The sequence below is a fragment of the Roseixanthobacter liquoris genome (assembly GCF_043195135.2).
Lineage (GTDB): Bacteria > Pseudomonadota > Alphaproteobacteria > Rhizobiales > Xanthobacteraceae > NCEH01.
Genome location: NZ_CM195537.1, coordinates 986,832 through 1,044,502 on the forward strand (window position 1 = coordinate 986,832; position 57,671 = coordinate 1,044,502).

The 57,671-nt window shown below is 66.1% G+C and carries 48 protein-coding genes (2 of these 48 cut by a window edge); 23 read left to right on the plus strand and 25 right to left on the minus strand.

Going from position 1 to position 57,671, the window contains the following annotated elements; all coding sequences use genetic code 11:
* Together V5F84_RS04495 and V5F84_RS04500 are read right to left on the minus strand one after the other, a co-directional pair.
* A protein-coding gene (locus V5F84_RS04495; RefSeq protein ID WP_394045221.1) for an ABC transporter ATP-binding protein crosses the window boundary here: on the minus strand, positions 1-479 show its 5' portion. It extends 376 nt beyond the left edge of the window; only the first 479 of its 855 coding nucleotides appear in the window; its start codon is at positions 477-479; its stop codon lies off the left edge, out of view.
* Between the two features lie 100 nt (positions 480-579).
* The gene (locus V5F84_RS04500; protein ID WP_394045223.1) at positions 580-1,623 is read right to left on the minus strand and encodes an ABC transporter substrate-binding protein; all 1,044 of its coding nucleotides are present in this window, start codon (positions 1,621-1,623) and stop codon (positions 580-582) included.
* 279 nt (positions 1,624-1,902) lie between these two features.
* On the opposite strand from V5F84_RS04500, the gene V5F84_RS04505 reads away from it, so the two are divergent.
* Positions 1,903-2,154, plus strand: coding sequence for a GlsB/YeaQ/YmgE family stress response membrane protein (locus V5F84_RS04505; RefSeq protein ID WP_394045225.1), 252 nt, complete (start codon positions 1,903-1,905; stop codon positions 2,152-2,154).
* A gap of 3 nt (positions 2,155-2,157) precedes the next feature.
* On the opposite strand, the gene V5F84_RS04510 is transcribed toward V5F84_RS04505, so the two are convergent.
* Positions 2,158-2,910 carry a hypothetical protein gene (locus V5F84_RS04510; protein ID WP_394045227.1) on the minus strand — a complete coding sequence of 251 codons (753 nt, stop codon included), beginning with the start codon at positions 2,908-2,910 and terminating at the stop codon, positions 2,158-2,160.
* A 131-nt stretch (positions 2,911-3,041) separates the two neighbouring features.
* On the opposite strand from V5F84_RS04510, the gene V5F84_RS04515 reads away from it, so the two are divergent.
* Entirely contained in the window at positions 3,042-3,728 is a 687-nt protein-coding gene (locus V5F84_RS04515) for a spermidine synthase (RefSeq protein WP_394045229.1), read from the plus strand.
* Between the two features lie 454 nt (positions 3,729-4,182).
* Here the strand turns inward: V5F84_RS04515 and V5F84_RS04520 are convergent, their stop codons facing one another.
* Positions 4,183-6,012 carry an SLC13 family permease gene (locus V5F84_RS04520; RefSeq protein ID WP_394045231.1) on the minus strand — a complete coding sequence of 610 codons (1,830 nt, stop codon included), beginning with the start codon at positions 6,010-6,012 and terminating at the stop codon, positions 4,183-4,185.
* Between the two features lie 395 nt (positions 6,013-6,407).
* Here V5F84_RS04520 and V5F84_RS04525 point away from each other — a divergent pair, with 395 nt between their 5' ends.
* From V5F84_RS04525 to V5F84_RS04545, 5 genes are all read left to right on the plus strand, one after another.
* The gene (locus tag V5F84_RS04525) at positions 6,408-7,298 is read left to right on the plus strand and encodes a transglutaminase family protein (protein WP_394045233.1); all 891 of its coding nucleotides are present in this window, start codon (positions 6,408-6,410) and stop codon (positions 7,296-7,298) included.
* A gap of 472 nt (positions 7,299-7,770) precedes the next feature.
* Complete coding sequence (locus V5F84_RS04530; protein WP_394045235.1) at positions 7,771-8,787, plus strand: ABC transporter substrate-binding protein; 1,017 nt, start codon at positions 7,771-7,773, stop codon at positions 8,785-8,787.
* 252 nt (positions 8,788-9,039) lie between these two features.
* Positions 9,040-10,512 (plus strand): aldehyde dehydrogenase family protein, encoded by a 1,473-nt coding sequence (locus V5F84_RS04535; RefSeq protein WP_394045237.1) that lies wholly within the window; start codon positions 9,040-9,042, stop codon positions 10,510-10,512.
* A 29-nt stretch (positions 10,513-10,541) separates the two neighbouring features.
* Entirely contained in the window at positions 10,542-12,218 is a 1,677-nt protein-coding gene (locus V5F84_RS04540) for a thiamine pyrophosphate-binding protein (RefSeq protein WP_394045239.1), read from the plus strand.
* Between the two features lie 162 nt (positions 12,219-12,380).
* Entirely contained in the window at positions 12,381-14,696 is a 2,316-nt protein-coding gene (locus tag V5F84_RS04545; RefSeq protein WP_394045241.1) for an HAD-IC family P-type ATPase, read from the plus strand.
* A gap of 30 nt (positions 14,697-14,726) precedes the next feature.
* On the opposite strand, the gene V5F84_RS04550 is transcribed toward V5F84_RS04545, so the two are convergent.
* From V5F84_RS04550 to V5F84_RS04570, 5 genes are all read right to left on the minus strand, one after another.
* Positions 14,727-16,079, minus strand: a complete 1,353-nt coding sequence (locus V5F84_RS04550; RefSeq protein ID WP_509277159.1) for a TRAP transporter large permease subunit — start codon at positions 16,077-16,079, stop codon at positions 14,727-14,729.
* Complete coding sequence (locus V5F84_RS04555) at positions 16,076-16,654, minus strand: TRAP transporter small permease (protein ID WP_394043548.1); 579 nt, start codon at positions 16,652-16,654, stop codon at positions 16,076-16,078. Before V5F84_RS04555 ends, V5F84_RS04550 begins: the two co-directional genes overlap by 4 nt.
* The gene (gene dctP / locus V5F84_RS04560; protein WP_394043549.1) at positions 16,651-17,670 is read right to left on the minus strand and encodes a TRAP transporter substrate-binding protein DctP; all 1,020 of its coding nucleotides are present in this window, start codon (positions 17,668-17,670) and stop codon (positions 16,651-16,653) included. Before dctP ends, V5F84_RS04555 begins: the two co-directional genes overlap by 4 nt.
* 112 nt (positions 17,671-17,782) lie before the next feature.
* Positions 17,783-18,979, minus strand: a complete 1,197-nt coding sequence (locus V5F84_RS04565; RefSeq protein WP_509277160.1) for a CoA transferase — start codon at positions 18,977-18,979, stop codon at positions 17,783-17,785.
* A gap of 88 nt (positions 18,980-19,067) precedes the next feature.
* On the minus strand, positions 19,068-19,802 hold the full coding sequence (locus V5F84_RS04570; RefSeq protein WP_394043551.1) for a GntR family transcriptional regulator: 735 nt from the start codon (positions 19,800-19,802) through the stop codon (positions 19,068-19,070).
* Positions 19,803-20,045: 243 nt separating this feature from the next.
* On the opposite strand from V5F84_RS04570, the gene V5F84_RS04575 reads away from it, so the two are divergent.
* A complete protein-coding gene (locus V5F84_RS04575) occupies positions 20,046-20,828 on the plus strand; it encodes an enoyl-CoA hydratase/isomerase family protein (protein ID WP_394043552.1) in 783 nt (260 codons plus the stop codon).
* Here the strand turns inward: V5F84_RS04575 and V5F84_RS04580 are convergent, their stop codons facing one another.
* On the minus strand, positions 20,829-21,746 hold the full coding sequence (locus V5F84_RS04580) for a LysR family transcriptional regulator (RefSeq protein ID WP_394043553.1): 918 nt from the start codon (positions 21,744-21,746) through the stop codon (positions 20,829-20,831).
* A 170-nt stretch (positions 21,747-21,916) separates the two neighbouring features.
* On the opposite strand from V5F84_RS04580, the gene V5F84_RS04585 reads away from it, so the two are divergent.
* Genes V5F84_RS04585 through V5F84_RS04600 form a run of 4 tightly spaced genes read left to right on the plus strand, consistent with a single transcriptional unit; the run spans position 21,917 to position 27,055 of the window.
* A complete protein-coding gene (locus tag V5F84_RS04585; protein WP_394043554.1) occupies positions 21,917-23,137 on the plus strand; it encodes an ABC transporter substrate-binding protein in 1,221 nt (406 codons plus the stop codon).
* Between the two features lie 39 nt (positions 23,138-23,176).
* Positions 23,177-24,085, plus strand: a complete 909-nt coding sequence (gene mmsB, locus V5F84_RS04590) for a 3-hydroxyisobutyrate dehydrogenase (protein WP_394043555.1) — start codon at positions 23,177-23,179, stop codon at positions 24,083-24,085.
* 27 nt (positions 24,086-24,112) lie between these two features.
* A complete protein-coding gene (locus V5F84_RS04595) occupies positions 24,113-25,627 on the plus strand; it encodes an aldehyde dehydrogenase family protein (protein WP_394043556.1) in 1,515 nt (504 codons plus the stop codon).
* A 54-nt stretch (positions 25,628-25,681) separates the two neighbouring features.
* Positions 25,682-27,055 (plus strand): NAD(P)H-dependent oxidoreductase, encoded by a 1,374-nt coding sequence (locus tag V5F84_RS04600; protein ID WP_394043557.1) that lies wholly within the window; start codon positions 25,682-25,684, stop codon positions 27,053-27,055.
* A 119-nt stretch (positions 27,056-27,174) separates the two neighbouring features.
* On the opposite strand, the gene efeO (V5F84_RS04605) is transcribed toward V5F84_RS04600, so the two are convergent.
* Genes efeO (V5F84_RS04605) through efeU form a run of 4 tightly spaced genes read right to left on the minus strand, consistent with a single transcriptional unit; the run spans position 27,175 to position 31,431 of the window.
* Positions 27,175-28,002 (minus strand): iron uptake system protein EfeO, encoded by an 828-nt coding sequence (gene efeO, locus V5F84_RS04605; RefSeq protein WP_394043558.1) that lies wholly within the window; start codon positions 28,000-28,002, stop codon positions 27,175-27,177.
* Positions 28,003-28,043: 41 nt separating this feature from the next.
* The gene (gene efeB, locus V5F84_RS04610) at positions 28,044-29,348 is read right to left on the minus strand and encodes an iron uptake transporter deferrochelatase/peroxidase subunit (RefSeq protein WP_394043559.1); all 1,305 of its coding nucleotides are present in this window, start codon (positions 29,346-29,348) and stop codon (positions 28,044-28,046) included.
* Positions 29,345-30,589: an iron uptake system protein EfeO gene (efeO, locus tag V5F84_RS04615; RefSeq protein WP_394043560.1), complete on the minus strand. Its 1,245-nt coding sequence runs from the start codon at positions 30,587-30,589 to the stop codon at positions 29,345-29,347. The genes efeB and efeO (V5F84_RS04615) overlap by 4 nt, the downstream gene beginning before the upstream one ends.
* Positions 30,586-31,431 carry an iron uptake transporter permease EfeU gene (efeU, locus tag V5F84_RS04620; protein ID WP_394043561.1) on the minus strand — a complete coding sequence of 282 codons (846 nt, stop codon included), beginning with the start codon at positions 31,429-31,431 and terminating at the stop codon, positions 30,586-30,588. The genes efeO (V5F84_RS04615) and efeU overlap by 4 nt, the downstream gene beginning before the upstream one ends.
* A gap of 592 nt (positions 31,432-32,023) precedes the next feature.
* On the opposite strand from efeU, the gene V5F84_RS04625 reads away from it, so the two are divergent.
* Positions 32,024-33,427: a carbohydrate porin gene (locus V5F84_RS04625; RefSeq protein ID WP_394043562.1), complete on the plus strand. Its 1,404-nt coding sequence runs from the start codon at positions 32,024-32,026 to the stop codon at positions 33,425-33,427.
* Here the strand turns inward: V5F84_RS04625 and V5F84_RS04630 are convergent.
* From V5F84_RS04630 to V5F84_RS04680, 11 genes are all read right to left on the minus strand, one after another.
* Entirely contained in the window at positions 33,417-36,374 is a 2,958-nt protein-coding gene (locus V5F84_RS04630; RefSeq protein ID WP_394043563.1) for an HD domain-containing phosphohydrolase, read from the minus strand. The genes V5F84_RS04625 and V5F84_RS04630 overlap by 11 nt on opposite strands.
* Positions 36,375-36,468: 94 nt before the next feature.
* Positions 36,469-37,200, minus strand: a complete 732-nt coding sequence (locus V5F84_RS04635; RefSeq protein ID WP_394043564.1) for a substrate-binding periplasmic protein — start codon at positions 37,198-37,200, stop codon at positions 36,469-36,471.
* 541 nt (positions 37,201-37,741) lie between these two features.
* A complete protein-coding gene (gene serA, locus V5F84_RS04640) occupies positions 37,742-39,010 on the minus strand; it encodes a phosphoglycerate dehydrogenase (protein ID WP_394043565.1) in 1,269 nt (422 codons plus the stop codon).
* A 196-nt stretch (positions 39,011-39,206) separates the two neighbouring features.
* Positions 39,207-40,829 carry an ABC-F family ATP-binding cassette domain-containing protein gene (locus tag V5F84_RS04645; protein WP_394043566.1) on the minus strand — a complete coding sequence of 541 codons (1,623 nt, stop codon included), beginning with the start codon at positions 40,827-40,829 and terminating at the stop codon, positions 39,207-39,209.
* 132 nt (positions 40,830-40,961) lie between these two features.
* Positions 40,962-41,093, minus strand: coding sequence for a cytochrome bd-I oxidase subunit CydX (gene cydX / locus V5F84_RS04650; protein WP_394043567.1), 132 nt, complete (start codon positions 41,091-41,093; stop codon positions 40,962-40,964).
* Between the two features lie 12 nt (positions 41,094-41,105).
* Positions 41,106-42,260, minus strand: coding sequence for a cytochrome d ubiquinol oxidase subunit II (gene cydB, locus V5F84_RS04655; protein WP_394043568.1), 1,155 nt, complete (start codon positions 42,258-42,260; stop codon positions 41,106-41,108).
* Between the two features lie 6 nt (positions 42,261-42,266).
* Positions 42,267-43,841 carry a cytochrome ubiquinol oxidase subunit I gene (locus V5F84_RS04660; protein ID WP_394043569.1) on the minus strand — a complete coding sequence of 525 codons (1,575 nt, stop codon included), beginning with the start codon at positions 43,839-43,841 and terminating at the stop codon, positions 42,267-42,269.
* A gap of 79 nt (positions 43,842-43,920) precedes the next feature.
* Positions 43,921-45,609, minus strand: coding sequence for a thiol reductant ABC exporter subunit CydC (cydC, locus tag V5F84_RS04665; RefSeq protein ID WP_394043719.1), 1,689 nt, complete (start codon positions 45,607-45,609; stop codon positions 43,921-43,923).
* Between the two features lie 41 nt (positions 45,610-45,650).
* Positions 45,651-47,432, minus strand: a complete 1,782-nt coding sequence (cydD, locus tag V5F84_RS04670; protein ID WP_394043720.1) for a thiol reductant ABC exporter subunit CydD — start codon at positions 47,430-47,432, stop codon at positions 45,651-45,653.
* Positions 47,433-47,503: 71 nt separating this feature from the next.
* A complete protein-coding gene (locus V5F84_RS04675; protein WP_394043570.1) occupies positions 47,504-48,085 on the minus strand; it encodes a GbsR/MarR family transcriptional regulator in 582 nt (193 codons plus the stop codon).
* 229 nt (positions 48,086-48,314) lie between these two features.
* Positions 48,315-48,650: an ArsR/SmtB family transcription factor gene (locus tag V5F84_RS04680; protein WP_394043571.1), complete on the minus strand. Its 336-nt coding sequence runs from the start codon at positions 48,648-48,650 to the stop codon at positions 48,315-48,317.
* Between the two features lie 50 nt (positions 48,651-48,700).
* On the opposite strand from V5F84_RS04680, the gene V5F84_RS04685 reads away from it, so the two are divergent.
* The 10 genes from V5F84_RS04685 to V5F84_RS04730 all read left to right on the plus strand — a co-directional run.
* The gene (locus V5F84_RS04685) at positions 48,701-48,919 is read left to right on the plus strand and encodes a YgaP family membrane protein (protein ID WP_394043572.1); all 219 of its coding nucleotides are present in this window, start codon (positions 48,701-48,703) and stop codon (positions 48,917-48,919) included.
* 9 nt (positions 48,920-48,928) lie between these two features.
* Positions 48,929-49,363, plus strand: coding sequence for a YeeE/YedE family protein (locus V5F84_RS04690; RefSeq protein WP_394043573.1), 435 nt, complete (start codon positions 48,929-48,931; stop codon positions 49,361-49,363).
* Between the two features lies 1 nt (position 49,364).
* Positions 49,365-49,793: a DUF6691 family protein gene (locus V5F84_RS04695; RefSeq protein WP_394043574.1), complete on the plus strand. Its 429-nt coding sequence runs from the start codon at positions 49,365-49,367 to the stop codon at positions 49,791-49,793.
* Between the two features lie 24 nt (positions 49,794-49,817).
* On the plus strand, positions 49,818-50,711 hold the full coding sequence (locus V5F84_RS04700) for an MBL fold metallo-hydrolase (RefSeq protein WP_394043575.1): 894 nt from the start codon (positions 49,818-49,820) through the stop codon (positions 50,709-50,711).
* A gap of 130 nt (positions 50,712-50,841) precedes the next feature.
* On the plus strand, positions 50,842-51,360 hold the full coding sequence (locus V5F84_RS04705; RefSeq protein ID WP_394043576.1) for a DUF3859 domain-containing protein: 519 nt from the start codon (positions 50,842-50,844) through the stop codon (positions 51,358-51,360).
* A 723-nt stretch (positions 51,361-52,083) separates the two neighbouring features.
* Entirely contained in the window at positions 52,084-52,899 is an 816-nt protein-coding gene (locus tag V5F84_RS04710; RefSeq protein WP_394043577.1) for an IclR family transcriptional regulator, read from the plus strand.
* An 88-nt stretch (positions 52,900-52,987) separates the two neighbouring features.
* A complete protein-coding gene (locus tag V5F84_RS04715; protein WP_394043578.1) occupies positions 52,988-54,646 on the plus strand; it encodes an ABC transporter substrate-binding protein in 1,659 nt (552 codons plus the stop codon).
* Between the two features lie 115 nt (positions 54,647-54,761).
* A complete protein-coding gene (locus V5F84_RS04720) occupies positions 54,762-55,721 on the plus strand; it encodes an ABC transporter permease (RefSeq protein ID WP_394043579.1) in 960 nt (319 codons plus the stop codon).
* Positions 55,722-55,764: 43 nt separating this feature from the next.
* Positions 55,765-56,664 (plus strand): ABC transporter permease, encoded by a 900-nt coding sequence (locus V5F84_RS04725; protein WP_394043580.1) that lies wholly within the window; start codon positions 55,765-55,767, stop codon positions 56,662-56,664.
* An 87-nt stretch (positions 56,665-56,751) separates the two neighbouring features.
* Positions 56,752-57,671, plus strand: partial view of a zinc-dependent alcohol dehydrogenase gene (locus tag V5F84_RS04730; RefSeq protein WP_394043581.1) — the 5' portion only. 97 nt of this gene lie beyond the right edge of the window; the window shows 920 of its 1,017 coding nt (coding positions 1-920); its start codon is at positions 56,752-56,754; the stop codon falls past the right edge of the window.

Genomic DNA, 57,671 nt, shown 5'->3' on the forward strand with positions numbered 1-57,671 from the left:
TTGCGCATGCCGCCGGAGAGCTGGTGGGGATAATGGCCCTCGAACTTCGAGAGGTGCACGCGGGCGATCCAGTCGCGCGCCTTCTCGTAGGCTTGCGCTTTGGGCATGCCGCGATAGAGCGGGCCGGCGGCCACATTGTCGAGCACGCTGCGCCAGGGAAACAGCGCGTCGGTCTGGAACACGAAGCCGATGTCGCGGCGGATGCCGGTGACCGGCTCGCCCATCACGCGCACCTCGCCCGCGCTCGGCGGGGCAAGGCCGGTGACGAGGTTGAGCGTGGTGGACTTGCCGCAGCCGGTGGGTCCGACCACGCAGGCGAATTCGCCCGCCTTCACCGACATGGTGAAATCGCGCAGCGCGGTCATCATCTTGCCGTCGGGCGTGACGAAGCGGCGGGTGACATTGACGAGGTCGATGGCGGGCGGCGGGTTCGGCGCGGTGGCCGGCGCCGGGCGGGACGCAAGGAGGGTTTCGGACATGAGTCTCTCCGTCCGCCGCCCTGCGGGCGCCGGCTGCTTGAGGACAAGGGAAAGCGCGGACGAAAGGGAAAGCGGCGCCGCAATCGGGCGCCGCGCCTTATCAGTTGCTGGAGCCGAGGCTCTTGGCGGCGGCGTCCACGAACTCGGTGGTATAGGTCTTCGACAGGTCGATCTGCTTGCCCTGGACGTTCTTGCTGAAGCTCGAAAGCACCTTCAGCACCGTCTCGGGGCCGCCATTGGGCATGCGGCCGTCGGGGGTGAACTGCGCCTTGCCCTCGGCGAGGCCCTTCACATAAAGGCCCTTGTCGCCGACGTAATAATCCTTGGGCATCTTGTCGGCGATCTCTTCGGCGCTGTGGGTGGCGATGAAGCGCATGGTCTTCACGAACGCATTCGCCAGCTTCTGCGCCTCCTCCTTATGGGTGTCGGCCCAGGACTTCTGCACATAGAAGGACGCGGCCGGATAAAGGCCGCCCAGGGCGGCGATGGTGGTGTCGGGGGTGCGCAGGTCCACCAGGATCTTCGCGTCGCCGGTCTTCAGCAGCTGGCTGATGGTCGGCTCGGTGGTCATGCCGGCGGCGATCTGGCCCTGGCGCATGGCGGCGATGAAGGTGTTGCCCGCGCCCACCGGCAGCAGGGAATATTCGCCCGGCTTCAACCCGGCATTCACCACCAGCGACTGGGTGAGGAAGTCGGTGGAGGAGCCGAGGCCGGTGACGCCGAGGGTCTGGCCCTTCAGGTCGGCCGGCGACTTCACCTTGTCGGCGAGCTTGGTGGAGAGCATCTCCGCCTCGCCCGGCGCCTGGCTGAACTGGACGATGGACTGGAGGAACTTGCCCTTGGCCTGGAGGTCGATGGTGTGGTCGTAGAAGCCCACCACGCCCTGCACGGCGCCGGCCAGAAGCTCGTTCTCGGCCTCGACGCCCGCGCGGGTGCTGATCAGCTCGACGTCGAGCCCCTGTTCCTTGAAATAGCCGAGCTGCTGGGCGAGCACGGCGGGCAGGTAGATCTGCTTTTCCATGCCGCCGACGATGATGGTGATCTTGTCGGCCGCGAAAGCCGGGCCACCGGCGGGGAGCGCCAGGGTCGCGACGGCCAGCGAAAGGATGAGCGGGCGCACGGCCGCTTTCATCGCACGGATCATAGGTCTCTCCTCGGGGCGCTGAGCGCCGGTTTCCTCAGTTTGGCGGTGCTTGGCGACACTCTTGTGCGGGACGTTGCCCTGCGGTTGCCGCAATTGATAAGCCCACCAAGCTTTCACTTCGCTTTCGCCGCGCCGCCGCCGCTGCCCCCGGCTCGGACTTGACTGTAAGCCGGCGCGCCTGCGCAGATGCCCCCGGGGCGGCACGCGCAAGGCGTGGCGGGGGGAACCCAAGCACGATCTTCGCCGTTGGTGGCGTGTTTTCCCAGCCTGGAGGGCAGCATGGGCGTCTTGTGGACCATCATCATCGGCTTCATCGCCGGAATCGTCGCGAAGCTGATCTATTCCGGCCCCAACGAGCCGCAAGGCTTCATCCTCACCACCGTGCTCGGCATCGTCGGCGCGCTGGTGGCGACCTATCTCGGCCAGGCCATCGGCTGGTATCAGGCGGGCGAGGGGGCGGGCTTCATCGGCGCCGTGGTCGGCGCGCTGATCGTTCTGCTGGCCTGGGGCCAGCTGGCGCGCCGCGCCTGATCCCTATTCCTCGGGCAAGCGCCGCAGCGGGCGGTTGGCGAACGAGGGCGGCGCCGGGGGCGCCGCCAAGGAGCGGATGTCGAGGTCGTCGACGCCGTCCGCCGGGCGAACCGGCGCCGCGGCCGGGGCCCGCACCGGCCCCGGGGGGGGCGGCGCGGCCGCACGCGGCGCGCTTTCGGGCGCTTCGTTTTCCGGTGCGTCGGCGGCCTGCGGGGCGACCGGCGGCAGTGGCCGGGCGGGCGCGCGCACGCATCGCGCCGCGAAGCGCGCGCGCACCTCGTTCAGGCCCCGATAGGCAAAGCTGGCCTCGACGGCGGTGCGGGCGCGGCCCTGCGCGCGGATGAGCAAGCTGCCCTGGTCCGGCAGCGCCCGCAGCAGCCGTTGCGGATCGGGGGCGAACAGATCCTGCCGGTTGGCGGCAGCGCGCCACTGGCGGGTGACCGGTGCCGCGCCGTCGATCCGATAGGTCACCCGCGCCGCCGCATCGGGGGTCGCGAGGGCGGTGGACGAGAACATCACCTCCATCCGGCCGTCGAAACAGCGCAGGGCGAGGATGGACTGGTCCTTCTCGACCCAGATCGAGGCCGAGATCTGCGGGCGATCGTCGGCCGGGGACCGGGATTCGATGATCGTCCAGGTCTGCGGAACGGCCGGCCGCGGCCGGGCGGGGTCGGGGCAGGCCTGTCCCACGGCCGGCGCGCAGGGGGCGGGCATCTGGGCCCAGGCCCCGGTGCTGGCGAATGCGGCCACGGCCATGGCGCTCCAGACGCGGGACAGGGACGTTCTCCGGCTTGCTCGCGGTGATTTGGCGAGGCACTCATAATGCGAACCGCGCGCGTTTCCAATCCAAGGGCGCGGCGTTGGCTGCCTCGCTCGAAGAGAAAATCGTGATTCCCTGGCTTCACCTCGATACCGCCGAAGTGCCCGATGGCGGCGGCACCTTGCGCCTGATGCGGCGCGGCGCCGAATTCTCCATCACGGCCGGCGCCACCGAGCTGATGAACAGCCGCCTCAGCGGCTCGGAGGAGGCGCTTGCCGCCCTCGCCGGGGCGCGGCTCGGCGCATCCCCGGCACCGCGCATCCTGATCGGCGGCCTCGGCATGGGGTTCACCCTGCGGGCGGCGCTCGCCGCGTTCGGGCCCGAGGCGCGGATCGTGGTTGCCGAACTGGTGCCGGCGGTGATCGCCTGGGCGCGCGGCCCCATGGCGGCGCTCCATGGCGATAGTCTCGCCGATCCCCGGCTCGACCTGTGGACCGGCGATGTCGGCGCGCGGATCCGCGCCGAGGCGGACGGGTTCGACGCCATCCTGCTCGACGTGGACAATGGGCCGGACGGCCTGACGCGGCCCGCCAACGATGCCCTGTACGACCCCGCCGGCCTGCGCGCGGCGCTGCGCGCCCTGCGCCCCGGCGGGCTGCTCGCGGTGTGGTCCTCCGCACCCGATGCCGCCTTCACCCAGCGGCTGAAGCGGGGCGGATTTGCCGTCGAGGAGGTGCGGGTCCGCGCCAACGGCAAACGCGGCGGCGCCCGCCATGTGATCTGGGTCGCCACCAAGGCCGCCCGCCGCGCGTGAGCGGATCAGATCTCCGGCAGGGGGCGCGTGAGAGGCCGCCGGTGCGGCCCGGATTCATGTTCGGCGAACGTTCGGCCGAAATCCCTGTTTCATCGGGCGGAAAGCCGCGGTCAAGCGCCAGTAAACCACTGTTCGTCTGCGCTAAGTCCATGTTTCACGTGAAACATTTCCCGGAGAATCCCGCCGTGCCGCGCCGCCCGGCGACAAGCGGAAGACGAAAAAACCGCGCGGCTTCAGGCGCATTCCGCCCCTGCCCATCGATCGGCCTAAGGCGCCTTCATGACCCGCAGCAGCACCCACAGCAACGCGCCGCAGCTGGACAGGGTGGTTCCGATCACCGCCATCAGGACGAGGACATCCACATTCGTCATGGCCGGAATGCTGACGCCGATGCGCCGGCGATTCAACCGAGGCGGGCGCATCGGTCAAAAAATCACACGGTTTTCGGCGCCCCTCAGAGCGGCAGGACGATGGGGATCAGGATCACGGTGACGATCATCGCGACGAGGGTGAACGGCACGCCCACCTTCACGAAATCGCCGAAGGCATATTGGCCGGGGCCGACCACCAGCGTGTTCACCGGCGAGGAGATGGGCGTCATGAAGGCGCAGGAGGCGGCGATCGCCACCACCATGGCGAACGGATAGGGCGAGGCGCCGAGATCCTTGGCGATCGCCAGCGCCACCGGCGCCATGAGCACCGCCGTCGCGGTGTTGGAAATGAACAGGCCGAGCAACGCCGTGATGACGAAGATGGTGCCGAGCACGAGATGCGGCGCCGCCTCTCCCACCAGCGCCAGCACCCCGTTGGCGGCGAGATCCACGCCGCCGGTGCGTTGCAGGGCGATGGAGAACGGCAGCATGCCGACGATCAGGATCAGGCTCTTCCAGCTGATCGAGCGATAGGCGCTGTTGAAATCCACGCAATGCAGCAGGCCCATGAGCAGGCAGCCGATGATCGCGGCCTGCACGTTGGGAATGACGCCGCTGACCATCAGCGCGACCACGAGGCCGAGCACCGCCAGGGCCTGCGGCGCCCGGCTCGCGGCGGGCAGCACCTCTTCCAGCTCCGCCGGCATGTTCAGCACCACGAGGTCTTCCATGTCGTCCTGCAGGGCGCGGATGTCGGACCAGAAGCCCACCATCAGCAGCGTGTCGCCGAGCTTGAGGCGCTCGTGCAGCAGGTCGGCCGAGGCGACCTGGGCGCCGTGGCGCAGGCCGATGACGGTGAGGCCGTATTCCGAGCGGACCCGCGCCTCCAGCACCGTGCTGCCGATGAGCCGGGATTCGGCCGGCAGCATCACTTCCACCATGCCCAGCTCCTGGGAGCGGTCGGAGAAATAATCGCCGTCGGCGAGGGGGATGCGCTCCACCTTCCAGGTGGTGCGCAGGGCTTCCAATTGCTCGGGCGAGGCCAGCACGTCCACCAGCAGCACGTCGCCGGGCTCGATCCGCGTGCGCGCGCTCGGCCGAATGACCTCAAGGGCCCGGCCGGCGCCGCGCTCGATGGCGAGCAGGTTCACGCCCGAGGCCCGCAGCGAGACTTCCTCCAGCCGCCGGCCGGCGAGCGGCGAGCCGAGCGCGACGCGCACCCGCTGCGCCCGGTCGGCCAGCCCGTAGCGCTCCACCCAGTCGCGCAGGCTCGGCCGCCGGTTCATGCCGCCCTCCGCTCCGGCCGTGCCGCCCAGCAGCCGCCGCGCGAACAGCATATAGAGAATGCCGAGGATCAGCAGCGGCAGGCCGAACGGCGTGAAGCTGAAGAAGCCGAACCCGCCGAACCCCTGCCTTATGAGTTCGGCGTTCACCACCAGGTTGGGCGCGGTCGCCACCAGGGTCAGCATGCCGCTGATGAGGGCCGCGAAGCTCAGGGGCATCATCAGCCGGCTGGGGGAGGTGCCGCGGTTCTGCGAGATCCTCAGCACCACGGGGATAAAGATCGCCACCACGGCGGTCGAACTCATGAGCGCGCCGAGCCCGCCCACGGCCGCCATCAGCAGCACCAGCAGGCGATTGTCGCTGCCGCCCGCCTTGGTGTCCAGCCAATCGCCCAGCCGCCGCGCGACGCCGGTGCGCACCAGCCCCTCGCCGATGACGAACAGGGCGGCGATGAGCACGATCGAGGGATCGCTGAAGCCCGCCAGGGCCTCGCTCATGGTGACGATGCCGGTCAGCGGCATGGCGACGATGACCAGCAGCGCCACCGCATCCATGCGCGGCCGGTTGAGGATGAACATCGCCACGGCGGCGGCGAGCATCGTCAGGACAATGGCGAGTTCAGCGTTCATCAAACGTCCCCGCAGGCGGTCCCGGCCGAAGGTGCCGCTGCGGCACCTTTGTGCGCCCCGAGGCTTTCGGCCGATCTTCGCCCTCTCTTCCCCGGATCGCAGCGGATTGCAACCTTGACGGCACGCCACCCGCACGACACAGATTCCGGCAAGGTGCGGTCTGCGACGGTGAAGCTTCCCCCGAAGCGCGACCGGACACGGCGAATGCCGGGGGCAGCGCACGCCGGCGCGGGAGGCAGGGCGATGAAGCGAAACGACACCGGGGCGGCGCGCCTGTCGCCGCCTGCGCCGACAGCCGGCCTGCGGGCCGCCGGCGCCTGACCCCTTCCAATCGCCCGCCATTTCTCAATCGGATTGTTCGGAAACAGCCGGCACACGCCGCCGCACGAGGGCTCATGGCACGGATCAGCATCGTCCACACGACCGAGTACACCTACCGCAATCCCGTCGGCCTGACCCGCCACCGCATGATGCTGCGGCCGGACGACAGCCACGACCTGCGCCTCCACCGCGCGACCCTGAAGGTGGAGCCGGAGCCCGCCAGCATCCGCTGGGCGCACGATGTGTTCAACAATTCCATCTGCTTTCTGGAATGGCCGCAGGATCTGCGCACCGAGCGGCTGAGCATCGTCTCCTCGCTCGACCTGACGCACCATCCCGAGGGGCCGCCCCTGCCGGTCTACAGCCTGGAACCGGCGGCGGAATTGTTTCCCTTCTCCTATGCGGCATCGGAAGTCGCCGATGTCGCCCGCCTCGCGGAACGCCAGCAGCCGGACCCGGACAACACCGTGGACCAATGGGCTCGCCGCTTCCTGGGCGACGGTGGAAAGGGCCGGACGCTGGAGGTGATGGAGGCGATCACCCATGCCATCAAGGCCGAGTTCCGCTATGGCGCGCGGCACGAGGCCGGCACGCAGACCGCCGCCGAGACCCTGGCGCTCGGCACCGGAACGTGCCGTGATTTCGCGGTGCTGATGATGGAGGCGCTGCGCAGCTTCGGCCTCGCCGCCCGTTTCGTGACGGGCTATCTCTATCCCGACAGTTTCGGCGAGACGGTGGGCGGCGGCAGCACCCATGCCTGGTGCAGCGTCTATCTCCCCGGCGCGGGCTGGGTCGAATACGATCCCACGAACGGGCTGGTGGCCGGCGCCAATCTGATCCGCGTGGGCGTGACGCGCGCCTCCGAGCAGGCGATCCCGATTTCAGGCGGCTTCATCGGCGACGCGAGCGATCCGCTTGCCATGCATGTGGATGTGGCGGTGCGCGCGGTGCCCGCATCTTTTTAAGGCGCCACGCGCCGGATCCGCCCCGCATTCGGCCGGGCCGGACGGCGCGCGCCGTCCGCCACATGCGCCCGTCAAGTCAAGCCGCCGCGCAGGTCGCGCGCGCCTCACCCCCGCGCGGCCTTTGGGGAAAGCCATGACACCCCTGCGGCAAACCTCGTCTTTGCGCAAATAATGGGCAGACGCAGCTGAAAAATTCACGTTGACGGTGAGATGAACTGTCAGCACGCTGATCATTGGCGAGGATGGGACGTCACAGGATCACCCATATGATCAGTGTGCTGATCATATGGCGGTGCGTCCTGAGCGTCCCATCCTCAATGGAAAAGCCGCGCATGCATGTGCGTAAAGAAGAGCAAAAATCCAGAGTTCCTCACGCGTCTTGGCCGATGGTGTTCGCTGCCAGGGACGTGTGTGACCAGAGATATGGACGTCAGTTTCGGCAAGACTCATATTGAGCAGAGGGGATAGGACGATGTTGAAGCGCATCGTGCAGACAGGCGTGACGCTTGCTGCTCTTTTAGTGGGAATGCAGGCTGCGAACGCGCAGACGAAGGTCCGGTTCGCGCTCGATTGGATTCCGGGGTCCGCCCATGCGCCGTTCCTGATTGCGCTCCAGAAGGGCTATTACAAGGCCGAGGGCCTTGATGTGACGGTCGATCCCGGCAAGGGGTCCACCGAGGTGGTGCGCCAGCTCGCGGCGGGCGTCTACGACATGGGCTTTCCGGACATCAATGTCCTCGCCGAGTTCAATGCCCGCAACCCCGATCAGGCCTTCCCGGTCGTCATGAGCGGTTATGAGCAGGCGCCGGCGGCGATCTTCTTCCTGAAGTCGAAGGGCATCAAGGAACCCAAGCAGCTCGACGGCAAGAAGCTCGGCTCCGCCGCGCACGATTCCACGTTCAAGCTGTTCCCCATCTTCGCGCAGATCAACGGCATCGACCTGCCGTCGGTGCAGATCCAGTACATCGAACCGAACCTGCGCGAAGCGATGCTGGCACGCGGCGAGGTGGATGCCACTCCGGGCCAGCTTTTCAACGCGGTGATGCAGTTGAAATCGAAGGGTGTGCCGGAAAGCGACATCGGTTACTTCATGTACAGCCAATATGGCCTGCCGCTGTACAGCAATTCCATCGCCGCCAACAAAGCCTTCCTGGAGAAGAATCCGGAAGCGGTGCGCGGTTTCCTGCGTGCCACGGTGAAGGCGGTGCGCGACATGGTGAAGGACCCGGAGGAGGGCGTGAAGGCGGCCCTCGCCTATCAGCCTCTGCTGAACGCGGACATCGAGCGCGAGCGCCTGAAGCTCGCCATGGATTGCTGCATCATCACCCCGAACGTGCTCAAGGACGGATTCGGCGTCATGGATACCGATCGGCTGAAGAAGGACATCGAGCTGATCGCCAAGTCCAACAACCTGCCGCGGGTCCCGACGATCGCCGAGGTCTACGATCCCTCCTTCCTGCCGCCCAAGGCGGACCTGATGGTCAAGTGAGGCGCGCTTGCCGCCCCGCGCGGCGGTCGGCAAGAAATCATGCCGGGGAGCGACGCGTCTCTCCGGCATGTTCCCCATGCAACCGCGCACGCCATGCGCGCGGATCGCGCCGCCCACGCACCGGCCCGGTCGCGGCGGCGTCCTGAAACGCCCCCTCCCTGCCCCCTGTCCCCTGCCGCCGCAAGAGCCGGTCCCGGCCCGCCAGGCGGCTTTCGCGCCGCCCGCGTGAACGAGAGTGCCCAAGAGGCTTCCATGAACGACGTCACCAGAATTCCCTGCTTCATCGCCGGGCGTGAATTGTTCGGCCCCCGCTTCTTCGAAAAGCATTATCCCGCGACCGGCCGCGTCGCCGCACAGGTGGTCGAGACCGAGGCGGACATGGTGGATCAGGCGGTCGGCGCCGCCCGCGCCGCGCTTTCCGGTCCCTGGAAGTCCACGACGCTGGAACACCGCCTCGCCCTCATGGAGCGCATCGCGGACCTGATGGATGCCCGCCTGCACGAGATCGTCGCGGAAGAGATCGCCGACACCGGCAAGCCCATCACCATCACCACGAACATCGAGATCCAGCGCGCCATCGCCAATTTCCGCGCCTTCGCCGACATCGCGCGCAAGGCGGACGCGGAAGGCTTCGAGACGCCGCTGGCCAATGGCGGCCGGGCGCGCAACCGCATCATCCGCAATCCCATCGGCGTGGTGGGCATCGTCGCCCCCTGGAATCTGCCGCTGCTGCTGCTCACCTGGAAGGTCGCCCCGGCCCTGGTGTGCGGCAACACCATCGTGGTCAAACCCTCCGAGCATTCCCCGCGCACGGCGGTGCTGCTGGCGAAGATCGCCAAGGAAGCCGGCCTGCCGGACGGCGTGCTGAACATCGTTCATGGGCATGGCGCAGGCGCGGCCGGGAGCTTCCTCGTGTCCCATCCCGGCGTGAACGCGCTCGCCTTCACGGGTGAGACGCGCACCGGCGAAGCCATCATGCAGGCGGCGGCGCAGGGGCCGCGCCCGGTTTCGCTGGAGCTGGGCGGCAAGAACCCGGCGCTGATCTTCGGCGATTGCGATCTTCAAGCCGCCATCGCCGGGACCGCCCGTTCCATGTTCGACAATTGCGGACAGGTCTGCCTCACCACGGAACGCATCTTCGTGCACCGCTCGGTGCTTGAGCCGTTCGTGGAAGGCATCGCCGCCGCCGCGCGGGCGCTCAAGCCGGGCGACCCCATGGCCGCCGACACCACCCTCGGCCCCGCCATCAGCGCCGCGCAGCGCGACAAGGTGCTCGGCTATTACGCCCGTGCGAAAGAGGCCGGCGCCACCGTGATCGCCGGTGGCGGCGCGCTCGACATGCCGGCGCCGTTCGAGAACGGCTATTGGGTCGCGCCCAGCATTTTCAGCGGCCTGTCGGACGATGCGGAGATCTGCCGCCGGGAGGTGTTCGGCCCCTGCGGCCATGTCTCCGTGTTCGACGACGAGGACGAGGTGATCGCGCGCGCCAATGCCACCGACTACGGCCTCGCGGCAACCGTGTGGACGCGCGACGAATCCCGCCAGGACCGGGTGGCGACCCAGCTCCAGAGCGGAACGGTGTGGGTGAATTGCTGGCGCGTGCGCGACGAGCGCGCGGCCTTCGGCGGCTTCAAGCGCTCCGGTGTCGGCCGGGAAGGCGGCGCCTGGTCGCTGGACTTTTATTCGGAGCTGAAGACCATCTGCGCCCTGGAGCCGGCACGCTGAGCCGCAGGCTCGATGAGGAAACACCGCCCATGAATACCCATAGCCCGGCGCCCACCCCCTCGGCCGCAACGGCAACCCGCAACGGCGGGCAGATCCTGGTAGATGCGTTGCGCATCCACGGCGCCGACCGAATCTTCGGCGTGCCCGGCGAAAGCGCGCTGCCGATCTTCGATGCGCTGCACGAAGCCGAGCACGGGGTCCGCTTCATCGTGTGTCGCCACGAGGCCAACGCCTCGCACATGGCGGAAGCCGACGGCAAGCTGACCGGGCTGCCGGGCCTGTGCCTGGTCAGCCGGGGGCCCGGCGCCATGCATGCGACGGTGGGCGTGCATACGGCCTGGCAGGATTCCACGCCGATGATCCTCATCGTCGGCCAGGTGCCCCGCATCATCCGCGGCCGCGAGGGCTTCCAGGAAATCAATTACACCCGTGTGTTCGCGGACATGACGAAATGGGTGGGCGAGATTGAGCGTCCCGAGCTGATCCCGGAATATGTCAGCCGCGCCTATCACATCGCGACCCAGGGGCGCCCCGGACCGGTGGTGCTCTCCATTCCCGAGGATGTGCTGAGCAGCGTGAGCGCGGTGGCCGATGCGCCGGCCTTCCGGCCAACCTTCGCCGCACCTGCGCCGGAAGACATGGTGCGCCTGCGCGACCTGCTCCAGCAGGCGCAGCGGCCGCTGGTGATCATCGGCGGCAGCACCTGGACGCCGGGGGCGGCGGCGAAGGTCAGCGCCTTCTGCGCCGCCAATGCCTTGCCGGTGGTGGCGGGGTTCCGCTCCCAGGATCTCGTGAATAACGAGCTGCCGCATTATGTCGGGCATCTCACGCTCGGCTCCAGCCCCGCGCTGACAGAGCGGGTGAAGACCGCCGACGTGCTGCTCGTCATCGGCGACCGGCTGGGCGAGATCACCAGCAAAGCCTATACCGCCCTCGACGCGCCGGCGCCGAAGCAGACCCTCGTGCACGTCCATCCCGGCGCCGAGGAACTCGGCCGGGTCTATACCGCCGATCTGCCCATCCTCGCGGGCATGGAGCGTTTCGCCGACGCGCTGACCGAACTGGAGCTGCTCGACGCCGCTCCCTGGCGCGCGTGGACCGCCGAGGCGCGGGCGGCGTTCGAGGCCTATCAGCAGCCGCCGACGCGCACCGCCGGCTTGGATCTCGGCAAAATGATCCTGCATCTGCGGGAGACGCTGCCGGACGATGCGATCATCGCCAATGGCGCCGGCAATTATACCGTCTGGCTGCACCGCTTCTTCCGCTATCGCACCTTCGGCACCCAGATGGCGCCGAAATCCGGCAGCATGGGCTACGGCCTGCCGGGTGCCATCGCGGCGCAGCTGCGCCATCCCGGGCGCAGCGTGGTGGCGCTCGCCGGCGACGGCTGTTTCCAGATGGCCTCGCCCGAATTCGCCACCGCCGTTCACCATAAGCTGCCGATCGTGGTGATCGTTGTGAACAATGCGATCTATGGGTCGATCCGCATGCACCAGGAGCGGCACTTCCCCGGCCGGCCGAGCGGCACTTTCCTCACCAATCCCGATTTTGCCGCCCTCGCACAGAGCTATGGCGCGCATGGCGAGGTGGTGAATGAGGACAGCGAATTTCCGGCCGCTTTCGCGCGCGCGCAGGCCTCCGGCGGCCCGGCCATCGTGGAAGTGCGTGTGCCCTCCAATCAACTGACCCCGGACATGATCATCTGAGGGCGCGCGGGCGATTCTGAACGGCGGCTTTGTCGCTGCGCGGAATAAGCTGCCCCAGGGGCGCCTCACGCGATTGTGGGCGGGCGGGCCACGCAAGATCAAGGTGCCGGTCCCCTATGCTTTCTAGAAGTCCATTCGAGTGGATGGACGAGAAGGCGAGCGATGGCGGATCTCTCCCCCGGCCTGGCGGCCGACGAGGCACGGCGACGTCTTGAGCGCGACGGTCCGAATGCCGTCGCCGATGTGGTGCAGCACCCGCTGCGGCGGGCGATGAACAAGCTCTGGGCGCCCGTGCCCTGGATGCTGGAAGCGGCGATCCTGCTCCAGATCGTCATCGGGGACTATGCCGAGGCCGGAATCGTCGCGCTTCTGCTGGTGTTCAACGCCGGGCTCGGCTTCTTTCAGGAGCGGCGCGCCCAGGCGACGCTTGATGCGCTGAAATCGCGCCTCGCGCTGGTCGCCTCGGTCCGGCGCGACGGCATGTGGCAGACGCTGCCGGTGGATCAGCTGGTGGCGGGCGATGTGGTGAAATTGTCGCTCGGCGGCATCGTGGCCGCGGACGTGCGGCTGGTCGAGGGGGCCATCCTGCTCGATCAATCCATGGTCACCGGCGAATCCCTGGCTATCGAGGCGGGGCCAGGGGTGGAGGCCTATGCGGGCACGCTGGTGCGGCGCGGGGAGGCGGTGGCGGAGGTCATCGCCACCGGGGCGCGCACGAAATTCGGCCGTACGGCCGAACTCGTCCGCTCGGCGTCGGTTCAGAGTTCGCAGCAGAAGACGGTTCTGGGCGTTGTGCGCAGCCTGGTGCTGTTCAACGGAGTGGTGACGGTTCTGCTCGGCATCTACGCGGTGTGGCTTCCGATGCCGGCAGCAGAGTTCGTGCCGCTGATGCTGGTTGCGATCCTGGCGTCCATCCCGGTCGCGCTCCCGTCCATGTTCACCCTGGCGGCGGCGGTGGGCGCCCGCGCCCTGGCCCGGCGCGGGGTGCTGCCCACGAGCCTTTCGGCCGTGGACGAGGCGGCCGGCATCGACATCCTGTGCTCCGACAAGACCGGGACGCTGACCCGCAACGAACTCGCGGTGATGTCGGTCGTCGCCATGCCGGGATATGACGCGGCGCAGGTGCTCGCCCTTGCCGCGCGCGCCAGTTCCGACGGCGGGCGGGATCCGGTGGACGCGGCGGTCCGCGCCGCCGCCGCCCGAGCGCCGGTTCGCGACGCCCCCGAGCTGGTCACCTTCACGCCTTTCGATCCCGCGCGCAAACGGGCGGAAGCGACGCTCCGCGCGGCGGATGGCACGCTCTTCTGTGTTGCCAAGGGGGCATTCGCCGCAATCGCCGGCCTTGCGTCCGCACCGCCTCAAGTGCCCGGGGCGTTGGCGGCGCTGGAGGAAAAGGGGTTTCGCGTGTTGGCGGTCGCGTCGGGGCCGCCCGGGGCGCTCGCCATCGTCGGCCTGGTGGCCCTCAGCGATCCGCCGCGCGCGGATTCCGCCGATCTGGTCGCCCAACTCTCCGCCCTCGGGGTGCGCACGGTGATGGTGACGGGCGACGCGCGTTCCACGGCCGAGGTCGTGGCCGGCCTCGTCGGCATCACCGGTCGCACCTGGGCCACCACGCCCGTGCCGCAGGATTTGCGGGCGGACGATTATGCGATCTTTGCCGGCGTGCTGCCGGAGGATAAATATCTGCTGGTCAAGGCGCTGCAAAAGACCGGGCATATCGTCGGCATGTGCGGCGACGGCGCCAATGACGCGCCCGCCCTGCGCCAGGCGCAGATGGGGATTGCCGTCTCCACCGCCAGCGACGTGGCGAAATCGGCGGCGGGCATCGTGCTCACGGAGCCGGGTCTGGGTGGGATCGTGGCGGCGATCGTGGAAGGGCGGACCACGTTCCAGCGGATTCTCACCTACACGCTCCGCGCGATCCTCCACAAGGTGGTCCAGGTGCTGTTCCTGGCCGCCGGCCTGATGATCACCGGGCATGCCATCCTCACGCCCACGCTGATGGTGCTGATGATGGTGTGCGGCGACTTTCTCGCCATGTCGTCTTCCACCGACAATGTGCGCCCCTCGCCGCGGCCGAACACCTGGCGCATCCGCAATCTCACCATCGCCGGCGTCGTCATGGGCCTCGTCGACCTCATGTTCTGCGTTGCGAGCCTTGCGGTCGGGAAGTTCATTCTCGACCTGGATACGGAGACGCTGCGCACCCTGGCGGTGGTCACGCTGGTGTTCAGCGGGCAGGCGGTGTTCTACGTGGCGCGAGAGCGCCTGCACCTGTGGAGCTCGCGCCCCGGGGCATGGCTGATCGCATCGTCGGTCGTGGATCTCACCCTGATCAGCACCCTCGCGCTGAAAGGGGTGCTCATGGCGCCCCTGCCGATCGCGCTCCTCTGTGCCATCGGCCTTGCCGCGATCATCCTCGCCTTCGTTCTCGATGCCGTGAAGCAGGTGCTGTTCCGCCGGCTCGCCATCGTCTGACGGCGGCCGACGAAACAGGGCTCTTTGAGGCTACCGTCCCTTGCCCATGACGAGGTCGGGGAAACCGGTGGCGATCTGGGGGAAGAGGCAGAGCAGGAGGACGGCGAGCATCATCAGCAGCACGAAGGGAACGGTGCCCCAGATCACGTCCTTCAGCGGAATGTCGGGGGCGATGTTCTTGATGACGAAGATGTTCAGCCCCACGGGGGGATGGATCAGCCCCATCTCCATGACGATGGTCATCACCACGCCGAACCAGATCAAATCGAAGCCGGCGGCCTTCAGCGGCGGCAGGATGATCGGCGCGGTCATCAATATGATCGACACCGGCGGCAGGAAGAAGCCCAGCACCACCACCAGCACCAGAATGGTCGCCAATAGCAGCCATTTGGAGAGATGCAGCGCCACGATCGCCTGCGCCGCCGCCTGGGAGATGTGCAGATAGCTCATCACATAGGAATAGAGCAGCGACATGCCGATGATCAGCATCAGCATGGTGGCCTCCCGCAAGGTGGAGGTGAGGATCGGCTCGAGATCCTTCGGGGTCCACACCTGGTAGATGAGGGCGATCAGCACCAGGGCCAGGATCCCGCCGAGGCCGGCGGTCTCGGAGGGGGTGGCATAGCCGCCGTAGAGCGCCACCATGACGCCGGTGAGCAGCACCACGAAGGGCAGCACCCGCGGCAGCGCGGCGAAGCGGTCGCGCATGGTGAGGTGCTCTTCGTGCAGGATCGGGGAGGCTTCCCCGGTCTGTTCGTAGAGCAGCTTGGCGCGGGCGAATTCCTGGCGGAAGCGCACCATGGCATAGGCGGCGAACAGCATCACCAGCAGCAGGCCCGGGCCGAGGCCGGCGAGGAACAGGCGGCCGAGCGACTGCTCGGCGGCGACCGCATAGAGGATCATGGTGATGGAGGGCGGCAAAAGGATGCCGAGCGTTCCGCCGGCGGCGATCAGGCCGGCGGCAAAGCCGCCCGAATAGCCGCGCTTGCGCATCTCGGGAATGCCGGCGGAGCCGATGGCCGAGCAGGTGGCGGGGGAGGAGCCGGCCATGGCGGCGAACAGGGCGCAGGCGAACACATTGGCGATGCCGAGCCCGCCGGGGATCTTGTGCATCCAGGCATGGAGCGCGGAATAGAGATCCTGCCCGGCGCGCGACTTGCCGATGGCGGCGCCCTTGAGGATGAACAGGGGAATGGAGAGGAGGGTGATGGAGGCCATCTCCTCATAGACATTCTGTGTGACCGTATCGAGGGATGCGGCTGGCATGAAGCCGAGCATGAACAGCACCGCCACCGCGCCGAGCGCAAACGCGATGGGCATGCCGATGAACATGGTCAGCAGGGTCGCCCCGCCATACATCAGGCCGACGACGAGCGTGCTCATGGGCGATCTCCGGTCCGGCGCGGCCCCGGAGCCAAGGCGCAGGCGATTTGCAGCGCGATCTGGAGCGACAGCAGCGCCATTCCAAGGGCCATGGTCGCATAGGGAATCCAGAGCGGCGGGGCCCAGGAGGAGGAGGAAACCTGCCCCTCGATCCAGGCCTCTTCCAGCAATGTGAACGACTTCCACGTGAAGAAGGCACAGAAGGCGAAGCTGGCGATATCCACCAGCAGCAGCCGCGCCGCATTCACGCGCGGCGGCAGGAGCGTGCTCAAGGCCTCGATGGCCACATGGCCCCGCCGGCCCTGCACATAGGCGGCGGTCATGAAGGTGGCCCCCACCAGCAGGAACACCGAGGCTTCGTCCTGCCAATAGCTCATGGCACCGAAGGCGAGCCGCGAGGCGACGCTGTAGGAGAGGATCAGCCCAGCAAGCACGAGGACGAACGCGGCCAGCAGCACGATGGTGCGATTGACCAGGTCCATCGCGCGGGCGAGAGCCGCGAGGCTCCCGCCGCCCTGCGCCCGCGCCGCGATGCCGGCCGTGGCGTCCGGCGCAGTGTCGAGCGTGTGACTCATGCCGCGGCCGCCAGTGCGAGCAGCTTGGCGCAATTCTCGCTCTTGGCCGCGAAATCCTTCCAGGCGGTTTCCTTGGAAATGGCGACCCATTTGGCGATGATGTCGGGGGTCAGCATATGCACGTCGGCGCCGGCCTTCTTGTAGGTCGCCTCCACGCGCTCGTCGTCGGCCAGCGCGCCCTTCAGCCCGAAATCCTGCAATTCCAGACCGACCGAGGTGACGATCTGCTTTTCCTTGTCCGAGAGGCTGTCGAAGATGGCCTTGGAGATCAGCAGGGGCTGGAAGGTGAACTGATAGGAATTGCCCCGCCCGGTCGCCAGATGCCGCGCGACTTCCTCGGTGCGGAAGGAGATCATGCTGGTGGAGGAGGTGACGGCGGCTTCGCAGATGCCGGTCTGCAAGGCCACATAGAGTTCGTTGGAGGGGAAGGACACGACGGTACTGCCGATGCGCTGGAACACGATGTCCATCTCGCGCGAGCCGCCGCGCACCTTCACGCCCTTGGCATCCTCCGGGGCGACCACAGGCTGCGCCTTGCTCACGCAGCCCGCCGCCTGCCACACCCAGGTCAGGATCATCACGCCCTTGGCGGCAAGTGCGGCTTCCAGCACCTCGCCCGCCGGCTTGGTGCGCCAGGACAGGCCGCTCTCATAGCTGGTCACGATGCCCGGCAATTGCGCGATGTTGCATTCGGGGATCTCGCCACCCGCATAGGCGATGGGGAACAGCGACATATCCAGCGCGCCCTTCCGCAAGGCGGAGAATTGCGCATTGGTCTTCATCAGCGAGGAGCCGGGATAGACATTGAATTTCAGCGCGCCGTCGGAGCGCTTTTCCACCTCGGTGGCGAACTTGTTCACGAGCTGGTCGCGGAAATCCCCTTCGGTCCCCGTCGAGCCGGGAAACTGATGCGAGATCTTCAGCGTGCGGGCGTCCGCCCGGGCCTGTCCGGTGCTGCGGAGGACGAACGGCGCGGCGATGGCGCCGGACACAAAAAGTCTGCGACTGATCTTCATGGCGTTTCTCCCAGTATGTCCGTCATTGCGGAGCGGGCGGGATTTTCCGCGCCCGGTTCTTTGGGCGCCGGCCGTGGACCGGCCCGCGCGTCTTGTTCTTTGGGCCTGCGTCTCAGGCGGCGTCCTCGCTGGTCGCTGGTGCCACTTGCGCCACCACGCCGCGCGCTTCCAGACCCTGGATCTCGGCGGGCGCGTAGCCGTAGTTCGCCAGCACTTCGCGGGTGTGCTGACCGAGCAGCGGCGGGCTGCGGCGGATCCAGCCGTCCTCGGCACCGGCCAGCTTCAGCGGGCTGGAGAGCTGCGCGAGCGGGCCGAGGGTAGGGTGCGGCACGGTCTCGACGAGGCCGAGATGGGCCACCTGCTCATCATTGAGCGCATCCGCGATGGTATTGATGGGGCCGGCGGGGATTTCCGCCGCCACCAGCAGGGCGGTCCAATGCGCGCGCGTGCCGCGCGCCAGCTCCGCCTCGATGATCTCCCGCAGCAGCTGGCGATGGCCCATGCGGCTTGCATTGTCCAGGAAGCGCGGATCGCTCTTCAGGTCCGGCCGCTCCAGGATGTCGCACAGTTTCAGCCACATGTCCTGGGTGGCGGCGCCGATGTTCAGGTCGCCGTCGCCGGCGCGGAACACGCCATAGGGGGTGATCACCGGATGCACGTTTCCGGTCGGCTCCGCCACCTCGCCGAGGCTGAGATAGCGCTGGCCCTGCACGCTGAGCAGGCTCACGAGGCTGGAGAGCAGCGAGGTTTCCACATGGTCGCCACGGCCCGTGTCCTGGCGCGCGATCCACGCGCTCAGCACGCCGATGGCGAGCCACATGCCGGAGGTCAGATCGCCGATGGCGATGCCGACGCGCGTCGGCTCGGTGGTGCCGGTCACGCTCATGAACCCGGAATAGCCTTGGGCGATCTGATCGAACCCGGGGCGCGCGCTCAGCGGGCCGGAGGAGCCGAAGCCGCTAATGCTGGCGACGATCAACTCCGGCTTGAGGGCGCGCAGCTCCTGCGGATCGAGGCCGAGTTTGGCCATCGTGCCGGGCTTGAAATTCTCGATCACCACGTCCGACTTCAGCGCCATCTCGCGCAGCAGCGCCATGCCCTCGGCGGAGCGGAAATTCAGCGCGATGCTGCGCTTGTTGCGATTGCCGGACAGGTAATAGGCGCTCTGCTCGCGGTCGAACGGACCCCAGGTGCGGATCATGTCCCCGCCGCCCACCGGCTCGACCTTGACCACGTCGGCGCCGAGGTCCGCCAGGATCATGCTGCAAAACGGGCCGGACAGGGCGCGGGTCAGATCCAGGACGCGCATTTTCTCAAGGGGCAAAGGCATGGTCGCAGGTCATCTTGCTTGTGGGTGTCGGGCTTGGACTGCCGGTTCGGTTCGCGGGATCGCGGCGCTATTTCACGACCGCGAGATAGGACGCGGGCAGCTGATCGAGCAGCACCGACACCAGTTCGGTCTGTAGCGTCAGATGCTGCTTCATGAGCGCGTGGGCGGCCTCCTCGCGGCATTCGAGAATGGCGTGCGCCACCTGCTCGTGCTCGCGGCTGGATTTGCGCATGCGCGCGGGCGTGGTGAGCCAATAGCGGCGATAGGGCGCGAGGCGCTTGCGCAGCAAGGTCGTCTGCTCGCTGAGGAAATCATTGTGGCTGCCGCGATAGACGATCTCGTGGAAGCTGAAATTCGCTTCCGCATAATCCTTGCAGGCGTCCGGCCCCTCCTTCTGCGCGAGGTCGCGGCAGCGCGCCATGGCGTGGGTGAGCGCGTCGCGCTCCAGCGTGGTCATGCGCGCGGCGGCGAGGGCGGCGCACATGCCTTCCAGCTCCGCCATCACCTCGAACATCTGCACCATGCGCTGAAGCGACAGCGGGGAAACCACGGCGCCGACCCGCTGGCGGATCTGCACGAAGTCGATCGCGGCCAATTGCAGGAAGGCTTCGCGGATCGGCGTCTTGGACACGCCGAAGCGCTTGGCGAGGCTCACGTCGTCGAGCTTCTCGCCAGGCTCCAGCCGCCCCGAGACGATCTCCTGCTCAAGGTAGCGATAGATGGCATCGGCATGGGTGCCGGAACCGCGCAGGAGACCTTCCTCCTTGCCGTCCTCGGGCTTGGCCGCCGTCTCTTTGCGCACGTGCCGCACTCCTGTTCGAGGAGATCTTGTCCAAAAAAATATTATTTACAATTCAAAAAATATTATTGCTTTGCAGCAAAGGGGCGCCTCGGGCCTGCGGTAACCTAGGCCGAACAGCGTGCCTGCTCGCTCTTCTTAAAAAACAAAAGGCCGATAAAAATATTTTTTATCCGAGTTTGTGCATATTATAAACACGAAACAGCGGCGGCACAGGCCGCGTGGCGAGGGGGCGAGACGGGTCACATGAGCGGCGAGATCAAGTTCGAGATGCAGGGTGCCATCGGGGTTATCACCATCCACAATCCCGGCAAGCGCAACGCGCTCACCGTGGCCATGTGGACCAGCCTGCGCGATCTCGTCCGCCGGCTCGATGCGGAGCGTGCCTGCCGCTGCCTGCTCCTGACCGGCGCCGGCGGCGCGTTCGCGGCCGGGGCGGACATCAGCGAGTTCGAGCAGGAGCGCTCCACCCGGGCCCAGGTGACGCGGTATCACGAGGTGCATGTGGGCCCGGCGCTGGAGGCCATTCTCACCTGCGGCATTCCCACCGTCGCGAAGATCCGCGATGCCTGCATGGGCGGCGGGCTGGAGATCGCCGCGCTCTGCGACCTGCGCATCGCCAGCACCGATGCAAAATTCGGCATTCCCATCAATCGCATGGGCTTTCCCCTGGCGTTCGGGGAGACCGAGCTTCTGTTCAAGCTGTTCGGGCGCGGCGTGCTGGCGGAACTGGTGCTGGAGGGGCGCGTGTTCGAAGCCGGGGAGGCGCTCCAGAAGGGCATCGTGCAGCGCGTGGTCGCCCCCGACGCGCTCGACCAGGAAGCGAGCGCCACCGCGGAGCGCATCGCCGGCGGTTCCCCGCTCGCGCATCGCAGCAGCAAGGCGCAATTGCTGCGGCTTCTGCGCGATTGGACCCCCGTCTCGGCCGAGGAACGCGGGGCGTTCTATGATTTCGCGGAAACGCAGGACTACAAGGCGGGCTACGAGGCCTTCCTGAAAAAGCAGCGCGCAGTCTTCATCGGGGCCTGATCAGGCCCGTGCCGAAGATGTCGGCAGGAACATCGCGCGCTTGTCGCGCACCGTCTCGGAAATGAATTTCATGATGACCTTGATGCGCGGCACGTTATGCATGTCGGAATGGCACAAGATCCAATAGGTGCGCATGATCCGCACCGTTTCTGGAAGAACCCGCGTGAGGTTCGCGTCGCGGTCGGCCATGAAGCAGGGCAATATGCAAAGCCCTGCACCGCCCAGCGTGGCCGACATCTGCGTGATCACGTTCGAGATCTTCACCGAGGGGTCGATGCCGGGAAAGGTCGAGGAAAAATAATCCAGCTCCGGTGCGAAGAGCAGGTCGTCGATATAGCCGACGAAGCGGTGATGGATCAGTTCCGAACGGTCCTTCGGCGCCCCGTTGGCCGCGATATAGGCGGTGCATCCATAGAGGCCGAGTTCGTAATCGGTGAGTTTCTGCGCGTGCAGCCGCCCGCTGGGCGGGCGCGAGAGCGCGATCGCCAGGTCCGCCTCCCGCCGCGACAGGCTGAACGCGCGCGGCATCGCCACGAGCTCGATCATCAGGCCCGGATAAGTGCGCGACAGTTCGCCGATGCGCCCGCCCAGGCAATAGGTGCCGAAGGCCTCGGGCGCCCCCACGCGCACCACGCCGGTCAGCGCGATGCGCGGATCGGCGTGATTGGAGAGGATGCCCACGGCGGTGGCTTCGATCACTTCCGCCCGGGCGACCAGGGCCTCGCCATCGGCCGTCAGGCTGTAGCCGGTGGGGCGCCGGTCGAACAGTTTCATGGCCAGCGCGGCCTCCAGCCGGGCGATGCGGCGGCTCAGGGTCGTGTGCTCGATCGACATGGCCCGGGCGGCTTCCGTGAGCCGTCCGGTCCGGGCGATGGCCAGAAAAGCTTGCAGGTCGTCCCAGTTGAAGGTGGAGGCCATCTGTCAATCCCATCGCACCGGTTGTGCGAAATTTAACATAGATCACCCGGCCAGCTTGTTCCTTAATCCACACGCGCTCGTCCCTTCGATTTTTCCCGGCGCAGTCGGATCGAGGGGGCAGCGACCAAATTTCGGCGTCAGACCGAAATCATATATGGGAGGTTAAGCCAATGGTGTGGCGTAATTTTTTACGCATCGGCACGGTGCTGCCTATGCTCTGGGTCACCGGCGCGCTCGGCGCCGACAAGACGGTTTCCATTGGCGTCATCAACGATCAGTCGGGCATTTACGCGGACATGGGCGGCCCGGGTTCCGTGGTTGCTGCGCAGCTGGCGATCAAGGATTCCGGCCTTGAAGCCAAGGGCTGGACCGTCAAGCTGGTCAATGCCGACCATCAGAACAAGGCCGATATCGCCTCGTCCATCGTGCGCAAATGGTTCGATACCGACGGCGTCGATGTGGTCGCGGACGTGACGAACTCCGCCGCCGCGCTCGCCGTCAACCAGATCGTCAAGGACAAGAACAAGGTCATGCTGGCATCGGGCCCGGCCGTGTCGGACCTGACCGGGTCCGCCTGCACGCCCAATACGGTCCATTGGACGCACGATACCTGGGCGTTCGCCAATGGCATCGGCAAGGCGGTCGTGGATACGGGCGGCAAGACCTGGTTCTTCCTCACTTCGGATTTCGCCTTCGGCTACGCCCTCGAGCGCGACACCGAAAAAATGGTGCTGGCGAACGGCGGCAAGGTCCTCGGCAAGGTGCGCCATCCCAACGGGACATCGGATTTCTCGTCCTATCTGCTCCAGGCGCAGTCCTCAAACGCGGATGTCATCGCTCTGGCCAATTCCGGCGACGATACGGTCAACAGCATCAAGCAGGCCGCCGAATTCGGCATCGCCGGATCGCGCCAGCGCCTGGCGGGACTTCTGATCTACATCACCGACGTCCATTCCCTGGGATTGAAGCTGGCCCAGGGCCTTGTGCTCGTCTCGCCGTTCTATTGGGACATGAACGATGGCACGCGGGCGTTCTCGGAGCGGTTCGCCGCCCTGCGAAAGGGCGCGAAGCCTTCGATGGTCCAGGCTGGCGTCTACGGCTCGGTGCTGCACTACCTGAAGGCGGTGGAGGCGATCGGCAGCGCCGAGGACGGCGCCAAGGTGGTCGCGAAGATGAAGGAAATGCCCACCGACGATCCCTTGTTCGGCAAGGGCTATATCCGCGCCGACGGCCGCAAGATGCACCCCATGTATCTGTTCCAGGTCAAGACGCCGGCCGAGTCCAAATATCCCTGGGACTATTACACCTACAAAGCCGAAATCCCCGCTGAGGTGGCGTTCCGCCCGTTGAATGCGGGGGGCTGCCCGCTCGTCGCCAAGACCGCGAACTGATCCGCTCGGCACGTTCTTCTCACACAAGGCAGGTTACCGATGGCGAAGGTTGGCTTTCTCGGATTGGGGCGCATGGGCTTTCCCATGGCCCGCAATCTCGCGGGCGCGGGGCATGAGGTTCATGTCTACGACCCGAGCGAGGACGTGTGCCGCAGGGCGGCGGAGGCCGGCTTGAAGACGGCGCCGCGCGTCGACGCGGCGGTCGAAGGGGCGGATTTCGTGATCTCCATGGTGCCGACGGGGCGCCATGTGCTCGAAATCTTCCTGGGCGACGACGGCGTGCTCGCCAAGATGGCCAAGGGGGGCATGGCCATCGATTCCTCCACCATCGATACGGCGGATGCGCGGCGTCTTCATGCGGCGGGGCGCGAACGCGGCATCGCGGTGCTCGATGCCCCCGTGTCCGGCGGGGTCATGGGCGCGGAAGCCGGTACGCTGACCTTCATGGTCGGCGGGAGCGCGGAAGATCTGGAGCGCGCCCGTCCCGTGCTCGAAGCCATGGGGCGGCGCATCTTCCACGCCGGCGAACCGGGGGTCGGGCAGGCCGCGAAGCTCTGCAACAATTTGCTCGCGGGCATATCCATGATCGCGGTCTCGGAGGCCTTCGCGCTCGCGCGGCACCTCGGGCTCGATGCGCGCAAGATGCAGGAGATTTCGGCGGTCTCGACCGGCGGGTGCTTCTCGCTGACCAATTATCCGCCGGTTCCCGGCCTCGTGCCGAACGTGCCTTCGAGCCGGGAATATCGCAACGGCTTCGCGTCCCAGCTGATGCTGAAGGACCTCAAGCTGGCCCAGCAGGCTGCGATCCAGTCGGGCACGGCGCTGCCCTTGGGCGGCCTCGCCGCGGCGCTCTACGGAGTGTTCTGCCAGGCGGGCCATAGCGAGCTCGATTATTCCGCCATCATCAAGCTGATCGAGGGCGATGGTGTGCGGACTTCAGACGCGTGAGCCGATGATCCCGAAAGAGAAAGCATCATGAATACTTCCCATAATCCCGGCATCGCGGCCGCAGTCCCGTTCCAGGCCCGCGCGATGCTGATCGGGGGAACCTGGCAGGCGGCCGCCTCCGGGGAAACCATCACGGTCGAAAATCCGGCGCGCCGTTCGCCGATCGGCGAGGTGCCCCGCGCACGCGCGGAAGATGTGGACCGGGCCGTCCAGGCGGCGGCGGCCGCATTCCCGGCCTGGGCGCGGATCCCCGCGCGCGAGCGGGGACGCTTGCTCGCGCGCATCGGGGAAGCGCTGGAGGCCCGGCTTGAGGAACTCGCCCGCACCATCTCGGCGGAAACCGGCAACGCGCTGCGCACGCAGGCGCGCGGCGAAGCGCGGATGGTCGCGGATGCGTTCCGCTATTTCGGTGGCCTCGCGGGCGAGCTGAAGGGGCTCACGATTCCCCTCGGAGAAGGCGTGCTCAGCTACACGCGCCGCGAACCCATCGGCGTCACGGGCGCGATCGTGCCCTGGAACGCACCGGCCCAGCTTGCCGCGTTGAAGATCGCCCCGGCGATCTGCGCCGGCAACACCATCGTGCTGAAGGCGGCGGAGGATGCGCCGCTGGCGGTGCTTCTGATCGCGGAAGTCTGCCAGGAGCATTTGCCGCCGGGCGTGGTCAATGTGGTCACCGGCTATGGTGAAGAGTGCGGCGCGCCGCTCGCGAGCCATCCGCTGGTGCGCAAGGTCAGCTTCACCGGCTCGACGGGCGTCGGAAAGGCGATCATGCGCGCCGCGTCCGACCGCCTCGCGCCGGTGTCGCTCGAACTCGGCGGCAAGAGCCCGTCCGTGGTCTACGAGGATGCCGACGAGGATTGGGTGGTGGACGGCATCATCGCCTCCATGCGCTTCACGCGGCAAAGCCAGTCCTGCACCGCGGGGTCGCGGCTGTTTCTGCATGCCGATATCTTCGAACCATTCCTCGAAAAGCTGGTCGCCCGCACCTCCGCCCTGAAGATCGGCGATCCGCTGGACGAGGCGACCGACATCGGCGCCATCATCAACGAGCGTCAGTTCAAGAAGATCTGCGGCTATGTGGAGGAGGGGCTGGGCCGTTCCGAGGCGCGGCTCGTGATGGGCGGCCTGCCGCCGCGCGAGGGGCCCCTGTCGAAAGGCTATTTCGCCCTTCCAACCATCTTCGCCGACACCTCCAACGAATGGCGGCTGGCACGGGAAGAGATCTTCGGGCCGGTGCTGGTGGCGATTCCCTGGCGCGACGAGGCCGAGGCCATCCGCATGGCGAACGACAGCCATTACGGCCTCGCGGCTTATGTCTGGACCCGCGATATCGGCCGCGCGCTGCGCACCGCCCACGCCATCGAGGCGGGCTGGGTGCAGGTGAACCAGGGCGGCGGGCAAGCGCTCGGCCAATCCTACGGCGGGGTGAAGGAAAGCGGCATCGGCCGCGAGATGTCCCTGGAAGGCATGCTCGACAGCTTCACCGAGACGAAGAGCGTCAACGTGAGCCTCACCATTCCGCCGCCCGCGCCGCGCGCCTGACCGGGGCCGGAAGGGATGTTCTCACTCAAGAATTCATAGACAAAGGCCAAGCCGATGAACCTTTACGCAAAACTGCTCGAACGCCGGGATGCCGGACGCCCCGTCACCGTGGGCCTGATCGGCGCCGGAAAGTTCGGAACCATGTTCCTCGCCCAGGCGCGCACCACCCCGGGCATGCACGTGGTGGCGGTTGCGGATCTCAACGTCTCCCGCGCTGCCGCACAGCTCAAGCTCTCCTGCTGGCCGCAGGAGCAATATGCCGCCACCTCGTTCGCCGATGCCGCGCGCAACGGCAGCACCTACCTCACCGATGATGCCGATGCGCTGGTCCAGGCGCCGGAGATCGAAGTGGTGATCGAGGCGACCGGCGATCCCAGGACCGGCGTGCGTCTCGCCCTCGGTTCCATCGCGGCGGGCAAGCATATCGTCATGGTGAATGTGGAGGCGGACGTGCTCGTGGGCCCGCTTCTCGCGCGCAAGGCGCGGCAGGCGGGCGTCGTCTATTCGCTGGCCTGGGGCGATCAGCCCGCCGTGGTGTGCGAGCATGTGGACTGGGCGCGGGCGAGCGGCTTCAAGGTGGTCGCGGCCGGCAAGGGCACGCGCTACCTGCCGCATTTCCATCAGTCCACACCGGAGACCATCTACGACATTCTGGAAGGCTTCATTGACGTTTCGGATCGCTCCACGATCAACCCGAAGATGTTCAATAGTTTCTTGGATGGCACCAAGTCCGGCATCGAGATGACCGCCATCTGCAATGCCACCGGCCTGCAGGCGCAGACCAACGGCCTGTCCTTCCCGCCCGCCTCGCGCTTCGAGATTTCCAACGTCTGCCGGCCCCGCAGCGATGGCGGAAGCCTGGAGAAGGCCGGCGTCACCGAGTGCGTCTCCTCGGTGCGGCGCGACGGATCGCCGATCCCGCACGAACTGAGCCACGGCACGTTCGTCGTGTTCGAGGCGGCGGAGGACAATGCCTATAGCCGCGAATGCCTGCGGGAATATCATGCCCTTCCCGACAGCACGGGGCGCTATGCGACCTTGTACCGGCCGATCCATCTGAACGGCATGGAACTGGGCATTTCGGCGGCCTCGGCGGCCCTGCGCAACGAACCGACCGGGGTGCCGATCTGCTTCAACGCGGACGTTTCCGCGACCGCGAAGCGCGCGTTGCGGGCGGGGGAAGTGCTGGACGGCGAGGGCGGCTTCTGCGTGTGGGGCAAGCAGGTGCCCGCCGATATTTCCCTGCGTGAAGGCTATCTGCCGCTCGGCCTCGCGCAGCACGTCAGCTTGATCCGGGATGTGCCGGAAGGCGCCAGCGTCACCTGGGACGATGTGGCGATCGATGCCGCCGACCCGGTCGTCAGGCTCCGCCGGGAGATGGAGCGGGAGTTCGGGTCCCCGGCTCCGCGCGTCGAGGCGGCGCAGTAGCACGATCCCGAAACGACGGGCGCGCTTCTTCTCATCGCGCCCGTCTCATCGCGCCCGTCGTTGTCACGCCTGAACGCGCGGAGCGTTTCCGCGCGCCCTGTCCGACCGGTCGTGCCGGCTCATTTCAGGCCGAGCAGGCCGCGCATCTTCGAGAGATCCTCCGCCAGCGTGTTCACCGGGCCGGCCAGGGCCTTGCGATCCTTCTTGCTGAGCTTGTCGTAGCTCTCAAAGCCGTCGGCGGTCTTGTACTTGACCAGGATCGCATCCACCGAGGCGAAGTTCGCATCCACCTTCTTCAGGAAGGCCTCGTTCTTCGCGTCCTTCGCCAGCAGCGGCTTGAACAGGGTGTAGACTTCCTGCGCGCCGTCGATATTGGCCTGGAAATCCATCAGGTCGGTGTGGCTGTAGCGGTCTTCCTCGCCGGAAATCTTGGTGGCCGCCACTTCCTCCAGCAGCGCGGCGGCGCCGCCCACGACCTTCTCGGGCGGGAAGGTGAGGCCCTTCACCCGCGCCTGGAGGTCGGTCACGTCGCTCATCAATTTATCGGCGAACGGGGCGAGGCCCTCGGTGCTGTTGGCGACGAACAGGCCGTATTCGATGCGGTGATAGCCGGTGAAGGTCGGGTCCTTCTCCTTCTTGGCGTGATCGTCGGCGCGCGAATCGATGGCGCCGTCGAGGTCGCTGAACAATTCGGCGATCGGCTCGATGCGCTCGTAATGGGCGCGGCTTGAAGCATAGAGCGCCTTGGCCTTGTCGAGATCGCCCGCCTTCACCGCATCAGTAAAAGCCTTGGTGGCGGCGACGAAGGCGTCCAGCTCCTGGGTCACATAGACCTTGTACTGGGCGATCGGCGCGACGAGGTCGAGCGGCGAGACGGCCGCCTGCGCCTGGACCGCACCGAGGGTCAGCGACAGCGCGGTCGCGAGCATGAGAACAGAGCGCTTCATGGGAAAAAATCTCCGGTAGACAGCAGGATCTCTTGGGCCGTTCAGGTGGGCTCGCCGGGCGCGAGCAGGGCGCGGCCGAGGAAGTCGGACGGGCCGGAAACCCCGGGCAGGACGAAGAAATAGCCGCCGCCGATGGGCTTGATGTATTCCTCAAGCGGCTCGCCGTTCAGGCGCTTCTGGACCGTGATGAAGCCCTGCTCCAGGTCCGCCTGATAGGCGATGAACAGCAATCCCATCTCCAGCTGGCCGGATTTCGAGATGCCGTTGGAATAGTTGAACGGCCGCCGCAGGATGAGGTTTGCCTGGGTGGCGCCGGTGCGGGGATTGGCGAGGCGGATATGGGCGTCGAGCCGCGTCAGCCGCCCCTTCGGATCGGCCGCATAATTGGGGACGTCCTGCTCCGTGTGACCGCCGAAAGGTGCGCCGCTGGCCTTCTTACGGCCGAAAATCTCTTCCTGCTCCAGCAGCGGCGTGCGATCCCAGCGCTCGACGAAATTGCGGATGATGCGCACCACCTGGTAGGAGCCGTTCGCCGCCCAGTCCGGCTCTTCTCCGCCTTTCACCCACACGATGCGGTCCATCAGCGCGGCGTCGGCGGAATCGGGATTGGCCGATCCGTCGCGGAAGCCGAGGAAATTGCGGGCGCTTTCCGCCTTGGTGCCGGGCTGCGCAGCGATGACGGGAACCGAACCCTCCTGCTTCCACCGCACCAAAAGCAGGTCCGGCAGGTTCTTCACGATGTCCCGCAGGGCGTGGATGTTGGTGTCGGCCGTGTTGGAGCAGAACTGAAGCAGCAGGTCGCCGTGGCACAGGTCCGGATCGAGGGCATCGTTCGGAAACTGGTCCATCGCGCTCAGATGCCGCGGCTTCTTTGCCGTGAGCCCGAAGCGTTCGTCGAACAGCGAGGCGCCCAGGGAGACCGTGATGGTGAGATTGTCGGGCACCACCACCGGGCCGAGAATGCCGGAATCCGCCGGCGGCAGCTTGGGGTCGAGCTTTGGCGGGGTGCCGCCCTGCATCAGGAAGGCGATGCGTTCGGTGAGGGTGCGGAACAGGCGCTCCAGCTCGGGCCGGGTGGTGGCGAGGACGTCGAACGCCACCACCATTCCCGTGGCCGGGCGGGGGGTGACGATGCCGCTCTGGTGGGCGCCGTAGAAATCCACGTGTTCGGCGGTGCGATTGCTTTCCGGCGCCGAGGTGACGGGGCTCGTCTCGGCATGGGCCGGGGACGGCGTGCCGCCGAGCATGCCGGCGGCGGCTCCGCCGAGGGCGCCGATGCCCTTGAGCAGGCTGCGGCGATCGAGCGACGCGGTGCGTTGATCTTGGGAAGTGCGAACGAATGTCATGGTGCGGAACGTCCTGAAGCGGTCAGTCCTAGCGCTGCCCCCAGCGTGTCCATGTCCTCGCCGAGCCGGGTCAGCGCTCCGGCGATCGCGGCGCGCTGGTCCGGCGCGACGGTTTCGAAGGAACGGAAGCCCGCGCCATCGCGATGGGCGGCGAGCAGGGCGGTGAGCGCGGCGCCGTCGGCATCGATGCGGGCCGGCAGCCCCGGCGATGCCTTCTGCGCCAGCGGGCCCAGGAGCTTGGCGATGCCCAGCACGGCGTCCGTCTCGGCCTGGATGTCGGCGAGGTCGGAATGGGCGTATTTTTCCGCCCCGCCCGCGGCTTCCAGGGCGGCGGCCCGGCGCATCAGGCGGGCCGCGCCAGAAACCATGCGGTCCGGCGAGAGCTGGAGCGTTGCCATGCGCTGGTTGAGCGTGCCCGCATCGGCGGCGAGCGCCTCGGCCGGTTCGCGCAGGCCCTCGGTGGAGCCTTGCGCGAACAGGCCGTATTCCAGGCGGTGCAGGCCCTTGAACAGGGGGTCGTTCTCCCGCCCGCCGAAATCGTCGGCGCGGGCATCGAGGCGGGTGTCGAGATCGGCGAACAGGTCCGCGGCCGGCGCAAGGCCTGCGTAGGATTGGCGTGCCGCCGCATAAAGCATGCGGGCCTGCGCCAGATCGCCCGCCCCTATGGCGTCCGACAGGGCGGAGGTCGCCTTCGCGAAAGCCCCGGCATTGGTGAGCAATTGCACCTGATATTCCGCCAGCGGGCCGATGAACGCCAGCAAGGCGGGCGCTGCGGGTTCCCCCTCCGCCGCCGGGGCGGGCGTCACATTCAGCTTGCCGCGCGGATTGCTGAGCAGGCCGCAGGTGATGTCATACGTGCCGGCGGCGAGGCGGGCGGCGATGGTCTGGGTGATGCCGGGCGCGATGTTCTCGCGCTCCTCCACCACCATGACGCCGTCCAGGATCTCCCATTCCATCACCCGGTTGGAGCGATTGGTGATGGCAAAGGTGGTGCGGCCGGCGGGCACGGTGAGGCTCATGGGTTCGCAGGCGCTGTCGGTGACAATCACCGCCACCGTGTCCGCCATCTCCGCGGCCTTGCGGCGGCTGGCGAGGCTGGTCGCCCAGTAGAAGGCGGCAAATGCGATCACCAGCAGCAGGGCGGAGCCGGCAATGGCGAGGCGCATGGCCTTGCGCGACGGGGCGGGCTGTCCGCCGGCGGGCGCTGCCGCCTGCGCGGCGGACTCGACGGCGCCGTTCATCGTGCGCTCCCGCCCTGGGCCACGGGATGGGACGCCGGGGGCTTCGCGGGCGGCGCGAGGAACAGCAACAAAGTGATCGCCAGGAACGCGAGATAGGCGATGACGGCGGTCAGGCTCGGCGCATCCTGATAGCCGAGCAGGCCGGCGATGACGGTGCCGAGCGGCCCGTCGGCGGGCAGGATGCCGGACAGATCGAAGGCGGTCTGCTGGAGGTGGTTCCACAGGCCCGCCTCGTGCAACGACCGCACCGCGCCGGCGAGGATGCCGGCGGCGACGACGAGGATGAAGACGCCGGTCCAGCGGAAGAAGCGCCGCAGATCGAGATGCACGCCGCCCGCATAGATGCCGTAGCCCAATGCGAAGGCGACACCGAGCCCGAGCACCGCCCCGGCCGGCGCGCCCATGCCGCTGCTCTGCTGGAACGTGGCGAGCAGGAAGAACACCGATTCGACGCCCTCGCGCGCCACGGCGAAGAACACCATCGCGATCAGCGCCAGGGTCTGGTGGCGCTCGCTGAAGGCGGCATCGATGGAGGCTTGCAGCTCACCCTTGATGGAGCGGCCCATGCGGCGCATCCAGAACACCATGGATGTGAGCACGAACACCGCAATCAGGCCGACGCCGGCCTCGAATGCTTCCTGGAGCTTCTGGGGAAACTCGGCGCTGGCGAGCTGAAGCCCGGCGCCGACGAATAGCGACAGGGCCGCCGCAAGCAGGATGCCGACCCAGATCGCCGGCATCCAGGCGCCACGGCCGGTCTTTTTCAGGTAGCCAGCAATAATGCCGACAATGAGGGCCGCCTCGATGCCCTCGCGCAGCATTATCAGGAAAGAAACAAGCATGCTCTTCGGATCCAGATCAAGCTAACCCAGCGTAATATTCGCCGTTGATGTCCGTCTCTAAATACTGTTACATCGTCAGAACGAGCAGTGCCACGGATCGCGAAAACTTAATAAATCGAATAATTCTAATGTTTGCACATGACGTTACGGAATGGATTTGACTTGGGCACGCGGAGGTGCGGAGTATGAATGCGCGGTGGGAATCGTTTGCCGCCGCCGAGTCGTTGCGAAAAACGCAATAGATTTCAGTCTTGCGAAGTAAGGGGCTGAGGCGCCTGGGTCGTTTCGCATCGACATGGTGTGGAGTCGAGGCGGGTTCTATTTTTGTTATTTGCGGAAGCTAGGGTTAGCCGCAGGGCGCGTTTCAAATTTGCAACAGTCGGGGCCCATCTCTGGCCCTCAAGCAGATCGGGCGCGACACCGGTTTGATGCCCTGGTAAGAGGCTTCGACTCGGAATGTGATATTATCACATCTGGCGGGTGGCGCGGGTTTCGACCCGCCCTCCGGCCGGGTGAGGTTGGGGAAGGGGAACAGATGAGCGGTTCAGCTCCAGATCGTCTCGCCGCGCGTGGGCCATGGACCGGCATGCGCATGCTGAGATCGCTTCTCGCCGGTGCGGCCGCCGGTGCCCTGCTCAGCGCCTCCGCCCTGGCCGCCGACATTCCCACCAAGGCGCCGGCCGCAGAAGAGCCGGCCGCCGATGCCGCCGCGCCCTCCATCGCCTCCCAGCTCGGCTGGCTGGGCGATTGGGGCGGCGCCCGCACCAAGCTTGCGGACGCGGGCATTCAGTTCGGCGTGAATTATATCGGCGAAGTGTGGAGCAACACCCAGGGCGGGCTCGGCACCGGCACCGCCTATAACGGCCGGTTCCTGTTCACCATGGACGCCGACCTCGGCAAATTGTTCAACTGGAACAACGCGACCTTCCACGTCAGCGCGCTTCAGATCCAGGGTTCGGGCTTCTCCGGCCAATATCTCGGCAATATCATGGGCGTCAGCAATGTGGACGCCCTCTCCTCGACCCGCCTGTTCGAACTGTACATTGAGCAGGGCTTCGCCGACGGCAAGGCGAGCCTGCGCTTCGGCCAGCTCTCCGCGGATTCCGAATTCGCCATCAGCGACAACGGCAGCCTGTTCCTGAACTCCACCTTCGGCTGGCCGGCCCTCTTCGCCGCCGACCTGCCCAGCGGCGGCCCGGCCTATCCGCTCGCCACCCCGGGCGTGCGCCTGAAGCTGACGCCGACCGACAATTTCTCGGTCATGCTCGGGGTGTTCAACGGAAATCCGGCGCCATGCTGCGGAGATCCGCAGGAAGAGAACAAAAACGGCCTGAATTTCCTGGTCGATCAGGGCGTGTTCGTGATCGGCGAGGCCGCCTACAGCTACAACAAGGGCGCCGATGCCAAATGGCTCCCAGGCACCTTGAAGGTGGGCGGTTGGTATAATTCGAATTCCATGCCCAACCAGCGCTATGACATCTTCGGCCTGTCGCTGGCGAACCCGGACTCTCTGGGTATTCCGCAGCAGAGCAATGGCGATTATTCGTTCTATGCGATCCTCGATCAGATGATTTATCGCAAGCCCGGCACCAAGGACCAGGGCATCGGCATCTTCGGCCGGGTGAGCGCGGCGCCGAATGCGCAGAACACCATCAGCTTCTATGCCGATGGCGGCATCAACTTCAAAGGCATGGTACCCGGGCGAGATGCCGATTCCTTCGGCGTCGCCTTCGGCACCTCGCGCGTGTCCTCCTATGCGCGCGGCCTGGACCAGGATATCGCCCTCTATACCGCGTCCTATTACCCTGTGCGCAGCAGCGAAACGGTGCTGGAAGCCACCTATTCGTTCGAGGTTACGCCCGGATTCACCATCCAGCCGGACTTTCAATATATCTGGAATCCCGGCGGTGGCGTGTTGAACCCCAACGATCCCAACGGCCTGACGACCATCAAGAACGCCGCGGTGTTCGGCGTGCGCACCACCATCAATTATTGATGGGGGGTCGCTTGGCCTGGTTCGCCCCTTCGCCTTCGGGCGGAGGGCCAAGCAGGGCCAGGATGGCGGCGGTGTCCACCGCATCGCGCTGATGGGGCTGCAGGAAGCGAAGCGCATAAGCCTCCCACAGGCGGGAGGTAATGAAATAGCGGAACACCTCGGGATCGAGATGCCCCTCGCGGCACATGGCTGCGATGATCCGTAGCGATTCGGTCAGCGTTTTCTGGGGCTTATAGGGCCGGTCCGAGGCCGTCAGGGCCTCGAACACATCCGCCAGGGCCATGACGCGATCCATCAGGCTCAGCTGCGCGCCGGCGAGGCGGCGGGGATATCCCTTGCCGTCCAGCCGCTCGTGATGGGTGGCGGCGATTTCCGGCACGCGCCGCAGATGCGCCGGCCAAGGCAGGCTCAGCAGCATGATGTAGGTCTGCACGATGTGATCGTTGACCTTGAAGCGCTCCTCCTCCGACAAGGTGCCCCGCCGGATGGAGAGATTGTGCAGTTCGCCAAGGTTCTGCTGATGCTCCGGCAGCTTCATGTCGAAGCCGTAGATGTTCAGCGGATCGTCTTTCTCGACCGGCGGCTTGCGCCCGTGCCAGGGCACGAGATGTTCCGGCCGGTCGCAGAGCAGAGGCTCGGCGACCGGCAAGTCCTCCATGGGAACGGCGCTCATGCGGCGCGTTTCTTCCGCGGAGAGCCCAAGGCGGTTGTCGAAATGGCGCATCCAGGTCTGCCGGGCGACGCGGTTGAGACGCTCGATCGCCTCGTCCGTCATGAACTCGCCCCCCACATTGCAGGTGGCGATGAAGGCGAAATCGTCCTGCATCCGCAGGTGCTCGCTCCGCAACTGGGCCTGTGACTCCGCCTCCGGCCTGCCATCCAGAAGCCGCTGCAGATGCCGCAGTTCCGCGTCGCGCCAGAGCACTTCGAAGCGGGTGCGGACCTCGTGGATCCGATTGAAGATCGTCTCCAGCTTCGTGGCCTTGTCGATCACATGCTCGGGGCTCGTGACCTTGCCGCAATCGTGCAGCCACGCCCCGAGGTGGAAGGCATAGCGCTCGTCCTCGGTGGGCCGGAAGGATCCGAAGGGCCCGCTGCTCTCGGCCACCATGCGATCTACGATCATGGTCGCCAGTTGCGGCACGCGCTCGCAATGCCCGCCGGTGTAGGGGCTCTTGGCGTCGATGGCGTCCGCCATCACGCGGATGATGGCATCGAGCAGGGTCTTCTGCGCCTCGATCAACTGCCGGGTTTCGATGGCGACCGCGAGCACGCTGGAAAGCTTTTCCGCAAAGGCGCGGAAATCGGCGCCGTGGGCCTCGTTGAGCGGATGGTTCAGCAGCAGCAGGCCCACGGGACGCTGTTGCCGGCTTCGCAAGGTCAGGGCGAGCTGGCCCATCCCGGGCATGAGCGAGCCAATCACCGAGGCGACATCATGCGGCCCGGGCAACGGCAGTTCGCCCGGGAGGGCATCGTTCATCTCGGAGTGTCCGGCCCCGCCGGCGGTGGCGGCGAGCTGAAGCGCCGAGTTGTTTTCGTTGGCAAGATACACCGCGCCAAACACACAGCCCGTGATCTCGATGGTGCGCCCGAGCACGGTTTGCAGCATCCGGTCGAGTTTGGTTTCCGTGCTGATGGTTTCCGTGGTGATCAGGAAGTTCTGAATGGTGACGCAGATGTCCCGCAGCACGTCTTCCAGATCGCGGATTTCCCGCACCACGCTCTGAACCGGCGCGGGCTGCCGGAAATCGAAGCGCGTGATCTGCTGCGCCTGTCGGGTCAGGCTCGCGAGGCTCAGCCCCAGCCGCCGCCCCGCGAACCAGCCGGCCAGCAGCAGGACGCCCGTCAGCGTGAGGGTCCACCACAATTGGCGCTTCAGGCCGGCGCGGATGGTGGCGAGCAGATCGCTGTCCGGGGTCGCCATCAGCAGGCGAAGGTTGCGGCCGGGCAAAGCGTCGAGCGCAATTGAGGCGCCGAACCAGGTCTCGCCGTGGGCCGCATAGACCTTGGAGAAGGCCCCGCTGGCGCCGGGGGTGCCGAGCACCGTGAGCGCATCGACGCCCAGGGCGGCCAATTGCTTGAACTGGACATCGGTGCCGTTGCGCAGCAGCGTGCGTTCGAAATTCGAATAGGCGATCACCATTCCGTCGTGATCGACGACCGCGATTTCGGTGTGCGGCGTGGGCCGGAAATCACGCAATTCATTGTGCAGATCGGAGACGGCGACATCCAGCCCGAGAACCGCGCCCCCATCCTGGCTGCGGCGGCTCAAGGTGACGCCAATGTCTTCCGTCGTGAAGAAAATATAGGGATTCGTCAGGTATTCGCTGCCATCTTCGGGCGCGTCCTTGTACCAGGGCCGTGCTCTTGGATCGTATTTGTAATCCGGCTTCATCTGCGATCTCAGCAGATGCAGATCCTGGTCGTAGAACCGCCACTCCCCCACCGGTTGCCCATTCGTGTCCAGAGTGATCGACTGCACCAGGAACGCCGTCGCTGGCGGCGCATCGAAAAGGCGGATCAGGTGCTCGTCATTGATGCTGCGCACGAGGAAGAATTCGCCGTTTGGATAGCCCGCGTATACGGCCGAAACGAAGGGGATATGCTCCAAGGTGCTGGCAAGAACCTGTAGGCGGTCGAGCCGCTGCGGCAGGTCGTCAGAGGCGGACAAGGGATCGAAGGAGAGATAGCGCAGCGTCGCGCCGGCGGGGCCGAGAATCCGCCGCGACTTTTCATTGATGAGCTTGCCCAGGTTTTGCGCGGTGTCGCTTGCCGAGGCAAGCAAGGCGCCGCGCGCCACCTGCCATCCCTGCCACATCAGAACCGCGCCCAGGGTTGCCATCGAGCAGACCACCACCAGCGCGATGAGAAGCTGGAGCGGCAAGGTTCGTGTCGCGAAGAGGGGGGTGCGAACCTTCGAGGGCGTGAGGGGGGCAATCGACGTCACGTCAGGTCATCCGCAAATGATACGCGAGGGGGACGCGTGGGACATACAATACGCTTTGCCGGCGCAGGCGAAACGGGTGTCAGCCGACCCCCCCTCAACGCTCCGGCGTCAGGCCCATGAAGTCGTCCAGCGCGGCCGGCGGCATGTATGGCCGCACGATGTCTCGCCATGTTCCCGAGAGGATCAGTCCTTCCATCACGCGCTGCCAGCTCGCCATATTCGCCGGGCTAAAGCGATGGCGGGCACAGACGAGGCCGATGGGAAAGGCGGGAAGCCGGAGCGCAGGATAAGGCGCGAATTGCGCGCGCGTGGCGGCATCGAGGTGAAGATAGGCATGGACGATCGGCTCGATCATCGCGCTCACCTCGCCGCGGCGCAGGGCGGCGAACGAGGCGACGGAATCGGGGAAGGCCAACACCTTTCCGGCCCGCCTCAATTGGCGGATCCTGCCGTCGAGGGCCGGCCCGTAATGCAGCCCCTCGGTGACGCCGAGGCGGAACCCGGGCTCCTCCATCCAGGCTTCCATCGCCTCCGCGGAATCGAGCGCCAGCCCCGCGCGCGCCACCAGCACGTTGCGCCAGCGGCCGTATGGAATGAAGAAGGCGACGCGCCGACGTTCGGGCGTGGCGGCCCCCATGGTCGCCATATCCACCTGCCCGGTCCGCAGGCCTCGCCAGATCTCGTCCCGCGTCAGAACGCGCACGTGGAACGTGCACCCCGACGCATCCGCGAGGGGTTGCACCATGTCGGCGTCAAACCCCTTGCCGTCCTTGAAGGAGACCACGTTCTCAAACAGGCCGAGGGTGATCGGGGCCTCGCATCCCATCTCCCTCCGCCGTTCCTGGTCTTGGGCATCGGGGTAGGGCGAAACGGCGGTGGGGGCGAATGTACGCCACAGGCGTTCGTAATGACCCGCCCCCGGTGCGGCCGATGCGGCGGCACTCAAGATACCCGGCATGAGGGCCAGGAGGACAAGCGTTCGGAGGGCAAGCGTTCGAAGGCGAACGGCGAACATAGGCAGCCCCTTCGGCGGATCGGCCCAAGCCGAGTCCGAGCACCACTATACCGGCGCGGGACTGCTTTTGACCATCACGTTCCGGCTCGCCCGTTCCGGCGCTGCCGGGGAGATCCATGGACGTGGCAAGAGAAGGGGCAAGAGAAGGTGAATTGAGAGCGGGCGCGGGCCGCGGCCCGGCGGCGGCGCCTGCGGCCGGTGGAAGGGGACCCCGGGGATTGTCTTTTCGGAGCGATGAACCGCCGCCGGCCAATGCTTCGGCGGCGAATCGCGGGGCGCGGCGAGGGCGCGGTCGGGCCATCAGGGCGAGCCGCCGGCTTCCCTTCCCTGGGGCCGACGGCTCGCTTCGGGTTCAGATCTTGTATTCGTACAGCAGCCGGGCGCGGATGGTGCCCTCCAGTGCGCGGATGTCTTCCAGAACGCTCTGGCTGTCGGTGGCGGATGCGTCGGCATCCAGCACCACATAGCCGACGTCGGCATGGGTCTCGTAATATTGCGCGGCGATGTTGACCGAATGGCGCGCGAGCACTTCGTTCAGCCGCCCGAGCATGCCCGGAACGTTGCGCTGAACCTGGATGAACCGCGTGCCCAGGGGACGCGCCGGCAACTGCACTTGGGGGAAATTCACCGCCCCCATGGTGGAACCCGTGTCGCTGTAATCCACCAGCTTGCGCGCGACCTCGGCGCCGATGCGCTCCTGCGCCTCTTCCGTCGAGCCGCCGATGTGCGGGGTCAGGATGACATTGTCCAGGCCCTGGAGCGGGGAGACGAAGCGCTCGTTGTTGGAGCCGGGCTCGACGGGGAACACATCCACCGCCGCGCCGCGCAGCTTGCCGGCGCGCAGCGCGTCGGCGAGCGCGTCCAGATCCACCACGGTGCCGCGGCTGTTGTTGATGAAATAGGCGCCGTCTTTCATCGCCGCGATTTCCGCGCGGCCGATCATGCCATGGGTCGCCGGGGTTTCCGGCACGTGCAGGCTCACCACATCGCTCTGCGCCAGCAACTCGTTCAGGCTCGCCGTGGATTCCGTATTCCCGTGCCGCAGCTTGTCGGTGTGGTCGTAGAACAGGACCCGCATCCCCATGGCTTCGGCAAGGTTCGAGAGCTGCGAGCCGATATTGCCATAGCCGATGATGCCGAGGGTCTTGCCGCGCACTTCGTGGCTGTTGTTGGCGGACTTGTCCCAGCGGCCCTCGTGCGCGGCGTGGGAACGCGCCGGAATGCGGCGCAGCAGCATGACGATTTCGCCGATCACCAGCTCCGCCACGCTGCGGGTGTTGGAGAACGGCGCGTTGAACACGGGGATGCCGTGCGCGCGGACCGCATCCACGTCCACCTGATTGGTGCCGACACTGAAGCAGCCGATGGCGATCAGCCGGTCGGCGGCTTCCACGATGTCCGCGGTGATGTGCGTGCGCGAGCGGATGCCGAGAAGGTGAACGCCCTTGATGGCTTCCTTGAGCGCTTCGCCATCGAGCGCCTTCGGCAGGCGCGTGACGTTGGAATAGCCGGCGGCGGTCAGCATCTCCACGGCGCTGTCGTTCACGCCTTCGAGAAGCAGCACCCGGATCTTGTCCTTGGCCAGCGAGAGTTGCGGCGAATGGGAAAGGCTAGCGTCCACGATCTCGGCGTCCTTCAACGATGAATGAGCGATCAGCCGGAAACTTTGGCGGCAGAATGGTTCGGCTTGGCCGGCTGGTCCTTGTCCGTGGGGCGGGCCCCTCGGGCGGCGCGAACTTAATCCTTTTGCCGCCCGCGTCCAGGCTTGGCAGCCATGCCGGAAAAGCGTCGCACCCCGGCCGAGCTGCTGCGCCGGCTCAGCTGCGCAGGCCCGGTGCCTCCTGCCCGGTGCGGGCGACATATTCGCTATAGCCGCCGCCATATTGGTGCACGCCCTCCGGCGTCAGCTCCAGCACGCGGTTGGAGAGCGCGGCGAGGAAATGCCGGTCATGGGAGACGAACAGCATGGTGCCCTCGTAATCGGCCAGGGCGGCGATCAGCATCTCCTTGGTGGCGATGTCGAGATGGTTGGTCGGTTCGTCCAGCACCAGGAAGTTCGGCGGATCGAACAGCATCCGCGCCATCACGAGGCGCGCCTTCTCCCCGCCCGAGAGCACGCGGCAACGCTTCTCCACATCGTCGCCGGAAAAGCCGAAGCAGCCGGCGAGCGCGCGCAGGCTGCCCTGCGCCGCCTGGGGGAAGGCATCCTCCAGGGATTGGAACACGGTGCGCTCGCCGTCCAGCACCTCCATGGCGTGCTGGGCGAAATAGGCCATCTTCACGCTGCCGCCGACGGTGACGGTGCCTTCGTCCGGCTGGGTGGTGCCGGCGACCAGCTTCAGTAGCGTGGACTTGCCCGCCCCGTTGACGCCCATGATCGCCCAGCGGTCACGGCGGGCCACGTGGAAGTCGAGCCCCTCATAGATGCGGCGGGCGCCGTAGCTTTTGTGGACATTCTTCAAATTCACCACGTCGTCGCCGGAGCGTGGGGGCGCCTGGAATTCGAACGCCACGGTCTGGCGGCGGCGCGGCGGCTCCACGCGCTCGATCTTGTCCAGCTTCTTCACCCGGCTCTGCACCTGCGCGGCATGGGAGGCGCGGGCCTTGAAGCGCTCGATAAAGGCGATCTCCTTGGCCAGCATGGCCTGCTGGCGCTCGAACTGGGCCTGCTGCTGCTTTTCCGCCAGCGCCTGCTGCTGGGCGTAGAATTCGTAATCGCCCGAGTAGCTGTTCAGGGCGCCGGCGTCGATCTCGACGATCTTGGTGACGACGCGGTTCATGAAAGCGCGATCATGGGAGGTCATCATCAGCGCGCCGTCGAAAGTCTTCAGGAACGCCTCCAGCCAGATCAGGCTTTCGATATCGAGATGGTTGCTCGGCTCGTCGAGCAGCATCACGTCCGGGCGCATGAGCAGGATGCGGGCCAGCGCCACGCGCATCTTCCAGCCGCCGGACAGGCGGCCCACATCGCCCTCGATCATCTCCTGCGAGAAGCCGAGGCCCGCGAGGACCTCGCTCGCACGTCCTTCGAGCGAATAGCCGTCGAGTTCCTCGAAGCGGGCCTGCACCTCGCCATAGCGCTCGATGATGGCGTCCATCTCGTCGGCGCGGTCGGGATCGACCATGGCCGATTCCAGCGTCCGCAGCTCGGCGGCGATGGTGCTGACGGGGCCGGCACCGTCCATCACCTCGGCGAGCACGCTTTGTCCCGCCATGTCGCCCACGTCCTGGCTGAAATAGCCGATGGTGGTGCCGCGATCAATGGAGACCTGCCCCTCGTCCGGGGCTTCCTGACCGTTGATCAGCCGGAACAAGGTGGTCTTGCCCGCGCCGTTGGGGCCGACGAGGCCGATCTTCTCGCCCTTCAGGAGCGTCGCCGACGCCTCGATGAAGACGATCTGCTTGCCGTTCTGTTTGCCGATGGAGTCGAGCCGGATCATGCGCGCGGGGCACCCTGGAATGAAACTGCTGCGCGCTTAGGGCATTTGGGCGGCCGGGGGAAGGCCGCGCGCAGGGAAAGGCCCCGCCATCGGAACGGCGGGGCCGGTGCGCTCACGCGCGGGGACGCGACGTTATCGGTCGGAGGATGGAGTTTGCGTGTTCCGGCGCCGGGCGTCGTCCTCCATCAATTCGAACCACATGGCGTTGAGTACCGCGAAGGCCGCCGCCAGCGGCAGCCCGAGCATCCAGGCGAAGTACCACATAGTGCATTCTCCTCAGTAGGCGTGGCCGTTCTTGTCGGTGATCGCGGCTTCGTCCACCTTGCCCCACAGCACGCTGTAGACCCAGGTGGTGTAGGCCAGGATGATCGGCAGGAAGATCACCGTGACCACCAGCATGATGAACAAGGTGAGATGGCTCGAGGACGCGTCCCATACCGTCAGGCTCGATTGGGGATGGATCGAGGACGGCAGGATGAACGGGAACATGGACACCCCCACGGTGGAGATGATGCCGAAGATTCCGAGCGCGGACGAAAGGAAGGTCGGCACCTCCCGCCGCGCGCGCAGGCCGAGGAAGGCCCCTGCGGCGCCGAGGAAGCCCAGCGCCGGCGTCAGCAGCAGCACCGGATAGGCCGCATAGTTGGCAAACCAAGCACCGCGCTCCATCGCCACCGACTTCAGCAGCGGATTGGACGGGCCGAACGGGTCCATCGGCGCGGTCAGGCGATAGCCCTGAACGAACAGGTACAGGGCAATTCCGGCGAGGGCGAACAGGGCGATGGTGGCCAAAGCCGCCACGCTGCCGATGGCCCGCGCCCGCGCGGCCACCGGGCCGTCCGCCTTCACCATCAGCCAGGCCGACCCGTGAGTCACCAGCATGGCCACCGAGAGCAGCCCGCACAGCAGGGCGAAGGGATTGAGCAGGCCGAAGAACGTGCCCTCATAGAAGATGTGCAATTCGCTGTCGAAGCGGAACGGCACGCCCTGGAGCACATTGCCCACCGCGACGCCGAAGATCAGCGCCGGCACGAAGCCGCCGATGAACAGCGCCCAGTCCCAGCAGGTGCGCCACACGACGCTGTCGCGCTTGCTGCGATACTTGAAGCCGACCGGCCGCAGGATCAGCGCCGCGAGAATGGCGAACATGGCGAGGTAGAAGCCGGAAAAGGACACCGCATAGAGCGGCGGCCAGGCGGCGAAGATCGCGCCGCCGCCGAGGATCAGCCACACCTGGTTGCCTTCCCAGACCGGGCCGATGGTGTTGATGACGACGCGCCTTTCCAGATCCGTGCGGCCGACGAACGGCAGCAGCGTCGCGACGCCCAGGTCGAACCCGTCGGCAATGGCGAAGCCGATGAGCAGCACGCCCAGCAGCACCCACCAGATGAGCCGGAGGATTTCGTAATTGATCAGTTCGCTCAGGATCATGGCGCATCACTCCGCAGGGGCCAGGCGGGCTTCGAGCAGCCCCGCTTCGGGCTCGGTGTCCGGCGCGGGACCCTTGCGGATCGCGCCGACCATGAGGCCCATTTCGATGATGATGAGGATCGTATAGATCAGGGCGAAGCCGCAGATGGTCATCAGCACCGTCGCCGCGCCGAGGTTGGAGACCCCGGCGGCGGTGGGCAGCATGCCTTCGATCATCCAGGGCTGGCGGCCGTATTCAGCCACCACCCAGCCGAATTCCGCCGCGATCCAGGGCAGGGGGATGGACAGCACCGCGATCCGGAGCAGGATCGGGTAGCGGTCCAGCATGCGGCGCGCCGAGAGGATGAACATCAGCGTCATGAAGGCGATGAAGTAGAAGCCGAGGCCCACCATCACCCGGAACGACCAGAACATGGGGGCGACGCCGGGCACGGTGTCCCAGGCGGCCTTGCCGATCTGCTCCGGCGTCGCCTGCCGGGGGTCGTCCACATAGCGCTTGAGCAGCAACGCGTAGCCGAGGTTGCGGCCGTTGTCCTCGAACGCCTTCTGCACGTCGGGGGCGACGGCGGCGCTACCTGCGGCGCGGATCTTCTGGAGTGCGTCATAGGCGAGGATGCCTTGCTGGATGCGCTCCTGGGCGTGGCCGACCAGTTCCTCGATGCCGGGGATGACGGTGGTCAGCGAGCGGGTGCCGATCAGGCCCATCACCCAGGGAATGCGCACCGCATAATGGGTCTCGCGCGCCGCCTGGTCGGGAAAGCCGAACAGGGTGAAGGAGGCGGGTGCCGGCTCGGTCTCCCACATGGCCTCGATGGCGGCGAGCTTCATCTTCTGGTGCTCGGTGTCGAGATAGCCGCTCTCGTCGCCCAGCACGACCACCGACAGGGAGGCCGCGAGCCCGAACGAGGCCGCGACCGTCATGGAGCGCTTGGCAAGGTCGATGTGGCGGCCCTTCAGCAGGTACCAGGCCGAGACGCCGAGCACGAAGAAGGACGCCGTCACATAGCCGGCGGAGACCGTGTGCACGAACTTCGCCTGCGCGACCGGATTGAACAGCACCGCGTAGAAGTCGGTCACCTCCATGCGCATGGTCTGGGGGTTGAAGGCCGATCCCGTCGGGTTCTGCATCCAGCCGTTGGCGATCAGGATCCAGAGCGCGGAGAAATTGGAGCCCGCGGCCACCGCCCAGGTGGTGACCAGGTGTCCCACTTTGGAGAGCTTGTCCCAGCCGAAGAAGAACAGGCCGACGAAGGTCGCCTCCAGGAAGAAGGCCATGAGCCCTTCGATCGCCAGCGGTGCGCCGAAGATGTCGCCGACATAATGGCTGTAATAGCTCCAGTTCATGCCGAACTGGAATTCCATGACGATGCCGGTGGCCACCCCGAGCACGAAATTGATGCCGAACAGGGTGCCCCAGAACTTGGTCATCTGGCGCCAGATGACCCGACCCGTCATCACATACACGGTCTCCATGATCGCGAGGAGCACGGAGAGACCGAGCGTGAGGGGCACGAAGAGGAAGTGGTAGAGCGCCGTCATCGCGAATTGCAGGCGCGATAAGCTTACGATGTCGAATTCCATGTCATCGCTCCGGGCGACCCCGGCCTCCTGTCGCAAGGTTCTGGCGCTGGGGCGCCTTCGGGTTGATGGGCGGGCACCTTCAGTCCGGACGCAACATGGCAAGCGCGGCCTCGAAGGCCGGCGTGCCGCGTTGCGCCCGGGCGAGAATGCGCCCGCCGTCGATGATGATGAAGTGGTCCGCGATCTCGGCCTCACGGCGGATATGGGTCGCGATCACAAGGGTGCGCGGGCCCGCCTGCTCCGCCACGCGGGCCAGCACGTCCCGGGCGGTGGCGGCGTCGAGCCCCTCGGTCGGCTCGTCGAGCAGCCAGAGCGGGGCGGCGCGCAGCAGCAGCCGCGCCAGCGCCAGGCGCCGGCTCTCGCCGCCGGACAGGCCGAGGCCGCTTTCGCCCAAGAGGGTGTCGAGCCCGTGCGGCAGGGCACGGATGGGGCCCGCGAGCCCCGCCGCCGCCAGCGCGTCCCAGAGCCGGTCGTCCGTGGCATCGGGCGCGGCGAGACGCAGATTGTCGCGCACGCTGTCTTGGAACAGCTCGGTGCGCTGGGTCAGCAAGGTGGAGGGGCAGGCTTCGACCGTGCCGGCCGACGGCGCCATCTCGCCACCGAGCAGAGCCAGCAATGTGGACTTCCCGGCGCCGCTGGTGCCGATGATGGCCACCCGCGCCCCGGGCGCGATGTCGAGGGTGAGGTCGTGCACGGTGTCCCGCAGCGCGCCGTCGTGGCGCGCCGAGACGCCGCGCAGCCGCGCCGCCGATTCGGGGGGCGGAAGGCCGGGCTGGAACGCCGGCGGCTGGGGCCGCAGGCGCGGCGCGATGCGGCGGGCGGCCAGCAGGGTGCGTCCGAGTTCCACCGCGCCGCGCCGCATCCCGGCGAAGGGCTCGGCGGCCGCCAGGGCGACCAGCAGGCCGAGCACCGCCACCGGGGTGCCGATCATCCCGTCCCGCGCGAGCAGGCCGACCGCGAGCAGCGTGCCCGCCAGCACCACCGTGCCGGCGAGCGCGAAGCCGGCGCCGACGCCGGTCTCGATCCGGTCCAGGGCATCGTCCGCCTTGGCCGCCTCGGCGTCGGCACGGGCGATCGCCGCGCGCTGGCCGGCGAGGCGTCCGGCCAGGATCAGCTCGGTCTGGCCCGCCACGAGATCAATCGCCCGGGCGCGCAGCGCTTCGAGAGCATAGGCGCGGCGCCGGGCCGGCTGTCGGGCGACGCGCGCGGCGAGGATCGGCAGGCCGAATCCGGCCAGGAGCAGCAGGCCTGCCACCGCGAGGCCGAGCCCGGCCTGCATCGTTCCGAGCGTGATTCCCGCCGCGAGCGCGGCCGCCAGCATCGCCCCGGCCGGCACCAGGATGCGCAGATAGAGCGAATCCAGCGCGTCGATGTCGGCGGTCAGGCGGAACAGCAGCTTCGCCGGCCGCGCCAGCAGGCTGCGCGCCGCGCCCGGCTGGGCGAAGCCGCGGAACAGGCGCTCGCGCAGCAGGGCGAGGATGGAGAGGGCGCCGTCATGGGTCGTCAGCCGCTCGCCGTAGCGCGCGGCGGTCCGCGCCAAAGCGAGAAACCGGATGGCCGCGGCCGGCGCGAACACGTCGAAGGCAAGCGCGGTCGCGGCGGAGAGACCGGCGAACGCGGTGGCGGAAATGAACCAGCCCGACAGCCCCAGCAAGGCGATTCCCGCCAGCACGGTTGCGGCGGCGAGCCCCAGGCCCGCCAGCAGCATGGCCCGGCGGGTGGTGAAGAACAGGGCCAGGATGGTGCCGAGATCGCCCATGCGGGACATCGGCGCGGACGTGTCCCCCGGGCGCGGGGCGGTCCGGCGGCTCATGGGCGCGATTCCAGGACAATCGCACGGTCCATGCGCGCGATCAGCGCGGGATCGTGGGTGGCGACGATCAGCGTGCGCCCCTCGGCCAGCCGCAGCAGGCCATTGGTGACGTCGCGCGCGGTCGCGACATCGAGATGGGCGGTGGGTTCGTCGGCCAGGATGAGAGTGGCGTCGGGATTTGCCGCCGCGCGGGCAAGGGCGAGGCGCAGCGCTTCACCGCCGGAGAGGCCGGACCCGCCTTCGCCGATCTGCCCGGCATGGTCGTGGGCGACACGTTCCAGCGCGGCGAAGGCGAGGGCCCGCTCCACCTCGGCGGCGCCGATGCCCGCGCGCCCGAGCGCGATATTGGCGCGCAGCGAGCCGGCGAAAAAATGGGGGGTCTGGCCGATCCAGGCGATGCGACGGCGCAGGGACGCAGCCGTTTGCGCGTCGAGGGGGATGCCCCCGATGGCGATCTCGCCGGCCAGCGGCGGCGCGAGTCCGGCGATCAGCGCGAGCAGGGTGGACTTGCCCGCGCCGCTGGCGCCGACCAGGGCGATCCGTTCGCCCGGTGCCACCGCGAAGCTGAAATCCTTGAGACTCTCCGCCTCGCAGCCGGCATGGCGGAACCGCACGCGAGATCCGCTTACGCCGGGCGGCGGGCTCGGGCCATCGGCGGGGAGATCTGCCGGAACGGGGTCGGCGACGGCCGCGTCCGGCAGGGCGAGCCCCTGGTGTGCCAGGCGCTGGAGCGCCTCCAGCGCGGCTTCGCCCGCCGCACGGTCATGCCAGACCGCCGAGAGATCGCGCAGCGGCTGGAAGAAAGCCGGGGCGAGCAGCAGGATGAACAGGCCCTCCCCGAGGGAGAGCCGCCCGCCCCAGGCGCCGAAACCAAGCGGGCCGAGGAAATGAAAGCCGATATAAACCGCCACCATGGCGACGCCGAGGGCCGAGAACAGCTCCAGCACCGCCGAGGAGAGGAAGGCGATGCGCAGCACCGCCATGGTGCGCGCCTTCACCGACAGGGCGTTCGCCAGAAGCCGCTGCGCCGTCAGGTCCACCGCGTCCAGCGCACGGATGGTGGAAAGGCCGCGCAGGCGATCCAGCAGGAAGGCATTCATGCCGCCGGTCTCGATCATCTGCGCGGCGCTGGCCTGCTTGGCGCGCCAGCCCACCAGCGCCATGAAGAGGGGGATCAGCGGGGCCGCCATCAGCAGCACCAGCGCCGCGACCCACGAGAGCGGCAGTATCATGCCGAGGATGGCGAGGGGCACGAGGCTTGCCCGCTGGCGGGCCGGCGTATAGCGCGCGAGATACGGCACGATTGCGTCGGCCTGCTCGGCAATGGCGCTTGCGGCGGCGCCCGAAGAGGCCCGGTCGCGGTCCAGCGGCGAACGGGTGGACAGGGCCATGGCTGCGCGGGCGCGCATGTGCGACAGCGCCGCGCGGGCGGAACGGAAGGCGAGCCTGGAGCCGCCGGCATCGAGGCCCGCGCGCGCCACACCCAGCACCAGCACGAGAAGCGCGGCCCATTCCACGTGCGCCATATCCAAGCGGGCGATGCCGGAACCTGCGAGGCCCTCGCCCGCGGCGACGGCCTGCACCGCATAGGCCAGGGCGGCGGCCTGGGGCAGCCACAGGAGCGTGGCGGCGACCTGCATCATCCCGCCACGCCGGATTCCCGGAGCGGAGGGCGCCTTCGCGGGCCGGGCGCGGCCGGGAGCGCCGGCGCCTTTCGGGAGCGTGGACGGCTGCCCTCCCACGCCGGGTTCCGGCCCGTCGGGTTCGACCGTGCCCAATTCTTGCGCCGCCGCCTCCTCGGGCAGGGCGGCGCGTGCGGCCGGGGCAGGGGAAAAGGCGATGTTCATGGTCATTCCGCCCCTTTCTGCGTGCGCGACCGCCGCGGCCGCCCCAGGGCCACCACCTTGTCGGTCGCTTCCAGCAGGCGGGTGACCTTGGCACCCATGGCGAGCAGGGTCGCCAGCCGCGCGGTATCCAGCCCCTTCACGTCCTCGTACCAATTGGTGAGCTGCTCGATGAGGGCATGCATCTCGCCCAGCCGCGCCTGGGCGTGGCGCTCCTCCTCGGTGGCCGGCTCCTGCATCAGGAGTTCGCGCAGGACCGAGAGGGTGGGGTCCACCTCGCGCTTCTTGCGCTCCTCGGCCAGGGTTCGCAAAATCTGCCAGATATCGTCGGGGGTGACGAAGAAATCCCGGCGATCGCCGGGCAGGTGCTTCAGCACGACGAGGTTCCAGGCCTGGAGTTCGCGCAGGCTCATGGACACGTTGGACCGGGAGATGCCGAGCGCCTCGACGATCTCATCGGCGCACAGGGGGCGCGGCGAGACGAACAGAAGAGCATAGATCTGGCCCACGGTGCGATTGATGCCCCAGCGGCTGCCCATCTCGCCGAAATGCAGCACGAAGGCCTGGACCATGGCGGGCAGCTTCATCTTGTTTCTCGGCAAACGGAATTTTCAGAAAGTTCTGAAAATTGATTACTGCAACCCGCGCCCGGCAGCAAGCGCCACGCTCTCGCCCGGCAACCCTGACGGCGTTCCGGACCGCTCTCAGCCTGACACCATCAGGCAGATGCCCTCAGACCGGGGACCGAGAGCGGCCTTATCCCCCATTGGAAGCGGAACATCCTTGATCCTCCGCAACCGGGCTTGAACGAGCGCCTCAGGCGGGCGCGCAATAGAGCCCGTAGAGGGTCTCCAGAACGGCCCGCACCTCGCGGCTGGCGAGGCTGTAATAGATCGTCTGGGCTTCCCGACGTGTGCTCACGAGCCCTTGCAGGCGCATCTTTCCCAGGTGCTGGGACAAGGCGGACTGGCTGAGGCCGGCGAGCGTCGCAAGCTCGCCCACGGAGCGTTCGCCTTCCACCAGGTGACACAGCACCAACAGTCGCTTGGCATTGGCCATGGAGGAAAGAAGCGCAGCCGCTTCCTCCGCGCGCGCTTCGAGCACGGCAAGGGGGGGCTTCGAAAAAGCGGGCGGGAAGGGGACGCTTGACATATTAGAATCTTCGAATATACGTATCAAATAACTTATACGAGGAGGTCGCCGTGGTCAATGTCGGAACCGTCGATCGGGCGGTGCGGGCGCTCGCCGGCATCATTCTGCTTATCCTTCCCTTTGTGCCGGCGGCGGCCGGCGCGCTCGCGGGCATGGGAAGCTGGATCTGGGTCCTGCCCGCGATTGGCGCTGTGCTGTTGCTTACGGCTCTGTTCCGCTTCTGCCCGGCCTACACATTGCTGGGTATCCGGACCTGCGCGACCAAGTGAAGGAGGCGCATGGATATGACCTCCTTCACGCCTCTTCCTTCCTTGCTGGGCGGGATGCTGATCGGCCTGTCCGCCGTGCTGCTGATGGCGGGGCAGGGGCGGATCGCGGGCATCAGCGGCATCGCCTCGCGTCTTCTGCCGCCCTATGAAGGGGGCGGGATCTTGGGCCGGCTCGGCTTCGTGGCCGGCCTGATTGCGGCGCCGCTTCTTGCTGGTGCGCTCACTGGCCTGCCGGTGGTCCAGGCCGTGTCCGACAATCTTGCCCTGATGGGCGCGGCCGGGCTTCTGGTGGGCTTCGGCTCGGTCTGGGGCGGCGGCTGCACCAGCGGCCATGGAGTCTGCGGCATCGCCCGGCTTTCGCCCCGCTCTCTGGTGGCCACCCTGGTCTTCATGGGTGTCGCCGGTGTCACCGTGTTCGTCACGCGTCATCTGATGGGGGGCTGACATGGGTCTCCTCGTGCCCGCGCTCGCAGGACTGATCTTCGGCCTCGGCCTGGTCGTGTCCGGCATGGCGAATCCCGCGAAAGTGCTGAACTTCCTGGATATCGCCGGCGCCTGGGACCCCAGTCTCGCCTTCGTCATGGGCGGGGCGGTGGCGGTTACGGCGGCGGGCTATCGCTGGGTGCTGGCGTGGCGGAAGCCGCTGTTCGCCACGCGGTTCCAGGTGCCGACCCGGCGCGACATCGATGCGCGCCTGTTGGTCGGTGCGGCGATCTTCGGGCTCGGCTGGGGCCTGTCCGGCCTGTGTCCGGGTCCGGCCCTGACGTCGCTTGGGCTGGCGGCGCCCGGCGTCCTGGCATTCGTGCCCGCCATGGTCGCGGGCATGGCCGCCGCCCGTTGGCTCGCCCTGCGGCAGCACGCGCAGAAACCCTGAACCTGGACCCCAAGGGAGGTTCCCATGTCCCCCATTCCCCATCCCGTGGATCTTGGCGTGAAGCCCGAGGTGACCGCCTTCTTCGATGCCCCCACGAACACCGTCAGCTATGTGGTGAAGGACCCACATTCGCCTGCCTGCGCGGTGATCGACAGCGTGATGGACATCGATTACGCGGCGGGGCGTATCACCTATCGGTCGGCGGACGAGATCATCGCGTACATCCGCGCCCATGCTCTCACGCTGGAATGGCTGATCGAGACCCACGTCCATGCCGATCACCTCTCGGCCGCGCCTTATATCCAGGGCCAGCTGGGCGGCAAGCTGGGCATCGGCGACAAGATCACCGTGGTGCAGGAGACGTTCGGCAAAATCTTCAACGAAGGAACCGAATTCCAGCGTGACGGCAGCCAGTTCGATCGCCTGTTCGCCGATGGCGACACTTATCGGATCGGCACGATGGCCGCCTTCGCCATGCACACGCCCGGCCACACCCCGGCCTGCATGACCCATGTGATCGGCGATGCCGCATTCGTGGGCGACACCTTGTTCATGCCCGACGGCGGCACCGCGCGGGCGGATTTTCCCGGCGGCGACCCTCGCGTGCTCTACCGCTCCATCAAGCGGGTGCTTGAGCTGCCCCCGGAAACGCGCCTGTTCATGTGCCACGATTACGGCCCGGACGGCCGTCAGGTTCAGTGGGAAACGACGGTGGCCGAGGAGCGCGCGCACAATATCCACGTGCGGGACGGCGTTGCGGAAGCCGAATTTGTCGCCATGCGCATGGCCCGCGACGCGACGCTGGGCATGCCGCGCCTGCTTATTCCCTCGATCCAGGTGAACATGCGCGCCGGCGATCTGCCGCCGCCGGACGCGGCCGGAAAGCGCTTTCTGAAAGTGCCCATCGACAGCCTGTGAGCCCCCGGCGCAAGCCCGGCGCCGGCCCGAGAGTGCGCCGCCCCGAGCGATGGATGAGGATGTCGGAAAGGGACCTTGCAAAGCCCTTTGGTCCGAGCATCCTATGCTAGGTTCGCTCTGGATGCAGCCGATGGAAGGACGTGTCATGCGCGCGGTGAGGGCGGCAATTGCCGCGCTTTGGGCCACGGCGCTGCCGGCGGCGGCCCAGCCGGTTCATGTCGAGGGGATCGAGATCATCGATTCCGGCATGTATGAATCCCCTGGCGGTGAGACGATCCGCAACACCGATTCGCCGACTGGCGAGATGGCCCTGCCGACGAACAAGAAGCTGGTTGCCGCGACGAACGACATCGCCGGAAAGGTCGGTGTCGAGTTCGGCTTTCGCTATGTGATCAAGGGGAAGCCGGCGGGGGCCGAAGTGCCGCTCGACTTTGCTTTCACCTATCCCGAGCCCCGTCAGGAGCCGTGCGCATGCGAGAGGCCGATCACCGCGAGCCAGTTCTCGGAGACCAAGAAGATCGGTGAAACGATCTATCTCGGCTACAGTTTCAAGAAATTCTGGGAGATCCTCCCCGGGACCTGGACCTTTACCGTCTCCTATGACGGAAAGGAAATGGCGAAGCACAGCTTCACCGTCTCTGCGCCCTGAGCCGCGGGAGCAGATGGGGAAGCGTTCCGGCCGATTCATGGGCCTATGCCCCTCGCGGGAGGCCCATCGCTCCTCTCTCCCCGCCCTTGATTTCCCCTCATGACCTGACGCGACCAGGGCGGATCATCTCCGCTTCAGCACTTTTATCGCTTCAGCGGGAAGCTCAAGGTTCGGGCGTTGTGCGATGCGGCCGCGAAAAGGGGGGCGCGGGGCCCGTGATTCACGCCGGAGCGTTCGGCTTCGAAGGCAGTTGAGGATCGTCACGCGCCAGCGGCGCGCGCCCTGGCATTTTGAATGCCTGCGCGCCCCGGCCGAGGCGGGCATCGCACGGCCTTTGACCCCGCCCCTCGCTCCAATTCAACCGCAGCAAGGATTTGGCGCCGGATCGCCTTCGCCGGCTGAGGCTTCGTTGCGTGCCGGAACGGCCAAAAGCTCTGCAAAGCAACGCATGTTCAAAAAATGAACAAGCTGTACAATATTCGTTCCTACAGCGACGCCAATGGATCATTCTCGGCCGTATGTTATTCGCGTGTTGACAAGCGCAAATGCCAAGAACATTGTTTGTGAACGAATTTAATATTTGTGCAACGCAAAACGACGCCAAGCGTTCAACATTCGTGAATCGGAACCAAGTGCCGATGATGCCTAAACCCGCAAAGGGATTCTCGGCAGCATCTGCATTTCCCGCGGGAGGGTGGGATGGGTCGATCAACGGCAGCTGCGATGGATGACGACGCGTCGGGATCCGAGAGATCGATCCTGAGGACGCTCGACAAAGGATTCAGCGTCTATGAAGTGATTGCCTCTGCGGGCCGCCGGGGAATCTCCGCGGGCAACCTTGAGCAGCAGCTCGGCTATCACCGGGTCACGCTCGGGCGCTTCCTCAGAACGTTTGTTACCCGTGGCTATGTTGAAGAAGTTCCGGGGGCGGACCGCTTCCGCCTCAGCTTGAAAACGCTGTCCCTGAACTTCGCATCCCTGGACGGGCTTCCGTGCCGCGAGGTCGGGGCGCCGCTCCTCGACGAGCTTTGGCAACGTACGCGCGAAACCGTTCATCTTGTGATGATGGACAATGGCGACGTGATTACTATCGATCGGCTGGAATCGGAGCAGCCGTTGACGCTGCGCACGCAGGTTGGTGCGCGCCGGCATGCCTATTGCACAGCCGCGGGAAAGGCAATTTTGGCGCACCTGCCGGAGTCGGAAGTGGATCGCATCCTCAGCCGCGGCATGCCGCCGATTGCTGTCAACACGATCACCGATCCCACCGTGTACAAGCAACAATTGCAAGGCGTCCGTATCGAGGGCTACGCCCTGGACGACGAAGAACTGGCGGATGGTATTCGCTGCACCGCCTCGCCCTTCTTTGATTATTCGGGGCGCGTCATCGGCGCCGTCAGTCTTTCTGCGCCTTGCGTCCGCGTCAGCGTCGAAAAACTTCGCATCATGGCAGGCGCGGTCAGGGATACGGCCCTTCAGCTGTCTCGGCAGCTTGGGTACCGGTCCTGGGGCGCGACGGAAGCGAACACAAACAGATAAAAATAATATCCGGCGATAGAAAGCAAGAAAATCGATTCGATCAAAGTATCGAAATCCCTATCGCCAGAAAACAAAAGGGAGGTATGCAATGCCTGGTGATAATAATGGACTCGATCGGCGGCAGCTTCTAAGCGGCGGACTGGCGATCGGAGCAGGTATTGTCGGTGCGTCAGTCTTCGGTCCCGCATTTGCAGTGGAGCCAGGCAAAGCCGATTCCACGCTGCTTCGCGCTCCCGAGCCCAATCCCAAGCGCGGCGGCACGTTTCGTACTGCGTTCGGAGCGACAACTGCCCACAACGACATCCACCAGGGCGGCAGCTACAATATTCTGACGCAGATGTACGATGGTCTGGTTTCTCGCAATCTGGCGGACGGCCTCCAGACCATTGCCCCGTCGCTCGCGAAATCATGGGATATCTCGAGCGACCGGACAATCTATACGTTCCACCTGCGAGGCGGTGTCAAGTTTCACGACGGAACACCGTTTTCCTCGGATGATGTGGCCGCAACCTTCAATCGCATCATCTCCCCGCCCGACAATGTCGTGAGCATCTACAAGGATCAGCTGTCGCGCGTGCAGAAGGTGCGCGCCCTTGACCCGCTCACCGTCGAGTTTGTCTTGAGCGAGCCGTGGACGCCGTTCCTCGATGTCATCGCCGGCCCGGCCATGGTGATCTATTCCAAGAAGGCGATCGACGAAAACCGTTCGGATTTGCGCAAGGTCATGGCGCCTGGAACCGGCCCGTTCGTCTTTGACCGACACCGTGTGGGTGAGGTTTGGGAGTTTAATCGCAACAAGAACTATTGGAATCCCGAACTGCCCTATATTGATCGCCTCCGCATGCTGAACGTTCCGGGCTGGGTGGATCGCGGAACCGCCGTTATGACGGACCAAGCCGACTTCTCCTGGAATGTTTCTCCGCAGACGTGGGAAGAAGGCACAAAGCGGAGCGACATTCGCGGCACCCAACTCTCGTGCTTGAACTCGCACACCCTCACGCTCAATAACGCTCGAAAGCCGTTCGACAATCCGCTCGTCCGCCGGGCAATCCATCTGGCCGTCAGCCGGCAGCACATGATTCAGGCCCTGTCCACACAGGAGCCGGTCTTTGTCAGCCGCTGGATGCCGAATGTGCCTCCGTATGCGATGCCGGAAGAAGAGATTTTGAAATTGCCCGGATATCGGGCGGACAAAAAGCAGGACATCGAACAGGCGCGAGATCTGCTTTCCGATGCCGGATATCCTGATGGCTTCGGCAACGTCGAAATGATTACGGCTTCGGTCACCCAATGGGCCGATATCAATGCACCGACCTTCCAGGATGAACTCAAGCGCACGCTGAAGATCCAAAGCAGAATCCGGTTGGTGGAGCGCGGCCTGCTTCCCGAGACGTATAAGAGCGGAAACTTCGACATGATCCAGGAAGCTGGATATCAGTCGACCTTCGTGGATCCGACAGTGCTATGGACAAATAATCTGAGAACGGGCGCGTCGTCAAACTGGGCGCGGTACTCAAACCCGAAACTTGATGCGATCATCGATCAGGTCAACGGGAGCAGTGATGAAGCGGCTCGCAAACAACTTTTCCGCCAGGGGATGGATCTGCTGGACGAGAATCCGCCATTCTACCTGATCGGCTTCTGCAAGCATTCGCCGATGTGGCAGAGCCGCGTTCGTGGTCTTGCAATGGACAAGCGAACGTTTTCCGAATGGGGCCGCCTCGATACCGTCTGGCTCGACCAATAACGACGGAAACCTTCGGAAAATTAAACATCTTCCCTTTCGGCGGGTCGGCGCGGGTGAAAGCCCGACTGATCGCGCACTTTGCTGAGCATTGGCTTAAATCTTCAGGATGGCCTCGATGCGAGCGTATATATTACGAAGACTGCTGCTCGTTATCCCGACCCTGTTCGGCGTAACGATTCTGATCTTTGTCGCCATGCGGGTGATTCCAGGGGACCCTCTGGCGATGATCGAGGCTGAGGGCCAGGGAAAGGTCATCTTGACCGATGACCAACTCGCGGCCGCGCGGGCCTCGCTCGGGTTGGATCAGCCGCTCTATGTCCAGTATCTGTCCTGGATTGGAGATGTGCTTCACGGTGATCTTGGAAACTCGTTCTGGCGGGGCGATCCGATCAGCGAGATCATTCTGCGGCGCGCGCCCATCACATTCGAGATAGCGTTTCTTGCGATTATACTCTCGTGGATCGTGGGATTGCCTGTCGGGGTCCTCGGCGCGGTGCGACAGAATTCGCTCTGGGATGTTCTATCGCGGATGGTGGTCATCATCTTCCTGGCGGTTCCTAGTTTCTGGCTGGGCATGCTGATCATCATTACCCTGGTGTTGCAATTCAGCTGGCGTCCGTCCCTTACGGTCGTAGACTTCCTGGACGATCCGATAAGAAACCTGCAGATGGTGATCGGCCCAGCGCTTGTGATGGGCCTTGGGTTGGCGGCAGTCATTGCAAGAGTGGCGCGGTCCGCGACCCTTGAAGTCCTGCACGATGACTATGTGCGCACTGCGCGCGCCAAAGGTCTGCCGGAGCGCCTGGTGTTGATGAGGCATGTGATCCGAAACACGCTCATGCAGATCCTGACCGTTTCCGCTCTCGCTTTCGGCGGGCTTCTCGGCGGCTCGGTTGCAGTGGAGCGCGCATTCGGAGTTCCCGGTCTCGGCATGTCGCTGGTTATGGCGATCAACGAGCGGGACTGGATGATGATCCAGAATCTGGTCCTCATTTACGGAATCATCTTCGTCATCATGAATTTTCTCGTAGACATTACTTATGGGCTGCTCGATCCAAGGATTCGATATAGCTAGGGCGTAGTATTCGATTCGGTTGGGCCGGGCGGAGGAAAACCCCATGGGAGCCAAAGCTGATATTTCATTGACGGTGCTGGGGCGGCCAACGGCCGCGCGGAATACCCATCCCTTGCGCATCCTCTTGCGAAAATCGCCGGTCGGTGCCTTGAGCTTGCTGATACTGGTCTGTGTTGTGTGCGTGGCAGTGCTCGCGCCGGTGCTCGCGCCATACGACCCCTTGAGCACGAACATGTCCGTGGCCAGACAGCCGCCGTCCGCGGCCCATTGGCTGGGGACCGATCACCTTGGGCGAGACGCACTGAGCCGCCTGATCTACGGGACGCGCATCACGCTCGTCGTCGTCCTGTCGTCGGTGTTGATCGGAGATGGGATCGGATTTATTTGGGGGCTCGCGAGCGGTTACATCGGGGGGCGATTTGATCTTCTTGGGCAACGACTCCTCGATGTAAAAATGGCGTTTCCATCGCTCATCTTGGCGATGCTTTTGCTGGCTGGTCTCGGGTCGGGACTGCCTACCGTCATCATCGCCATAGCCATTACCAGAATTCCGCTCACGACGCGAACCATCCGGTCAGTTGTTCTTTCGATAAAGCAAATGCCCTATGTTGAGGCGGCGGAATCCATTGGGGCGACGAAGTGGAGAATAGCGACGCGGCACATCATGCCACAGTGTATCGCTCCTCTTCTGGTTGTTGTCAGTTTCAGCCTCGGCACGGCCATTTTCACCGAGGCGGCTTTGAGTTTCCTTGGCGTCGGTGTCCCGCCGCCGGCGCCGAGCTGGGGCAGCATGCTGAGCGGTGTGCTTGCCGATTCCTTCAAGCCGCAATGGTGGCTCGTCCTCTTTCCCGGGCTGGCGATAACCATCACGATTACGGCCGCAAATCTTCTGGGCGACGCGCTTCGTGATCTTCTCGACCCTCGGCTTCGGCAACGAATGTAGAAACAGTCACGATCATCCGAGCTGTCGCCCGAAGCTGTATTCAGCGCGATATACTGCAAAACAATCTATTCAATGGGAGAACTATACATGAAGTCTCAGAGACTTGCTGGTTATGCACCGCTGACGATGACGATCGAGTCCTTCGAGCTCGATGAAACGCTCCCCCCGGGGCACATGCTGGTCGAAGCGCACACGACCGCCATTTCCGCCGGCACCGAGATCGCGAATTATCGTGGGATGACCCATCAGCATTCGGCCGAACTGAAGGATTGGAGCGACAAGCCCTACTTCCCCGGGTATTCGCTGGCCGGAATTGTTCTGAAGATCGGGCCTGGCGTCACTGAATTCGCGGTGGGCGATCGGGTGTGCGGGATGGCGAAGCACGCTTCGCACGCCGTCGTCGATTCGCATCAGTTCGTCCATATTCCCGATGGTGTGTCCTTTGACTATGCGGCGATGACGACGCTCACCTGCATCGTGATGAACGCGGTGCGTCTGGCGAAGCTGGAGCTGGGCGAATCCGTTGCCGTCATTGGCGCGGGTTTGATCGGACAGCTGGCTGTTCAGTTGAGCCGCCTCGATGGTGCCCGCCCGGTCGTGGCAATCGATCCCATCGAGGCTCGCCGGAAACTGGCGCATGAGAGCGGATCGGATTTCGAAATTGATCCCATGGCCACAGATCGCGCTGCACAGATCAAGCGCATCGTGGGAGATCGCGGCTTCAATTGTGTTTTTGAAGCAACCGGGTCGCCGGCGCCATTCAACGATGCACTGAAGATGATCGGATTCGGCGGCAAGATGATCCTGCTCGGCTCGACGCGTGGCAAGGTCGAGCAGTTCGATCCCTACGCGGACGTTCACCTTAACGGGGTGACGATGATCGGCGCGCACATGCGGACTCATCCCGCCCATGAAACGCAGTTCAATCGTTGGACCTGGGTGAATAATCGGAAGCTCGCCCTGACGCTCATCCGCGACGGTGACCTGAAACTCGAACCGCTGATCAG

What these genes read in the sequence shown, in the direction of transcription:
- V5F84_RS04690 (WP_394043573.1), top strand. Translation starts at nt 48,929, where the DNA reads ATGGATATGACCTCCTTCACGCCTCTTCCTTCCTTGCTGGGCGGGATG.
- dctP (WP_394043549.1), bottom strand. Translation starts at nt 17,670, where the DNA reads ATGAAGATCAGTCGCAGACTTTTTGTGTCCGGCGCCATCGCCGCGCCG.
- V5F84_RS04680 (WP_394043571.1), bottom strand. Translation starts at nt 48,650, where the DNA reads ATGTCAAGCGTCCCCTTCCCGCCCGCTTTTTCGAAGCCCCCCCTTGCC.
- V5F84_RS04520 (WP_394045231.1), bottom strand. Translation starts at nt 6,012, where the DNA reads ATGAACGCTGAACTCGCCATTGTCCTGACGATGCTCGCCGCCGCCGTG.
- V5F84_RS04545 (WP_394045241.1), top strand. Translation starts at nt 12,381, where the DNA reads ATGGCGGATCTCTCCCCCGGCCTGGCGGCCGACGAGGCACGGCGACGT.
- efeU (WP_394043561.1), bottom strand. Translation starts at nt 31,431, where the DNA reads ATGCTTGTTTCTTTCCTGATAATGCTGCGCGAGGGCATCGAGGCGGCC.
- V5F84_RS04595 (WP_394043556.1), top strand. Translation starts at nt 24,113, where the DNA reads ATGAATACTTCCCATAATCCCGGCATCGCGGCCGCAGTCCCGTTCCAG.
- V5F84_RS04585 (WP_394043554.1), top strand. Translation starts at nt 21,917, where the DNA reads ATGGTGTGGCGTAATTTTTTACGCATCGGCACGGTGCTGCCTATGCTC.
- V5F84_RS04510 (WP_394045227.1), bottom strand. Translation starts at nt 2,910, where the DNA reads ATGGCCGTGGCCGCATTCGCCAGCACCGGGGCCTGGGCCCAGATGCCC.
- V5F84_RS04645 (WP_394043566.1), bottom strand. Translation starts at nt 40,829, where the DNA reads ATGATCCGGCTCGACTCCATCGGCAAACAGAACGGCAAGCAGATCGTC.
- efeB (WP_394043559.1), bottom strand. Translation starts at nt 29,348, where the DNA reads ATGACATTCGTTCGCACTTCCCAAGATCAACGCACCGCGTCGCTCGAT.
- efeO (WP_394043558.1), bottom strand. Translation starts at nt 28,002, where the DNA reads ATGAAGCGCTCTGTTCTCATGCTCGCGACCGCGCTGTCGCTGACCCTC.
- V5F84_RS04530 (WP_394045235.1), top strand. Translation starts at nt 7,771, where the DNA reads ATGTTGAAGCGCATCGTGCAGACAGGCGTGACGCTTGCTGCTCTTTTA.
- V5F84_RS04500 (WP_394045223.1), bottom strand. Translation starts at nt 1,623, where the DNA reads ATGATCCGTGCGATGAAAGCGGCCGTGCGCCCGCTCATCCTTTCGCTG.
- V5F84_RS04725 (WP_394043580.1), top strand. Translation starts at nt 55,765, where the DNA reads ATGGGAGCCAAAGCTGATATTTCATTGACGGTGCTGGGGCGGCCAACG.
- V5F84_RS04565 (WP_509277160.1), bottom strand. Translation starts at nt 18,979, where the DNA reads ATGCGCGTCCTGGATCTGACCCGCGCCCTGTCCGGCCCGTTTTGCAGC.
- V5F84_RS04550 (WP_509277159.1), bottom strand. Translation starts at nt 16,079, where the DNA reads ATGAGCACGCTCGTCGTCGGCCTGATGTATGGCGGGGCGACCCTGCTG.
- V5F84_RS04675 (WP_394043570.1), bottom strand. Translation starts at nt 48,085, where the DNA reads ATGAAGCTGCCCGCCATGGTCCAGGCCTTCGTGCTGCATTTCGGCGAG.
- V5F84_RS04715 (WP_394043578.1), top strand. Translation starts at nt 52,988, where the DNA reads ATGCCTGGTGATAATAATGGACTCGATCGGCGGCAGCTTCTAAGCGGC.
- V5F84_RS04505 (WP_394045225.1), top strand. Translation starts at nt 1,903, where the DNA reads ATGGGCGTCTTGTGGACCATCATCATCGGCTTCATCGCCGGAATCGTC.
- cydX (WP_394043567.1), bottom strand. Translation starts at nt 41,093, where the DNA reads ATGTGGTACTTCGCCTGGATGCTCGGGCTGCCGCTGGCGGCGGCCTTC.
- V5F84_RS04720 (WP_394043579.1), top strand. Translation starts at nt 54,762, where the DNA reads ATGCGAGCGTATATATTACGAAGACTGCTGCTCGTTATCCCGACCCTG.
- V5F84_RS04525 (WP_394045233.1), top strand. Translation starts at nt 6,408, where the DNA reads ATGGCACGGATCAGCATCGTCCACACGACCGAGTACACCTACCGCAAT.
- V5F84_RS04555 (WP_394043548.1), bottom strand. Translation starts at nt 16,654, where the DNA reads ATGAGTCACACGCTCGACACTGCGCCGGACGCCACGGCCGGCATCGCG.
- V5F84_RS04540 (WP_394045239.1), top strand. Translation starts at nt 10,542, where the DNA reads ATGAATACCCATAGCCCGGCGCCCACCCCCTCGGCCGCAACGGCAACC.
- V5F84_RS04625 (WP_394043562.1), top strand. Translation starts at nt 32,024, where the DNA reads ATGCTGAGATCGCTTCTCGCCGGTGCGGCCGCCGGTGCCCTGCTCAGC.
- V5F84_RS04575 (WP_394043552.1), top strand. Translation starts at nt 20,046, where the DNA reads ATGAGCGGCGAGATCAAGTTCGAGATGCAGGGTGCCATCGGGGTTATC.
- V5F84_RS04695 (WP_394043574.1), top strand. Translation starts at nt 49,365, where the DNA reads ATGGGTCTCCTCGTGCCCGCGCTCGCAGGACTGATCTTCGGCCTCGGC.
- V5F84_RS04535 (WP_394045237.1), top strand. Translation starts at nt 9,040, where the DNA reads ATGAACGACGTCACCAGAATTCCCTGCTTCATCGCCGGGCGTGAATTG.
- V5F84_RS04700 (WP_394043575.1), top strand. Translation starts at nt 49,818, where the DNA reads ATGTCCCCCATTCCCCATCCCGTGGATCTTGGCGTGAAGCCCGAGGTG.
- V5F84_RS04705 (WP_394043576.1), top strand. Translation starts at nt 50,842, where the DNA reads ATGGAAGGACGTGTCATGCGCGCGGTGAGGGCGGCAATTGCCGCGCTT.
- V5F84_RS04660 (WP_394043569.1), bottom strand. Translation starts at nt 43,841, where the DNA reads ATGGAATTCGACATCGTAAGCTTATCGCGCCTGCAATTCGCGATGACG.
- mmsB (WP_394043555.1), top strand. Translation starts at nt 23,177, where the DNA reads ATGGCGAAGGTTGGCTTTCTCGGATTGGGGCGCATGGGCTTTCCCATG.
- V5F84_RS04635 (WP_394043564.1), bottom strand. Translation starts at nt 37,200, where the DNA reads ATGGGATGCGAGGCCCCGATCACCCTCGGCCTGTTTGAGAACGTGGTC.
- V5F84_RS04580 (WP_394043553.1), bottom strand. Translation starts at nt 21,746, where the DNA reads ATGGCCTCCACCTTCAACTGGGACGACCTGCAAGCTTTTCTGGCCATC.
- V5F84_RS04600 (WP_394043557.1), top strand. Translation starts at nt 25,682, where the DNA reads ATGAACCTTTACGCAAAACTGCTCGAACGCCGGGATGCCGGACGCCCC.
- efeO (WP_394043560.1), bottom strand. Translation starts at nt 30,589, where the DNA reads ATGAACGGCGCCGTCGAGTCCGCCGCGCAGGCGGCAGCGCCCGCCGGC.
- cydB (WP_394043568.1), bottom strand. Translation starts at nt 42,260, where the DNA reads ATGATCCTGAGCGAACTGATCAATTACGAAATCCTCCGGCTCATCTGG.
- V5F84_RS04710 (WP_394043577.1), top strand. Translation starts at nt 52,084, where the DNA reads ATGGATGACGACGCGTCGGGATCCGAGAGATCGATCCTGAGGACGCTC.
- cydC (WP_394043719.1), bottom strand. Translation starts at nt 45,609, where the DNA reads ATGTCCCGCATGGGCGATCTCGGCACCATCCTGGCCCTGTTCTTCACC.